The organism is Phyllobacterium phragmitis (assembly GCF_002980495.1).
GTDB classification, from domain to species: domain Bacteria; phylum Pseudomonadota; class Alphaproteobacteria; order Rhizobiales; family Rhizobiaceae; genus Paramesorhizobium; species Paramesorhizobium phragmitis.
On the sequence record NZ_PVBR01000003.1, the window covers coordinates 345,608 to 391,007 of the forward strand.

At 61.0% G+C, this 45,400-nt stretch carries 48 protein-coding genes and 3 pseudogenes (1 of these 51 only partly in view); 25 read left to right on the plus strand and 26 right to left on the minus strand.

Features of this window, described 5'->3' with window-relative positions:
• The 11 genes from C5748_RS05730 to C5748_RS28520 form a co-directional block, all read right to left on the minus strand.
• Positions 1-1,247 carry the 5' portion of a hemolysin family protein gene (locus tag C5748_RS05730; RefSeq protein WP_105740954.1) on the minus strand. 34 nt of this gene lie to the left of the window's left edge, so 1,247 of the gene's 1,281 nt are visible here — the first part of the coding sequence; it begins with the start codon at positions 1,245-1,247; the stop codon falls past the left edge of the window.
• 146 nt (positions 1,248-1,393) lie between these two features.
• Positions 1,394-1,741: a RidA family protein gene (locus tag C5748_RS05735; RefSeq protein ID WP_105740955.1), complete on the minus strand. Its 348-nt coding sequence runs from the start codon at positions 1,739-1,741 to the stop codon at positions 1,394-1,396.
• A gap of 35 nt (positions 1,742-1,776) precedes the next feature.
• Positions 1,777-2,889 (minus strand): NAD(P)/FAD-dependent oxidoreductase, encoded by a 1,113-nt coding sequence (locus tag C5748_RS05740; RefSeq protein WP_105740956.1) that lies wholly within the window; start codon positions 2,887-2,889, stop codon positions 1,777-1,779.
• The gene (locus C5748_RS05745) at positions 2,886-4,307 is read right to left on the minus strand and encodes an FAD/NAD(P)-dependent oxidoreductase (protein WP_105740957.1); all 1,422 of its coding nucleotides are present in this window, start codon (positions 4,305-4,307) and stop codon (positions 2,886-2,888) included. The genes C5748_RS05740 and C5748_RS05745 overlap by 4 nt, the downstream gene beginning before the upstream one ends.
• Positions 4,304-4,600, minus strand: a complete 297-nt coding sequence (locus C5748_RS05750; protein WP_105740958.1) for a (2Fe-2S)-binding protein — start codon at positions 4,598-4,600, stop codon at positions 4,304-4,306. Before C5748_RS05750 ends, C5748_RS05745 begins: the two co-directional genes overlap by 4 nt.
• Entirely contained in the window at positions 4,584-5,726 is a 1,143-nt protein-coding gene (locus C5748_RS05755) for an NAD(P)/FAD-dependent oxidoreductase (protein WP_105740959.1), read from the minus strand. The genes C5748_RS05750 and C5748_RS05755 overlap by 17 nt, the downstream gene beginning before the upstream one ends.
• A gap of 12 nt (positions 5,727-5,738) precedes the next feature.
• On the minus strand, positions 5,739-6,545 hold the full coding sequence (locus C5748_RS05760; RefSeq protein WP_105740960.1) for an ABC transporter permease: 807 nt from the start codon (positions 6,543-6,545) through the stop codon (positions 5,739-5,741).
• The gene (locus C5748_RS05765) at positions 6,542-7,414 is read right to left on the minus strand and encodes an ABC transporter permease (RefSeq protein WP_105740961.1); all 873 of its coding nucleotides are present in this window, start codon (positions 7,412-7,414) and stop codon (positions 6,542-6,544) included. The genes C5748_RS05760 and C5748_RS05765 overlap by 4 nt, the downstream gene beginning before the upstream one ends.
• Complete coding sequence (locus C5748_RS05770; RefSeq protein WP_105740962.1) at positions 7,411-8,469, minus strand: ABC transporter ATP-binding protein; 1,059 nt, start codon at positions 8,467-8,469, stop codon at positions 7,411-7,413. Before C5748_RS05770 ends, C5748_RS05765 begins: the two co-directional genes overlap by 4 nt.
• A gap of 119 nt (positions 8,470-8,588) precedes the next feature.
• Positions 8,589-9,626 (minus strand): ABC transporter substrate-binding protein, encoded by a 1,038-nt coding sequence (locus C5748_RS05775; RefSeq protein ID WP_105740963.1) that lies wholly within the window; start codon positions 9,624-9,626, stop codon positions 8,589-8,591.
• Positions 9,511-9,747: a hypothetical protein gene (locus C5748_RS28520; RefSeq protein WP_199194722.1), complete on the minus strand. Its 237-nt coding sequence runs from the start codon at positions 9,745-9,747 to the stop codon at positions 9,511-9,513. The genes C5748_RS05775 and C5748_RS28520 overlap by 116 nt, the downstream gene beginning before the upstream one ends.
• Positions 9,748-9,789: 42 nt before the next feature.
• Between C5748_RS28520 and C5748_RS05780 the strand changes: the two genes are divergently transcribed.
• The 6 genes from C5748_RS05780 to C5748_RS05805 all read left to right on the plus strand — a co-directional run bounded on the left by C5748_RS05780 (position 9,790) and on the right by C5748_RS05805 (position 15,037).
• Complete coding sequence (locus tag C5748_RS05780) at positions 9,790-10,689, plus strand: LysR substrate-binding domain-containing protein (RefSeq protein ID WP_105740964.1); 900 nt, start codon at positions 9,790-9,792, stop codon at positions 10,687-10,689.
• 50 nt (positions 10,690-10,739) lie between these two features.
• Entirely contained in the window at positions 10,740-11,408 is a 669-nt protein-coding gene (locus tag C5748_RS05785) for a DUF2161 domain-containing phosphodiesterase (protein WP_105740965.1), read from the plus strand.
• Between the two features lie 118 nt (positions 11,409-11,526).
• Complete coding sequence (locus tag C5748_RS05790; RefSeq protein ID WP_105740966.1) at positions 11,527-12,504, plus strand: tripartite tricarboxylate transporter substrate binding protein; 978 nt, start codon at positions 11,527-11,529, stop codon at positions 12,502-12,504.
• 90 nt (positions 12,505-12,594) lie between these two features.
• The gene (locus C5748_RS05795) at positions 12,595-13,062 is read left to right on the plus strand and encodes a tripartite tricarboxylate transporter TctB family protein (protein ID WP_105740967.1); all 468 of its coding nucleotides are present in this window, start codon (positions 12,595-12,597) and stop codon (positions 13,060-13,062) included.
• Between the two features lie 3 nt (positions 13,063-13,065).
• Positions 13,066-14,598 (plus strand): tripartite tricarboxylate transporter permease, encoded by a 1,533-nt coding sequence (locus C5748_RS05800; protein ID WP_105740968.1) that lies wholly within the window; start codon positions 13,066-13,068, stop codon positions 14,596-14,598.
• Positions 14,599-14,683: 85 nt separating this feature from the next.
• Positions 14,684-15,037: a hypothetical protein gene (locus C5748_RS05805; RefSeq protein ID WP_105740969.1), complete on the plus strand. Its 354-nt coding sequence runs from the start codon at positions 14,684-14,686 to the stop codon at positions 15,035-15,037.
• A 61-nt stretch (positions 15,038-15,098) separates the two neighbouring features.
• Here the strand turns inward: C5748_RS05805 and C5748_RS05810 are convergent, their stop codons facing one another.
• Positions 15,099-16,313, minus strand: a complete 1,215-nt coding sequence (locus tag C5748_RS05810; RefSeq protein ID WP_105740970.1) for a TIGR03862 family flavoprotein — start codon at positions 16,311-16,313, stop codon at positions 15,099-15,101.
• A gap of 94 nt (positions 16,314-16,407) precedes the next feature.
• Entirely contained in the window at positions 16,408-17,391 is a 984-nt protein-coding gene (locus C5748_RS05815) for an AraC family transcriptional regulator (protein ID WP_105740971.1), read from the minus strand.
• 174 nt (positions 17,392-17,565) lie between these two features.
• Between C5748_RS05815 and C5748_RS05820 the strand changes: the two genes are divergently transcribed.
• Together C5748_RS05820 and C5748_RS05825 are read left to right on the plus strand one after the other, a co-directional pair.
• Complete coding sequence (locus tag C5748_RS05820) at positions 17,566-18,693, plus strand: MFS transporter (protein WP_245428826.1); 1,128 nt, start codon at positions 17,566-17,568, stop codon at positions 18,691-18,693.
• Positions 18,694-18,930: 237 nt separating this feature from the next.
• Positions 18,931-19,323 carry a nuclear transport factor 2 family protein gene (locus C5748_RS05825; RefSeq protein ID WP_199194712.1) on the plus strand — a complete coding sequence of 131 codons (393 nt, stop codon included), beginning with the start codon at positions 18,931-18,933 and terminating at the stop codon, positions 19,321-19,323.
• Positions 19,324-19,412: 89 nt separating this feature from the next.
• On the opposite strand, the pseudogene C5748_RS28805 reads toward C5748_RS05825, so the two are convergent.
• The 7 genes and pseudogenes from C5748_RS28805 to C5748_RS05855 all read right to left on the minus strand — a co-directional run.
• A pseudogene (locus C5748_RS28805) lies at positions 19,413-19,672 on the minus strand (type 2 periplasmic-binding domain-containing protein); the annotation flags it as partial.
• Between the two features lie 37 nt (positions 19,673-19,709).
• The gene (gene chrA / locus C5748_RS05830; RefSeq protein WP_105740974.1) at positions 19,710-20,936 is read right to left on the minus strand and encodes a chromate efflux transporter; all 1,227 of its coding nucleotides are present in this window, start codon (positions 20,934-20,936) and stop codon (positions 19,710-19,712) included.
• A gap of 85 nt (positions 20,937-21,021) precedes the next feature.
• Positions 21,022-22,308: a TRAP transporter large permease gene (locus tag C5748_RS05835; protein ID WP_245428828.1), complete on the minus strand. Its 1,287-nt coding sequence runs from the start codon at positions 22,306-22,308 to the stop codon at positions 21,022-21,024.
• Positions 22,305-22,799 (minus strand): TRAP transporter small permease, encoded by a 495-nt coding sequence (locus C5748_RS05840; RefSeq protein WP_105740975.1) that lies wholly within the window; start codon positions 22,797-22,799, stop codon positions 22,305-22,307. Before C5748_RS05840 ends, C5748_RS05835 begins: the two co-directional genes overlap by 4 nt.
• Before the next feature lie 98 nt (positions 22,800-22,897).
• Positions 22,898-23,878, minus strand: coding sequence for a C4-dicarboxylate TRAP transporter substrate-binding protein (locus C5748_RS05845; protein ID WP_105740976.1), 981 nt, complete (start codon positions 23,876-23,878; stop codon positions 22,898-22,900).
• Positions 23,878-25,092, minus strand: a complete 1,215-nt coding sequence (locus C5748_RS05850) for an AGE family epimerase/isomerase (protein ID WP_105740977.1) — start codon at positions 25,090-25,092, stop codon at positions 23,878-23,880. Before C5748_RS05850 ends, C5748_RS05845 begins: the two co-directional genes overlap by 1 nt.
• Positions 25,089-25,817, minus strand: a complete 729-nt coding sequence (locus C5748_RS05855; RefSeq protein ID WP_245428829.1) for a GntR family transcriptional regulator — start codon at positions 25,815-25,817, stop codon at positions 25,089-25,091. The genes C5748_RS05850 and C5748_RS05855 overlap by 4 nt, the downstream gene beginning before the upstream one ends.
• A gap of 730 nt (positions 25,818-26,547) precedes the next feature.
• On the opposite strand from C5748_RS05855, the gene C5748_RS05860 reads away from it, so the two are divergent.
• On the plus strand, positions 26,548-27,234 hold the full coding sequence (locus C5748_RS05860; protein WP_105740979.1) for a spermine/spermidine synthase domain-containing protein: 687 nt from the start codon (positions 26,548-26,550) through the stop codon (positions 27,232-27,234).
• A 97-nt stretch (positions 27,235-27,331) separates the two neighbouring features.
• Here C5748_RS05860 and C5748_RS05865 read toward each other — a convergent pair whose 3' ends face one another.
• Positions 27,332-28,213, minus strand: a complete 882-nt coding sequence (locus tag C5748_RS05865) for a LysR family transcriptional regulator (protein WP_105740980.1) — start codon at positions 28,211-28,213, stop codon at positions 27,332-27,334.
• 91 nt (positions 28,214-28,304) lie between these two features.
• Here C5748_RS05865 and C5748_RS05870 point away from each other — a divergent pair, with 91 nt between their 5' ends.
• Positions 28,305-28,556, plus strand: coding sequence for a hypothetical protein (locus C5748_RS05870; RefSeq protein WP_105740981.1), 252 nt, complete (start codon positions 28,305-28,307; stop codon positions 28,554-28,556).
• Positions 28,557-28,707: 151 nt separating this feature from the next.
• Here the strand turns inward: C5748_RS05870 and C5748_RS05875 are convergent, their stop codons facing one another.
• The 3 genes from C5748_RS05875 to phnF form a co-directional block, all read right to left on the minus strand.
• Positions 28,708-29,094 carry a type II toxin-antitoxin system VapC family toxin gene (locus tag C5748_RS05875; RefSeq protein ID WP_105740982.1) on the minus strand — a complete coding sequence of 129 codons (387 nt, stop codon included), beginning with the start codon at positions 29,092-29,094 and terminating at the stop codon, positions 28,708-28,710.
• Positions 29,091-29,336, minus strand: a complete 246-nt coding sequence (locus C5748_RS05880; RefSeq protein ID WP_105740983.1) for a type II toxin-antitoxin system Phd/YefM family antitoxin — start codon at positions 29,334-29,336, stop codon at positions 29,091-29,093. Before C5748_RS05880 ends, C5748_RS05875 begins: the two co-directional genes overlap by 4 nt.
• A 226-nt stretch (positions 29,337-29,562) precedes the next feature.
• Positions 29,563-30,384, minus strand: a complete 822-nt coding sequence (gene phnF / locus C5748_RS05885; RefSeq protein ID WP_105740984.1) for a phosphonate metabolism transcriptional regulator PhnF — start codon at positions 30,382-30,384, stop codon at positions 29,563-29,565.
• Between the two features lie 76 nt (positions 30,385-30,460).
• Here phnF and phnG point away from each other — a divergent pair, with 76 nt between their 5' ends.
• The 13 genes and pseudogenes from phnG to arsK all read left to right on the plus strand — a co-directional run bounded on the left by phnG (position 30,461) and on the right by arsK (position 41,683).
• The gene (gene phnG, locus C5748_RS05890; RefSeq protein ID WP_105740985.1) at positions 30,461-30,925 is read left to right on the plus strand and encodes a phosphonate C-P lyase system protein PhnG; all 465 of its coding nucleotides are present in this window, start codon (positions 30,461-30,463) and stop codon (positions 30,923-30,925) included.
• Complete coding sequence (gene phnH / locus C5748_RS05895) at positions 30,915-31,526, plus strand: phosphonate C-P lyase system protein PhnH (RefSeq protein WP_105740986.1); 612 nt, start codon at positions 30,915-30,917, stop codon at positions 31,524-31,526. The genes phnG and phnH overlap by 11 nt, the downstream gene beginning before the upstream one ends.
• A gap of 3 nt (positions 31,527-31,529) precedes the next feature.
• Positions 31,530-32,633 carry a carbon-phosphorus lyase complex subunit gene (locus C5748_RS05900; protein ID WP_105740987.1) on the plus strand — a complete coding sequence of 368 codons (1,104 nt, stop codon included), beginning with the start codon at positions 31,530-31,532 and terminating at the stop codon, positions 32,631-32,633.
• Complete coding sequence (locus C5748_RS05905; protein WP_105740988.1) at positions 32,630-33,511, plus strand: alpha-D-ribose 1-methylphosphonate 5-phosphate C-P-lyase PhnJ; 882 nt, start codon at positions 32,630-32,632, stop codon at positions 33,509-33,511. The genes C5748_RS05900 and C5748_RS05905 overlap by 4 nt, the downstream gene beginning before the upstream one ends.
• A complete protein-coding gene (gene phnK / locus C5748_RS05910; protein WP_105740989.1) occupies positions 33,508-34,326 on the plus strand; it encodes a phosphonate C-P lyase system protein PhnK in 819 nt (272 codons plus the stop codon). The genes C5748_RS05905 and phnK overlap by 4 nt, the downstream gene beginning before the upstream one ends.
• A gap of 12 nt (positions 34,327-34,338) precedes the next feature.
• Entirely contained in the window at positions 34,339-35,046 is a 708-nt protein-coding gene (phnL, locus tag C5748_RS05915) for a phosphonate C-P lyase system protein PhnL (protein WP_105740990.1), read from the plus strand.
• A 2-nt stretch (positions 35,047-35,048) separates the two neighbouring features.
• A pseudogene (locus tag C5748_RS05920) lies at positions 35,049-35,654 on the plus strand (DapH/DapD/GlmU-related protein); the annotation flags it as partial.
• 178 nt (positions 35,655-35,832) lie between these two features.
• Entirely contained in the window at positions 35,833-36,672 is an 840-nt protein-coding gene (gene phnC, locus C5748_RS05925; protein ID WP_105740992.1) for a phosphonate ABC transporter ATP-binding protein, read from the plus strand.
• Between the two features lie 25 nt (positions 36,673-36,697).
• The gene (phnD, locus tag C5748_RS05930) at positions 36,698-37,687 is read left to right on the plus strand and encodes a phosphonate ABC transporter substrate-binding protein (protein ID WP_105740993.1); all 990 of its coding nucleotides are present in this window, start codon (positions 36,698-36,700) and stop codon (positions 37,685-37,687) included.
• A 91-nt stretch (positions 37,688-37,778) separates the two neighbouring features.
• A complete protein-coding gene (gene phnE / locus C5748_RS05935; RefSeq protein WP_245428830.1) occupies positions 37,779-38,597 on the plus strand; it encodes a phosphonate ABC transporter, permease protein PhnE in 819 nt (272 codons plus the stop codon).
• A gap of 47 nt (positions 38,598-38,644) precedes the next feature.
• Positions 38,645-39,781, plus strand: a complete 1,137-nt coding sequence (locus C5748_RS05940; protein ID WP_105740994.1) for an alpha-D-ribose 1-methylphosphonate 5-triphosphate diphosphatase — start codon at positions 38,645-38,647, stop codon at positions 39,779-39,781.
• Positions 39,774-40,430 carry a phosphonate metabolism protein/1,5-bisphosphokinase (PRPP-forming) PhnN gene (gene phnN, locus C5748_RS05945; RefSeq protein ID WP_245428832.1) on the plus strand — a complete coding sequence of 219 codons (657 nt, stop codon included), beginning with the start codon at positions 39,774-39,776 and terminating at the stop codon, positions 40,428-40,430. The genes C5748_RS05940 and phnN overlap by 8 nt, the downstream gene beginning before the upstream one ends.
• Complete coding sequence (gene arsK, locus C5748_RS05950; RefSeq protein WP_105740995.1) at positions 40,427-41,683, plus strand: arsenite efflux MFS transporter ArsK; 1,257 nt, start codon at positions 40,427-40,429, stop codon at positions 41,681-41,683. The genes phnN and arsK overlap by 4 nt, the downstream gene beginning before the upstream one ends.
• Positions 41,684-41,731: 48 nt before the next feature.
• Here arsK and C5748_RS05955 read toward each other — a convergent pair.
• A pseudogene (locus C5748_RS05955) lies at positions 41,732-42,025 on the minus strand (diacylglycerol kinase family protein); the annotation flags it as partial.
• Positions 42,026-42,323: 298 nt separating this feature from the next.
• On the opposite strand from C5748_RS05955, the gene C5748_RS05960 reads away from it, so the two are divergent.
• Entirely contained in the window at positions 42,324-42,740 is a 417-nt protein-coding gene (locus C5748_RS05960; RefSeq protein ID WP_105740996.1) for a YciI family protein, read from the plus strand.
• A gap of 138 nt (positions 42,741-42,878) precedes the next feature.
• Here the strand turns inward: C5748_RS05960 and C5748_RS05965 are convergent, their stop codons facing one another.
• Complete coding sequence (locus C5748_RS05965) at positions 42,879-43,892, minus strand: NAD-dependent epimerase/dehydratase family protein (protein WP_105740997.1); 1,014 nt, start codon at positions 43,890-43,892, stop codon at positions 42,879-42,881.
• Positions 43,893-44,137: 245 nt separating this feature from the next.
• Here C5748_RS05965 and C5748_RS05970 point away from each other — a divergent pair, with 245 nt between their 5' ends.
• Positions 44,138-45,268 carry a mandelate racemase/muconate lactonizing enzyme family protein gene (locus C5748_RS05970; RefSeq protein ID WP_105740998.1) on the plus strand — a complete coding sequence of 377 codons (1,131 nt, stop codon included), beginning with the start codon at positions 44,138-44,140 and terminating at the stop codon, positions 45,266-45,268.
• The last annotated feature ends 132 nt before the right edge of the window (positions 45,269-45,400 follow it).

The following is a 45,400-nucleotide window of genomic DNA, read 5'->3' on the forward strand; positions in this document are numbered from 1 at the left end:
ATACGCCGCCCGTCCAGATCGATAACTTCGAATCGCCAGCCGTTCTTGCTGAAACTCTCTCCGAGATCGGGAAGGTGTTTCAACTCCTCCAGGACGAAACCGGCGACGGTTTGATACTCGACGTCATCCTCGAGCCGAAAGCTCAGGACGTCGGCAAATTCATCGATCGGCATCCAGCCTGCGATCAGATACGAACCATCCTGGCGGCGCGTGATCGGCTGTTCTTCAGCTACCCCTCTCCGGAATGCGCCCAAGATAGCTTCCAGGATATCCGCAGGGGTGATGATACCCTCGAAGTGACCGTATTCATCGAATACCAGCACCATATGGGCCGGCGATCCGCGTATGGCCTCGATCACGGTATTCGCAGTGGAGAGATCCAAAACGACTGTAACCTCACGGGCCAGCGTCCCAATATCGACGTGGCCACCCGAAGACACCGCATTGTAGAAATCCTTGACGAAGAGAACGCCGATGATTTCATCGGTGCTTCCCTTGCGGACGGGAAGACGCGAATGGTTTGTGCGGTGAAGCTGCGCGCGAATGTCATCGAAGCTGTCCTCGACATCGATCACTTCCACATCCCGGCGAGGCGTCATCAGCGCTCTTGCGGTGCGATCGGCCAGGCGCATCACGCCCGAGATCATCGCAGACTCCTCGCTCTCGATCACACCCGCACTGTGTGCTTCGGCGATAACGCTTTTGATCTCCTCGTCGGTAATTCCTTCGCGTGTCTTTCCCGACTGACCAAGCAGCCTGAGAACCAAATTACCGGAGCTATCGAGCAGCCATACCAGCGGACTTGCCAGTTTCGACAGAACCGTCATGGCAGGCGCCACTTTACTCGCAACCCCTTCCGGATTCCGCAATGCTATCTGCTTGGGAACCAATTCTCCGACGATCAGCGACAGATAGGTGATAGCGACAACGACAGAGCCGACGCCGACTGTGTTGGATAGCGCCGGGGATAGTCCCTGCGATACAAGCCAACCGGTGAAGCGGGCACCAAGCGTGGCTCCCGAGAAGGCGCCGGCAAAGATGCCGACGAGCGTAATGCCGATCTGCACTGTCGAGAAGAACCGGCCAGGGCTACCGGCCAGTTGCAATGCGAGGCGGGCGCCCCTGCTTCCATGATCTGCCCGCACCTTCAGGCGGGCCGGCCGCGACTGCACGACGGCGAGTTCGGACATGGCCAGACCGCCGTTGACGAGGGTGAGCAGGACGACGATCGCTATCTCGAGAAACAAGGTGTGCCTGTATGATTGAGGGTGACGATCGAGGATAGAAAGAAAGCCGCTCCTTGGAAAGTACCTTATCTTTCGCAATATCCATAGGCGCCGTTGGCCAGCATTGTAAGGGTTGGCGCGATCCCGCCGCATCCAACCCGTATGGCTCAGGTCTTGAGCGCCGTGACCACCACCTCGATGAGCGCGCCGCCGCCCAGATCGGCAACGCCGACGGTTGCGCGCGCCGGCAAATCATGGCCGAATATTTCGGTCCAGACCGCATCCATCTCCTTCTTCTTCGAAAGATCCGTCACGAAGATCGATGCGGATACGATCTTGCCAAGATCGCTGCCTGCTTCGTTCAGATAGGTGGAAATCTTGCCAAGAACATTGCGGGTCTGCTCACCCATCGAGACGCTCGTATCATCGGCAATCGTACCGCCCAGGAAGACGAAGCCATTTGCCTCAACGGCACGGTGCATGATCGGGGTGCGGATATTTCTCGTGATGGTCATGTTTACCTCTTTCATATTGTCTTTCGGGGATAAGATCAGGATGCGAAGCGTTCGGCGCGCAAGCCGTCGATGGGTGTGTTTGTCTTGCCCGTGACGATCAGTTCCGCCATCACGGCTCCGGCTCCCGGACCAAGCTGAAAGCCGTGCAGCGAAAAGCCGAACTGGTGGAACAGCCCCTCATGCTTGGCGCTTGGGCCAATAACCGGAAGATCGTCCCGCATCCGTGCTTCGATGCCCGCCCATGCGCGGACGATTGTCGCGCTGCGCATCATCGGAAAGAGCTCGAACACGGTCTGCGCACTCTCCTGCAGCTTGCGCCAGTCAAGTACGGTGTCGTTGGTTTCGGGATAAGGTGTCGCAAGATATCCGCCACCGATCAGCACCGTGCCGTTGCGGAACTGCTTGAAAGAGAGCTTGCGTCCGCGCAGGATCACCACCGGCTTGATGAATTCGGGGACGCGCGACGTAATCATCAGCATCGGCGCGACGGCCTCGACCGACATTGGCTCTCCGAGCCCAGCCGCCATCTGTCCGCCCCAGGCACCAGCGGCATTGACGAGAATGGGGGCTTCGAAACTTTCCTGCCCTGCATCGACGCACCAGATCTTGTTTTCCCTGCGGATATTGGACGCAGCAATGCCTTCGCGAACGATAGTGCCCAGTCGTTCCGCCTTTCTGCGGAAAGCGGTTGTTGTGCGAGCCGGATCGGCTGCGCCATCGCGACGCGACACGATGCCGCCGGGGCTGTTTTCCGCCACCGCCGGAACAAGGCGGCGTAATTCCCGCGCATCGATCAGCTCTTCATGCGTAAAGCCATGCAGGTTCAGTTCGGCAACACGCTCGCGGCAAAGTTCGAACTCATCCTCCATTTCCGCCACCAGAACCTGACCGTGATTGTCAAAGCCGCATGAATCATCGACCAGATCCTCGATGTGCTCCCAGAGATCCATCGAGCGCAGCGAGAGCGGAATTTCAGCCATATGCCGCGTAAGCTGCCGCACACCGCCGGCATTGACGCCGGAGGCGTGCCGGCCGGCATAATCCTTCTCGATGAGAACGGGACGAAGGCCGCGGAGGCAGAGATGCAGGGCGGTGGAACAGCCATGTATGCCGCCGCCGATGATGATGGCGTCCGCCCTCGTGTTCATCCCCGTTCCACTGCTTTGGTCGCACTCTCATTCTTGGGCAGGGATGCAAGCTCCGACACGGTGATCGGCTTGACCGGCGCGCGCAGGCGATAATAGCCGATTTCCGACGGCGATTTGCCGCGCGCCTCGGCCATCAATTCAGTGACCGTGAGCCCGCAAAGGCGCCCCTGGCATGGTCCCATGCCGGTGCGCCGATAGGCTTTGAGCTGGTTGGGACCGGTAGCGCCGATGGCAACGGATTGGCGAATGTCACTCGCTGTCACCTCCTCGCAGCGGCAGACAATGGTTTCGCCTTCAGGAATACGAAACTGCCTGGGCGGCCGGAAAAGCGTATCGAGGAAAGCGCGCCCGCGCTCCGCCCTGGCGAGCGCCGCTTTCAGCGAATCATGATCGGGGAGACCTGCGCCCGCATCGGGCTTGAGCGTGTCTATCACCGCGCGCGCCGCAACCTGCCCGCGCGGCACGGCCACGAGCGCTCCGCCAATGCCCGCGCCGTCGCCAGCGACGTAGACGCCCTTGACCGAGCTTTCTCCATGGGCGTCGAGCGCAGGCGACCAGCAAAGCTGCCTGTCGTTCCATGTGTGCTGGACGCCCGCCGCCATTGCCAGATTGACATTGGGCACCACGCCCTGATGCAGCAGGAAAAGATCGGCCGGAAGGCTCTCATTGCGTCCGCCAGCTTCATAGCTGACGGTTTCGACACGGCCGCTACCCGCCGCTTCTATTTTGGTGACACCGCTGACGACACGCGCCCTGGCGCGCACCTCGCGCATCATCGCGAGCCCCTTGAAGAAATAGGGCGACGCCAGAAATGCCGCCGCATGAGGCAGGGCGCGCAAATAATTGCGGCGATCGGTCGTATCGAGCACGAGATCGATCGTGCCGCCCATGCGCAGGATCTGCGCAGCGAGCAGCCACAGGAGGGGTCCCTGTCCCGCGATGACGGTCCGGCCCTGAGGCAGCAGGCCTGATGATTTGAGTATGGTCTGCGCAGCACCCACGGTCATGACGCCGGGAAGCGTCCAGCCGGGGATCGGAAACGGGCGCTCCAATGCGCCGGTCGCGAGGATCACGCGCTTTGCCTTGATGAGGTGCGCTGCGCCACCGACCGAAATGCCGATTTCAAGATTTCGATCAAGACTCCAGACGGTTGCTCCCTGCACGATTTCGGCGCCGCAGCCACGCGCCTCATCGACCAGATGCATTCCCGACCAGTAATCTTCGCCGAGGATGCCTTTGTCCCTCACCGGCGTCGTGGTGATGGCGCGCCAGACCTGGCCTCCCGGTCCGATATTCTCGTCGAGCAGCAGGGTGGCAAGACCGGCCTTGCCGGTCAGGGCCGCACCGGCAAGGCCGGCCGGACCGGCACCGATGACAGCAACATCGTATTCTTCGCGTTTGGGACTTGGTATCGTCATCGTCCGATCTCTCTCTTGCCTTTCTGGATTTCGATGCGCATGCCGTCGCGGACGGGCACGAGGCAGCCTTGCCTGTTGCCCATGCCGTCGATGGTCACGAGGCAATCGAAGCAGACGCCCATCATGCAATAGGGCAGGCGCGGTTCGCCGCTGACCGCGGTGGCGCGGCGCACCTCCAGTCCTGAGGCGAGCAAGGCGGCGGCGACACTGTCGCCTTCGCGCGCCGTGATGCTCTGCCCCTCGACAATGATCTCGACCGGCTTTCTCCGATCCTCTTCAATGCGTCTGAACATTCAGCTTCTCCTGAGCCGGCTGATGGAAGCGCTTCGCCGTGAACGCGCCGACCTTCTTCCGATCCAGCGTTCCCGCCGCGATCATCGGCGCGATTTCGTATGCGTGGGCGGCAGCAAGCGTCACACCGGAATGGCAACAGGCGACGAAAGCGCCGGGGCATGTCTCCGACTGGTCGTAGATCGGAAAGCCGTCCTTGGGCATGACGCGGATGCCGGACCACATGCGAACCACATTGAGACGGCCGAGCATGGGAAACATGCGTTGGGCGCGATCGGCCATCACCGAACTGATCGGCATGTTGGTCGCGCTGTCGTCGAGCATCTCTTCCTTGCTGTCGCCGATCATCACCGTGCCCTCGTCGGTCTGGCGCAGGGTGGTCAGCGGATGGGGCAGGAACGGAACCGTGCGTTCGGTGACGATGATCTGCCCTCGGGTCGGTCCCATCGGGGCATCGAGACCCACCATCGGCGCAAGCACCTGGTTGGTGTTTCCGGCGGCGAGTACGATCTTTCCCGCCATGATTTCGCCCTTCGGCGTGGCAAGCCGGAAGGCACCGTTCTCGTACCCGATTTTCGTCACGGCATGTTCCGGGCGATAATCTATGCCAAACCGCGCGAGGCCGGTGTGCAGCGCACGGAACAAGCGCAGCGAATTGACATGCCCGTCGAGCGGACAGAAGCTTCCTCCCGCCACCTCCGGGCCGATATGCGGCAGCATTTTTGCCACTTGGCCATGGTCGAGAATTTCGAGCTGGTAGTCCGTCCCACCTGACTGGTTGTGCAGGCGCTTTATCGTCTCTGCGCGCTGTTCGAGCTCGCTTTCGCTCAATGCCAGGTGAAATCCGCCATTGCGCTGGAAGCAGACATCAAGTCCCGTTTGCTGCTTGAGCTCTTCCGCCAGTTTGGCCCAACTGTTGGAAGCCTTTACCGTCCAACCGGTATAGGCAGGCATGCCAAGTCCCTTGCTTTGCACCCAGACCAGCGCAAAATTCGCACGCGAGGCGCGCTTGGCGATATCTCCCTCGTCGAGCACACAGACACGCTGGCCGATCCGCCCCAGACCCCAGGCAATGGCCGAGCCCAGAAGGCCGCCGCCAACGACAGCGACGTCATATTCGTTACGCATCGTGGGCTTCCTCTAACTGCTGCGGTCGCTATGACCGGCGAGCACACGCTCAAGGCCGTAGAAACGGTCGAGCACGATCAACGCGAACATGGTGATGGCAATCACACAGGCGGAAACGGACGTTACGAGTGGATCGATGTTATCCTGAACATATAGGAACATGCGCACCGGAAGCGTCTCGATGCCTGGTGCAGCCAGAAAAACCGTCATGGTGACCTCGTCGAAGGATTGAATGAAAGCAAGCGCCCAACCGCTGATAACGCCGGGGAAAATGAGCGGCAGCGTGATGCGCCGGAAAAGCGTCCAGCTATTTGCGCCAAGCGATATGGCCGCCATTTCCACCGAGCGATCCATGCCGATGGCGGCCGCCAGGGTCAAACGCAGCGCAAATGGAAACACGATAATCGTATGGGCGATGAGCAACGCTGGAAATGTGCCGCTGATGCCGGCCTGCGTGAAGAAACGCAGGAACGCTATGCCGAGCACCACATGCGGGATCATCAAGGGCGAGAGGAACATCGCCGAAAGTGCTCCGCGCCCGCGAAACCGGTAACGCGCTATGGCGAGCGCCGCGGGAATTGCGAACAGAAGAGCGACGCAGGACGATAGCGCGCCAACCCAGAGGCTCGTCCAGAACGCATCGATGAACTCCGGATAATCGGCGATGGCGCGAAACCAGCGCAGCGAAAACCCGTCGACCGGCAGCGAAAGATAACCCTCAGGCGTGAAGGCCACAAGGCAGACCACCACGATCGGCGCCGTCATGAAGATGACGAACATGGTGTGAAAGAGGAGTGCGAGCGGTCCGTTCCGGCTCATCTGAATACCTCGGAATAATTTCGTTCGATCAGTGCATTGCTGCCGACGACAATCAGCACGATTGCGATAAGGAGAAGTACGGCGACAGCGGCGCCGAGCGGCCAGTTGAGCGTGTTGAGGAACTCGTCATAGGCGAGCGTCGAGGCGACTTTCAGCCGGCGGCCACCGATGATCGAGGGCGTGGCGAAGGCACTTGCGGCAAGCGAGAAAACAATGATGCCGCCTGAAAGTATGCCAGGCATGATCTGCGGCAGGACGATGCGCCGCACGATGGTAAGCGATCCCGCGCCGAGCGACAGGGCGGCATTTTCGACCTGCGGATCGACACGCTGCAGCGCGGCCCAAACGGACAGGACCATGAAGGGCATCATCACATGGGCAAGCGCTATGATGACGCCGGTTTCGGTGAACATGAAGGCGATCGGCGTATCGATCAGCCCCATCGACATCAGCGCTTTGTTGACGATGCCGTTCCGGCCGCCGAAAAGCAGCGCCCAGCCGAGCGTGCGCGCGACGACTGAGATCAATAGCGGCCCCAGGATGATGAGCAGGAAAAAACCCTTCCACGGCGCACGCATGCGATTGAGGATATAGGCCTCCGGCGCGCCGAAGACGGCGGTAAGCAAGGTGGCCAGCGCGGCGATCCTGAAAGTGCGCGCGAACATCTCGTAGAAATAGGAATCCGACCAGATCTCTTCCCAGTTCTTCAAGATGAAGACCGGCTCGATGCCCTTGTACTGTCCCCAATCGTGAAACGACAGCAGCACGGTCATTGCCAAAGGCACCAGCACCACGGCAATGAACAACATGAAGGCCGGCAGGATCAGCGGCCAGGGCGCACCTTTATCGGCGGTGGAAGCGACGCTCATTGCACGTCTCCCGCTCGGCGAATGGCCATATCTTCGGCGCGCCAGACAAGACGTACCTTGTCGCCTTCGGCCGGCTGCTGCTCACCATCGTTCTGGCGCACCGCGATCGCCGGTCCACATTCCGTTTCGCATTGGAAAAGCCAGTGATTTCCCTGAAAGATGCGGGTTTTCACGCGCGCGCCGAGACCCTCGTTATCGCCTGCGGCATCGAAGGTAATCTTTTCAGGGCGCACCGTTATGACAACCTGACCGGACGGTCCCGCCGGCGCTTGCCATTCGCAGGAACCGGCCACGAGCTTGCGCGCGTCTCCATCCCCACGGATTTCGGCGGAAAATTCGTTGGTCTTGCCGAGAAACTGAGAAACGAAGGCGGAAGCCGGATGCTCGTAGGTTTCGTGCGGCGTTCCGATCTGCTCGATACGGCCCTTGTTCATCACCACGATACGGTCCGAGAGCGCCATCGCCTCGGTCTTCTGGTCGTGGGTAACGAGAACGGTCGTCGTGCCAAGATTGCGCTGGATCTGACGCAGTTCGATCTGCATGTCCTCGCGCAGCTTGGCATCCAGATTGGAAAGCGGCTCGTCGAGGAGCAGCACATCCGGCTTTATGATGAGCGCGCGGGCCAGCGCCACACGCTGCTGCTGGCCGCCGGACATGCGGCGGGGATAGCGCCCGCCGTAACCGTCAAGCCCGACCATGGCCAGAGTATCGCGCACACGGACCTCGCGCTCTGCGCGCGGCACACCGCGCATCTCAAGGCCGAAGGCGACGTTTTCCGCCGCCGTCATATGCGGAAAAAGCGCATAGCTCTGGAACACGATGCCAAGCCCGCGTCTTGCCGGTTTGATGCTGGCAAGGTCACGTCCATCCAGGCGGATCGCGCCGCTGGTCGGATTGAGGAACCCCGCTATCATCTGCAATGTCGTGGTCTTTCCGCAGCCCGATGGTCCGAGCAGCGAGATGAATTCGCCTTTCGAGACCAACAGGCAGAAATCCTCCACGGCTGCATATTGCTCGTAATATTTGCTGACATGGTCGAGTTCGAGAAAGGCCATGTGCGCTGTCATTTCCTGTGAAGCAAAGAAAGGGGATCACCGGCCACTGCCGGGTGTCGGATGATATCGGTCTGGAGAGAGAAACCTGCCCTGGAGCAAGTTCCCTCTCCTTCGCGGGTTCAGCGTTCAACCTCACGGTTCCACCGCTTCGTCCATTCCTCGCGCTGCGGGTTGATACCAGCCCAATCGGGATTGTAGAGCAGATCGACCCGTTCCCCGATGGGTGCCATCTTGCCCATTTCAGGGGGTATTTTCACCGTCTTGTTGACGGGACCATAGCCATATTCCTCAAGAAGGACGAGTTGCACCTTGGGCTCCAGCATCGCCTTGACGAATTCCGAAGCAAGAGGCGAAGCATTGGGCTTTTCGATCGGGCAGGCCGAGGCCAGAAGCGACACAGCGCCCTCCTTGGGATAGACGAAATCGATCGGAAAGCCGGTATTGGCGAAGGATTGCACGCGGCCCGTGCCCCAGACGGCAAGCGCCGCCTGGCCCGACTGGAAAAGCTCGGTCATCTTGCCCGGTGACGGCTCGTAGGCGAGCACATTTTGATTGACCTCGTCCTTCATCGCCGTGAAGCCCGGTTCGATATCCTTCTCACCACCGCCATTCATCTTGGCGAACATGAGCAAGGTATAAAGGCCATAGGTATTGTTGATCGGCGGAATGACGATCCGACCCTTGAATTTCGGGTCCTTGAGATCGTCCCAGGAAGTCGGAGCCGCCCAGCCCTTATCGGCAAAATACTGCGTGTTGTACATCAGCCCGGTGGCAACGAGGCCGATGGCAACCGCACGATCGTCCTTGAAGCGGGCGGCATCATGAAGATCCTCCCCCGACAGCCCGTCGATCTTGCCGCAAAAGCCCAGTTCGATTGCCTGATACATCGGGCCGTCGTCAACGATGGCGACGTCGATCTGCTGATTGCCTTTCTGCGCCTGCAGTTTTGCAAGCGTATCCGTCGAATTGCCGGCGACATATTCGACCTTCACGCCGTGCTTTTTTTCAAATTCAGGAACAACTTCGTCACGCATCGTCTTTTCAAACGATCCGCCATAACCGGCGACGTACAGGGTTTCCTGTTGGGCGAAAGCTGGGGCAACAGAAGCCATCATAGCCGTCAGACTTGCTGCGGCGAGTAAATCCGAAAGTCGCATTTATCGTCATCCTCTCATTTGTCGGCAAAGGCGTCGCCATCCCTCTTTTTGTTTTGTGCGACGTCTTCGTGGTGGTGATGCCTTTAACAATTCCAAGATAGCTCTTGATCGTCAAATTCATAATAGTACCCTCTGCATCACCTAATGTTATGAAAGGACTGGGATGGCGCGGGTCAATCTGAGACAGGTAGAGGCATTTCGCGCTGTCATGTTATCGGGGAGTGTCACTGCCGCGGCTGGAGTGATGGGTGTGACCCAGCCTGCCATCAGCCGGATGCTGCGAGACCTGCAAAGTTCTTTGAACATGGCGCTGTTCGAGAAAAAGGGGACGGGTCTTGTCCCCACCGCCGCGGCCAGTGCGCTTTACACCGAAGTCGAACGCTCGTTTCACGGGCTGGACCGGATCATCGTGGCGGCCGAGGAAATTCGCGCGCGCCGTACGGGCGCTTTGCGCATTGCCGCTCTGCCGGCCCTGGCCAATGGCTTCCTTCCGCGTTTTGCCGGCGATTTTCTGCTGCAGCGGCCCAATCTCAATTTCTCTCTGTTTGGCGTGATATCGCCGCTCGTTATCGATTGGGTTTTGAACCTTCAATGCGATCTCGGTTTCGCGGAGGTGCCGATCGCCCACGCAGGTCTGCCGACAATTCGCATGCCGGCGCTGCCGCGTGTCGCGGTCTTGCCGGAAGGTCATCGGCTGACCGGCAAGACCAGCGTGCGGCCGCGCGACCTGGAGGGAGAAACATTCATCTCGCTGACCCATGGCAGCGCCGGCAGACATCTGATCGACAATGTGTTCGCAAAGCACGGCGTCTCCCGTATCCTGCGTGTGGAGACAGCCTTGTCCGAGATCATGTGCGGGATGGTCGCTTCCGGCCTGGGCGTGGCGATCTGCGATCCCTTCACCGCGGCTGAATTTTCAACCCGCGGTGTGGTTTCCCGCCCGTTCCTGCCGCATATCGACTTTGAATTCGCCGCAGTCTTTCCGCCGCAAAGAAGCCCCTCCCCGGTGGCCACGGAATTTGTCCGGGCCCTGGCCGAGCGTATCGGTGAACTGCAATTGTGATCAGACGTCCAGTGGTGCAAAGGCCTGGCGATCAAGACAAAGGAAGTGACTTGGAAACGACGCTTTACCTCCCGATCAAACGCTTTCTCGAAACAGCCGGCTATAGCGTCAAGGGCGAGATCGGAGGCTGTGATATCGTTGCGCTCAATGACGAAGAACCACCGCTCGTCGTCATTTGCGAACTTAAACTCCGTTTCAATCTTGAGTTGATCCTGCAAGCGGTCGACAGGGCAGCCGCCAGCGATGAAGTCTGGCTTGCCGCTCGCGTTTCCGCGAAGGGCAAGGGACGTGAAACCGATCGCCGCTTCCGCGACCTGTGCCGCCGGCTCGGCTTTGGCATGCTGGCCGTTTCCGACAACGACCATGTCGATATCATGGTCAGTCCGGTCGCTGCGATGCCGCGAAGAAACGCCCGAAAAAGATCGCGTCTTGTCGCCGAACACAGGCGTCGCAAGGGCGATCCGACTTTGGGTGGTGGATCACGTGCACCCATCATGACGGCCTATCGACAGCAGGCGCTCGCCTGCGCGAACGCTCTGCAAGATGGTCCGTCACGTCCCCGCGATCTCCGCCCCATCGCGCCCGATGCCGCCAAGATCCTGCTGAGCAACGTCTATGGCTGGTTCGAACGTGTCGACCGTGGCGTTTATGCGTTGACCGAAGCAGGGGCCGAGGCGCTCAAACGTTGGCCCTCTCAGCCAGCGAGCGACAACAGCTAAGATCAATGTCAATCATGACAACGGAGTAACATCTATTGACGGCAGCGATGACGCCAGCTTACGCTGACCAGCAACAACGATATTCGACAAGAATACGAAACCACGGAGGAGACTACCCATGATTTGCAGACGCCTTATGTGCAGTTTAGCGATCGGCGCTGTTGCCGCTGTTTTCATGCCGGCGGCCGCGGCACTCGCAGATTATCCTGATCGGCCGATCACGCTGATCGTTCCCTGGGGTGCGGGCGGTGGAACGGACTCCACGGCGCGCATCATCGGCTCGCTCCTCCAAAAGGAACTGGGGCAACCCGTCAACGTCGTCAACCGCACCGGCGGTTCGGGCGTCGTCGGCCATAGCGCAATCGCTGAAGCGGATCCTGACGGCTACACGCTCGGCATCGCAACCGTTGAAATCGGCATGATGCACTGGCAGGGACTGACGGAGTTGACCTATGCGGATTACACCCCGCTTACCCTGATGAACGAAGACCCGGGCGCGGTCCAGGTCAGTGCCGACGCGCCCTGGAAGGATCTTCCGGCGCTTATAGACGACATCAAGGCCAATCCAGGCAAGTACAAGGCCTCAGGAACCGGCCAGGGCGGCATCTGGCATCTCGCCATTGCCGGCCTTCTCTCCAAGCTCGACGTCGATCCCTCCTCCGTACCCTGGGTTCCAAGCAATGGCGCGGCGCCCGGCCTGCAGGACCTCGTGGCCGGAGGCGTCTCCATCGTCCCCTGCTCGATTCCCGAAGCGCGCTCGCTGCTCAGCGCCGGTCGCGTCAAATCTCTCGCCGTCATGTCGGAAGAGCGCAACGCCGCCTTCCCGGATATCCCCACCACCAAGGAGGCAATAGGCGTCAGTTGGACGCTCGGCGCCTGGCGCGGCATTGTCGCACCCAAGGGTCTGCCGGATGCGGAAAGCGAGATGCTGATCGCCGCGCTCAAAAAGGTCTATGACAGCGAAGAATATAAATCCTTCATGTCGAAGCAGGGTTTCGGCGTGCGCTGGGCATCGGGCGCGGAGTTCGGCAATTTCATGAAAGCCAGCGACGAGACGCTTGGTGAGGTCATGAAGCAGGTCGGTCTGGCTAAATAGCCATTTCCGCCCCTTCCGGTTTTTGCAGATCGCCGCGTTTCTCAAGACGCGCGGCGATTGCTACGGCCCTTCGAGCGCGGAGCGAGGCAGATGCGTTTCAATGATGCGGTACTGGGTGCGGTTCTGCTTGCGTTTTCAATCACGGTCGGGCTCTGGGCGCGGATCTTTCCGGCGATCCCGGGACAGGAATATGGCGCAGCCGTCTTCCCAACAGTGGTCGCCGTTGCGCTTGGGATTTGCGCGCTGCTGTTGATCATGTCGGGTTTGCGCCAGGGCGGCGGAGTGCTCCTGTTCGAGGGATGGGCCCGCGAGCCGGGCGGATATCTCCGCATCGCATGCACCATCGCTCTGGTCATCTTTTATATCCTGGCCGCCAAGCCGCTCGGTTTCATCCCGACGATGACGATCATTCTGCTTTTCACGCTGCGGATGCTCAAAACCGGCTGGCTGCCGGCCATCGCTATCGCGCTCGTCACGGCCGTCGTGCTGCAATGGTCGTTTGGCAATCTTCTCCAGGTGCCCCTCCCCTGGGGCATATTGTCGGCATGGAGGTTCTGAGCGATGAGCGCTATCGAAGCCGCATTCGGGCTTATCCTTCACTGGAATGTGCTCGTTACAATCATCGCTGCCGCCATATTCGGCCTTTTCGTCGGCGCCATTCCCGGCCTGACGGCGACGATGGCGATTGCCCTGCTCGTTCCCGTGACTTTCTTCATGGATCCCGTTCCAGCCGTCGGGGCGATGGTGACCTGTTCCGCCATGGCCATATTCGCCGGAGACATCCCCGGCACGCTGCTGCGCATTCCAGGCACGCCGGCTTCCGCCGCCTATGCCGACGAGGCCTTCCGCATGACGCAGAAGGGTGAGGCGGAGCGCGCGCTCGGCGCAAACCTCCTGTTTTCGGCCATCGGAGGGCTATTCGGTACGATCGTGCTGATGTTCAGCGCACCGTGGCTCGCCGAGATCGCGCTCAAATTCTCCTCGTTCGAATATTTCTGGATGGCGCTCCTGGGACTGACATGTGCCGCCTTCATCGGGGCGAGTGCACCCGTGAAGGGTCTCGTCAGCCTGCTGATCGGTCTCTTCGTCGCGACCATAGGCCTGAACAATCCCGCCGGTGTCCCCCGTTTTTCCTTCGGCAATACCAATCTCATGGGCGGCATCGATTTCATTTCAGCCATGATCGGCCTCTTCGCCGTTTCGGAGGTTCTGAGGACCGTGGCCGGCGGTGCGCGCCCAGCCCCAATGGTTCAGGCCTCGATCGGCAATCTGTTCAAGGGATGGGGGCGGCTGTTCAAGACCTACTGGCGCCAGCAACTGCGTGGAAACATTCTCGGCACTGCAATCGGCGTGCTGCCCGGCGCAGGCGCCGACATCGCCGCCTGGGTTGCCTATGCGATCAGCCGCCGGTTTTCAAAGACGCCTGAAAAATTCGGAAAGGGCCATCTCGAAGGGATCGTGGAATCGACCTCAGCCAACAATTCGGCGCTTGCCGGCGCATGGGTTCCAGCGCTGGTTTTCGGCATCCCGGGCGATTCCATCACGGCGGTCGTGATCGGCGTTCTCTACGTCAAGGGTCTCAATCCGGGACCGACGCTGTTCCTGAACGATCCACAGATGATCTACGCCGTTTTTCTCGTTTTCATCCTTGCCAATTTGATCATGATCCCCTTCGGATGGGGCGCCATCAAGCTGGCCAAGCAGATTCTCCGCGTGCCGTCCAAGGTGCTGATGCCCGTCATTCTCGCCTTCTGCATCGTCGGTGCGTTCGCCACCAACAACACAGTCTTCAATGTGTCGGTGATGCTGGTGTTCGGCGTCCTCGGCTTCATCATGGAAGAAAACGACGTGCCCATCGCACCATGCATTCTCGGTATCGTTCTCGGCCCCATGCTGGAGCAGAATTTCGTGACGTCGATGATCAAGGCGGATGGCAGCTTCCTCGGCTTCTTCGAACGGCCGATCGCCGCTTCGCTCGGCGTCGTGACACTGCTGATCTGGGGTTCCTCGTTCTTGTCTTATCTCATTGCTCGCAAGCGCGGCGCCCATGGTTCGGATAGCCGGGCAATAAGCCACGACGCCACAAACCCGTGAAGCGTTGCTTCATGCAATGTTTTTACGGAACGATTCCGTCGGACGACAGTTGCCTTGGATCGACATCCGATAAAGGAACCAAGCCATGAAAACGATGTCACAATTGTTGGCTGCCTCAGTCATCATATTGCTTTCCGGCGGCTTTGCTGCTGCCGAATGCGTTGACACGACAAGGTCGGCGCCGGACGGCACCAAAACGGCAGATATCGCGAAAGACGGCAGCAAGGCACCGCTCGAGGAGCCGACCGGCGATTCTGCAAACGCGGATCCCGGGCCGGACGCAGTGAAAAAGGATGGGCAAACGATGCCGCTTGCCAGCCAGCAGGCAGGTGGAGACAAGGACCTCGCAGTCTCGCAGCAGGATGCCCAAGCCCAGCAGGAAGGCGGCAAAACTGCCGCGGCTGAAGCGAAATCCGGCAAGGACGCCTGCGTAGAATAGCGTGCCAAACTGCTGGACCGAATAGCCCGCGAGCCATCGTCGCCAGCGCTGATGGCTCCATTTATCCCTGGCGCTGCAACCACGCATCGATACCCGCAGCCGCTGCCCTGCCCGTGGCGAGGCAGGCGCTAAGGAGATAACCGCCGGTGGGCGCTTCCCAATCAAGCATTTCGCCAGCAGCGAAAACGCCCGGAAGCGCCTTCAGCATATAATCCTCGTCAATGCCGCTCCATGAGATGCCGCCCGCCGAAGAGATAGCCTCCGCGATGGGGCGGGGCTTGAGGATTGAAAGCGGCAAGGCCTTGATGATTTGGGAGAGCTGTTGCGGATCGGCCCTGCCCGCCTCGGGCGCGATCTCCCGCAACAGCGCAGCTTTGACGCCTTCGACACCGGCGCCCTTACGAAGCCGGCTGGAAAAGCTTGCCTTGGTCCCTTGCCGAGCGAAATCCCGTGACAGCCGCTCCATTGACCTGCCAGGCACAAGGTCGAGCGCGAGACCAGCATTGCCCTCTCGTTCAAGACGGTCCCGCAGGTTTGCTGCATGGGCATAAACAAGGCTGCCTTCGATACCGTTTTGCGTGATCACAAATTCGCCGGGAAGCGTGCCTGCATCCGATGTAGCGGTCACGGATTTTACCGGCGCGCCTGCAAAACGATCCCTGAAGGTTTCGCTCCAGTCGACGTCGAAGCCGCAATTGGCGGGGTGAAGATCATTAATCTCCACACATTTGTCTTTCAGCCAAGGGACCCACGCCGCATCGGATCCAAGCCGCGGCCAGCTCGCGCCGCCTAGCGACAGCAAAATCGCATCGCCACGAACCACTTCCTGCCCCTTCGGGGTTGTGAAAACGCAGCCCTCCTCTGCAAAGCCTTCCCAGCGGTGACGCGTGAGGATCCTGACACCCTGTGCCTCAAGCCTGCCGAGCCAGGCGCGCAGAAGCGGCGACGCCTTCATCGCCTTTGGAAAAACACGTCCGGAGGAACCGACGAAGGTCTCGGTGCCGAGACCGCCCGCCCAGGCCCGAATATCGTCCGGCGTGAACGCATCGAGAGCAGTCCGCAATCGCTCGAAAGCGGAGCCGAAACGCGTCGCAAAGCGCGCGTAATCCTCCGCGTGGGTGATGTTGAGGCCGGATTTTCCCGCGAGCAGGAATTTGCGACCAACTGTGGGCATGCTGTCATAGATCGTCACGCAATGGCCGCGTTGGGATAAAACCTCCGCCGCCATCAGACCAGCCGGCCCGCCGCCGATGATCGCGATTTCTTTTCTTTTCATAAAGTGGTCCTGAATCCTTTGGCCGGTTCTGGCGGACGTGAGCTCTGCACGCAAGGCAAAGTACGGATTTTCTGATGCATTGGAGATTCGTGCTCTACGACGCGGCCGCGCGAACAGCGCCCGGCGATCGTCCTATCACGCGCTTGAATGCCCGGCTGAAGGCTGCCTGCGATCCATAGCCGAGGCGGTGCGCTACACTTTCGATCGGCATCCTTTCGCGTCCGATCCACTGTGCGGCGAGGCGCATGCGCAACTCCGTCAGATAGCGCACCGGCGTCATGCCCGTCACCTCCAGGAAGCGCTCGGCGAAGACCGAGCGCGAGCTTCCCATTTCCGCTGCAAGCTCGGCCACCGTCCAGTCGCGGCCAGGTTCGCGATGCAAGGCCGCGATGACCCGACCGAGCCGCGGATCGCGCAAGGCCTCGATCCAGCCCGTCGCATCGCCGCAACCGCATTCCACCCAGCCGCGGACGATCGTGGCGGAAACGACATCGGCAAGCCGCGCCAGTATCCCGGCATAGCCTGCCCGTTCCATGCGCGCTTCGCGCTCCATGGCTTCGAGCATCGGCAGTATCTCGGGCTGCCGGCCAAGCAGTGTGCCGACATGCATCACCTCCGGCATGAGCGCCACAAGCGAATGCATGCCGCCCAGATCGAATTCCATGCAGCCGCTGAAGATCAGGGCGTCTTTCGTCCGGCAGGTTTCTTCCGCGCAGGAAATGATTGCGCCGACCATCTCGCAAAGTGGAATGGCGTCATAGGTGATGATGTCGCGGCTGGGCAGATCAGGCGCGGAGAGAAGATCATGCATTCCGCCCCGCGGCAAAAGCACTGCATCATGCGTGTCGAGCATCTGGACTGTCCCACCGGCGGTACGCAGCAAGACGGGGCCACGGGCCACGAAATGGAACTGCGCTCGCCCCTCGACTGCACCGAAGCCAATGCCGAAGGGCGGCGTCATCTGTATCCGCTTATAATGAATCCCGTTGAGACGCATGCCCAAAAGCAACTCGCTCACGAGGTCGCCCGGAGGCTGCACGCGCAAGGCAGGTCGAGTTTCAGACTTATGATCAAACATTCCGGATTTATTGGCATAGATGGTCCGGAAAGTCCATCCTATTGTGCTGCACCGCACAATTTCTGGAAAGGACAGCAGATGAGCGAATGGGCACAACGAACCGAACTAGGGTCAAAATCGGGAACAGAACGGACGCCGGCGCGGGAAGAACCTGCCTGGAGCGCCGTATTATCGATGGCTCTCGGCGTATTCGGGCTTGTCACGGCGGAGTTCCTCCCCGCCAGCCTTTTGACGCCGATGGCGGCGGATCTCGGCATCAGCGAAGGTGCGGCAGGCCAGGCCGTGACGGCCACCGCGGCAGTCGCGCTGGTGACAAGCCTCCTGATCGTGGCGGCGACGCGACGCATCGACCGGCGGCTCGTGCTCCTCGCCTTCTCGGTCCTGCTGGTCGTTTCCAACCTGCTGGTTGCTTTCGCACCCGACCTGCCGGTCCTGCTGATTGGCCGTGTACTCCTCGGGGTCGCCATCGGCGGGTTCTGGACCATGTCGGCGGCGGTGATCATGCGGCTCGTGCCGAAGGCGCTCGTCCCAAGGGCGCTGTCGATCCTCTTCAGTGGTGTTTCCGCCGCGACGGTCCTTGCTGCCCCGGTCGGCAGCTATCTCGGCGATCTCGCCGGTTGGCGCAATGTCTTCCTGATCGCGGCTGCCCTGGGGCTTCTCACGCTCATCGTGCAGTTCGCCACGCTTCCATCGCTCGCATCCAGCGGCTCGGCCCGCATGCGCACGCTTGTCGATGTGCTGATGCGTCCAGGCGTCGGGCTCGGCATGATCGCCATCGCGCTGGTCTTCACCGGACATTTCGCTCTTTTCACCTATATCCGTCCGTTCCTTGAGACCGTGACGGGGGTCGGCATCAATGCCGTCTCCGGAATTCTGCTCGGCTTCGGCATCGCCAATTTCCTCGGCACCTATCTCGGCGGACTGATGCTCGAGCGCAACATGCGGCTGACCTTAATGGGTATGCCGCTGATGATGGGCATTCTCGGGCTTGGTCTTGCCAGTGCGGGCAGCGCACCCCTGGCCGACGCCGCTATGATCACCCTTTGGGGGCTCGCCTTCGGCGCTGTGCCGGTGGCCTGGTCGACCTGGATAACCCGCACCATCCCCGACGAGGCGGAAACCGGGGGCGGCCTCTTCGTTGCGGCGGTGCAGCTCGCCATCGCCATGGGAGCAGCGATGGGCGGCGCCATCTTCGAGGTGAGCGGTGCTGCGGGCGTCTTCACGGCGGGCGGCGCTATTCTCCTCGCGGCGACGCTGATGATCGGACTGGGCGTGCGGGCCCGAACCGCCGCGACCGCATAACCGGACGGCGGCGCCCTCTCAAATGGTTTGCCTGATAATGAAAAGCACCCCTCGCCGGGTGCTTTTCTGTTTCGCTTCTTGATGCCCCGGTTGATGACGATCAGATCTTGCTTCGGGTTGGCGGCATCTCCGTCTGATCGGCCAAGGCTAATTTTCACCGTTGGACTGCTTGCAATGCAGGAGCAGTTATTGTATTCATAAACTGATTGCAAAATGCATACAGAAAGGGAGGACATGATGGCCGACCCCATAGTCGTCGCCCGCAGGAGCTATCGGGCATATGCCGACAACGACCGCGCAGCCATCGAGGCAGTGATCGGCGATGACTTCTATTTTACCAGTCCGCTCGACAATCGCATCGACCGGCGGACCTATTTCGAACGCTGCTGGCCCAATAGCGAAATGATTTCGGACTTCCGGTTCATCCGTCTTGTGCAGCACGAGGACCAGGTTTTCGTGACTTACGAAGGGAAGACAAACGCGGGCCGACGCTTCCGCAATACCGAAATCCTGACCGTGCGTGACGGCAAGATCATCGAGGCGGAGGTCTATTTCGGCTGGTCCATTCCGCATGAAGCGCAAGTTGGCGGCTTCATTGACCCATCGAAGCCTGGAGAATCTGTCTCCTAAAGACGGCCTTTGACAAATGAACCGCTTGGTCCTGCCAACGGCTATGGGCGTAGCCGTCCAGATTCATGCGTTGGCGAGCTAGGTCCTGGTTATTGTCGCTCGATCCCGGGGAAGCTGCCAATCTCTTCAGCCAGGAAATTGACCATGAGCCGGACCCGCGCGCTCCGGAATGCTCAGCGGCACTGATGTCGGCGAATAGTCGGGCAGAACCACCTCGAGCCGACCTTTGCCACGAGATCGTCGATATAAGCCATTGATAAGCGGGGGCTATGCCGCGTCCGGTGACAAGGGCTTCACGCACGGCGAGCCCATGGTCGACCCGAAGACGTCCGCCAAAGGGCACCGTATAGCGTACCAAGATATCCGTCATCGCGCTGGCTCAAAACTCAGACAATGCCGATCAGCACTCCGCCAGCCGCCGCGACGATGACAACGATCCATGGCGGAAACTTCCAGGCCATGAGCAAGACAAAGCAGGTGATCGCCAGCGCGAATTCGTAAGGGCCGACGATGGCGCTGGTCCAGACCGGATTATAAAGGGCAGCACCGAGAATACCGACGACGGCTGCATTGGCGCCGCGCATAAGAGCCTGGGCGCCCGCTCGTGCACGAAATTCGTCCCAGAACGGAATGATCCCTATCAGCAGCAGGAAGCCGGGCAGGAACACCGCGACAAGCGCAATGGCGGCGCCCAACAGGCCGTTGGGCTCGGGTTGAAGCACCGTGCCGAGATAGGCGGCGAAGGTGAACAGCGGCCCGGGCACGGCCTGGGCTGCGCCATAACCGGCCAGGAACTGGTTTGCCGATACCCAGCCGGGCCGCACGACCTCCGTCTCGAGGAGCGGCAACACGACATGGCCGCCGCCAAACACCAGCGATCCGGCACGATAGAAGGAATCGAAGACCGCCAGACCCTGCGAGGACGTGACCGCGGCGAAAATCGGCAGGCCTATCAACATGAAGCAAAACGCGACGAGCGCCATGGCGCCCACGGCGCGCGAGACGGGAAAGCGCATGTGTCCGGTAATTGCTTCGCATGAGGTTCGGCATAACCAGAGCCCGGCGAGGCCGCCGGCTGCGATGGCCGCGACCTGCCCGATCGATCCGGCGACGAGAACCACGATGAGCAGGGCAGCCAAGGCGATACTGGCGCGCTCCCTGTCGGGGCAGAGGTTTTTCGCCATGCCCCAGACCGCCTGGGCGACGATGGCGACTGCGACGACCTTGAGGCCGTGGATGATGCCCGAGCCGATCGATCCGCCGAACAAGGCCGCGCCAAGGGCAAACAGCACGAGCAGGATCGCCGACGGCAAGGTGAAGGCGATCCAGGCAGCAGCGGCACCCAGCGGGCCGCCGCGCAGGAGCCCCAGCGCAAAGCCGACCTGGCTCGATGCCGGACCGGGCAGAAACTGGCACAGCGCGACGAGATCGGCATAGCCCTTCTCGTCTATCCAGCGCCGGCGAACCACGAGTTCATCGCGGAAATAGCCCAGATGGGCAATCGGGCCGCCGAAAGACGTCAGCCCCAGTTTCAAAAACACGGCAAAGACTTCAGCCGCAGTTCCCTTTCGGCCACCCAGATCTCCGGCAGTCGTCATTTCTACGTCATTCATGTCTTCGTCGCCCCTTCACGGAAGCGTATCGAACAAATTGTCGAGCGCCAAGGGCGTCGTGGGTCAACAGATCGGTTCAGCGCCTTTACATCACCCAATCCGGCAAAAAGAGAACGATCTGCGGAAACAGGATCATCAGGCAGACCAACAACAAAACCGCAGCGGCGAGCGGTAACATCTCAAGCGCGTAATCCTTGTATGAGCAGCGGAGGATCCCGCAAACGGTGAACATCGAAACGCCCACCGGTGGCGTCATCCCGCCAAAGGTCACGAGCGTCATCATGACGAGCCCGAAATGCACGGGATCTATGCCTGCAGCGGTTATGACCGGAACGAGGATAGGGGTCAAAAGCATCACGAGCACGGTCGCCTCGATCAGCATACCCAGCACCAGAAGAAACCCGCAGATCACGAACAGCAGAACTGTCGGATTGGTAATTGCGGTGAGGGAAAACTCGGCAATCGATTGCGGCACACGCTCAAAGGTGATGACGTAGCCGAAAACACCAGAGAGCAGGATGATCAGCATGATCATTCCGATATCGCGCACGCTACGCACAAGCGCGTCGATCAATGCCGGGATCGTCAATTCTCTATAAACGAGGAAGCCAATGAACAGGGCATAGGCCACCGCGAATGCCCCCGCTTCGGATGGCGTAAAATAGCCGAAGCGAATTCCGATCAGCAGCCACACTGGAAACAATACCGCCCAGAAGCTACGCTTGAAATCCACCCAGACTTCGCGAAGCGTCGGTGGGCGCTTGTTTTCAGGCTGATAGTTGCGACGCACGGAAATGCCCCAGGTAGTCGCCATCAGAACAACAGTCAGGAGAACGCCCGGTACGATGCCCGCGATAAAAAGCCGGCCAATCGAGACTTCTCCGAGATAGCCGTAAAGGATAAGGCCGAGGCTTGGCGGCAAGGTCGCTGTGATAAGGCCCCCTATCGACAGCAAGGCCGCCGTGAAGCCGCGGCTGTAGCCTTTCTGAACCATGGGCTCGCCTAGAATTCGCGACTGCATGGCCGCATCCGCCACGGCCGATCCGGAGACGCCGCCCATGAGGGCGCTGAGGATGAGCGTGGATTGAGCAAGACCACCGCGCATCCATCCCGCTATCGTCGTCGCCAGCCCCACCAGTCTTGGGGTAATGCCCGAACTGTTCATCAGATTGCCCAAAAGAATGAACAGCGGCACTGCCAAGAGCGGAAACGACTGGCTGGCGGCCACGATGCGTTGCACAGCCGTGCTATCCGGCAGGAAAACCGACGGCAGCAGGAAATAAGCCGAGCCTGCTATACCGATGGCAAAGGCCACGGGCATGCCGAGAGCGATGAGCGCGAGCGCGCCGACCAGGATCATCGTCGAAATCACAGGGGATACTCCTCGGCATCGGTGTCAGGTTCGAAAACCCTGCCCCAGCCCTTCGCGGCAATCCGCCGAAGCGTCGATATGGTCATCAGAACGGCACCTACAGGCAAAGCCAATGTGACGACGCCGTAGCTGAGGCCGGATGCTCCCAGTTCGCGGGACCAATTTCCCGCAGCCAGTTGGAAGCCGTGCCAGGCAATCCAGATCAGGAACACAAGGACCAGGATCTCCAAAAACGCAGACAGAATTTTTTGAACCCCGTGGGGGGCCATTTCTATCAATGCCGCTACCCGGATGTGCTCGCCCAGACGCATGCACAGATCGGCGCCGAACATACACGTCCAGAGAAGGAACAACTGTGCAAATTGGGGTGCCGACGTCACCGGAGCCCCGAGAGTGCGGCCTATGGCAGCAATCAGCACCGCCGACACCGTTGCCGTCAACAAGATAAGCGCGAGCACGAGCTCCACTCTGTCATAGATGCGCCACAGCATCGCTATCCCTTTCTTCGCGGGAGCAAATCCCCGAACTGACGGATGTCGGCGCGAGTTGTCCCCGCGCCAACTATTGCCGGTGTCGGCGTCCGATGGCGTTATTGCGCCTTGGGCAGGTAGGGTTTGAGAGCTTCGCGGGCCTCGACCAGTCCCACTTCTTCATAAACCTTTGCCGTCGCTTCACGGAACGGCGCCAGGTCCACCTTGTTGAAAGCAACCCCTGCCTTCTCCATCATGGACTGCACCTCGGTCAATTTTTCGGCCGTCATCCGCGTGGCTTCATCGCCAGCCGCCTTCAACTCTTCGTCTATGATGGTCCGAATGTCCTCCGGCAGCGACTTCCACCACTGCTCGGACGTCGCCAGACCGGTGAAAAGCTGGATATGGTTGGTGAGCGCGACATTGGTGGTGACTTCCTGCAGCTTGATGCCGGCCGCACCGGTCAGCTGTGCCTCAGCGCCGTCTATCGCACCAAGCTGAAGGGCTGAATATACTTCCGACCACGCCATTGGCGCTGGTGTTGCGCCCATGGCGGAGACGGTGGCGATCCAGCTGGGAGCGTCGATCGTGCGAATGCGCACTCCGCTGAGATCGGCAGGCTTCTCGATCAGCTTCTTCGTGAACATCTGTCGGGTGCCCTGGAACCAGTTGTAGTTCAGCAGGCGCAAGCCGGCATCGGCGGCAAGGCTCTCGACCCATTCGTCATAAACCGGCGATTCCGTAATGGCTGCATATTGTGTGTAGTCATCAACCAGATAGGGCGCGGCAAGAATGCCGAGTTCCTGCTTGAACGGAGCGAGGCGTCCGGCATCGACCAGCACCGCGATAGGCGCGCCGCCGCGAATTTGCTCAAGCACGTCATTGTCTTCTCCAAGCTGGGAGCTCGGATAGATCGTCACATCGATACGGCCCGCCGAGCGTTCCTCGATGCGCTTTTCGGCCCCTTGCATGGCGATCACCAATGGATCGGTAACCGGCTGCGACGTCGATAGATTGAACTGGTATTCCTGGGCGACGGCAGCGCCGCCCAACAGTGAAAGCGCAGCTGCGAGCGCGGTAATGCGTGTGGCGTGGATCATCAGTCGGTTCCTCCCTGTGGTGATGATGATGGTGAAATGCGTAGTTTCGGCTGTATATGCCAGAGCCCTGTCCGTGCCCCTTCGGTAACGAACAGCGCGACGTGATAGATCAATCGGCTTAGCGCGTCGGGCCAGATCACGCCGCCGCGGCCGTCCAGTTGATTGACCCATCGGGTCCGATCGCAAGCAAAGAACCGGCTGAAGATCAGCCTCTCCCATTTCCTTGCTCTTGCCGCGGCGCGAGCGTCTCCCCTCAGGTGAAGCATACAGGCAAGTTTGCCGGCCTCCGTCAGCGGCCAGAGAAGATGGGTATCTTCAATGATGCTGCCATCTGCGGCCAATGCATCGAAAGGTGCGCCGTCGAGCGGGTCGCCCGTGCGGCGAATGCCGTAGGTATCGGCAAACACGGTCATCCGGTCAGCCAGGGGTCGGACATGGTCATCGCCGCTCAGATCGGCGTAGCGATGCAGCAGCCACGCCCATTCATATTGGTGTCCCGGCTCACGCCTTAGCCCCTCGGCCCCTTCAAGAGGTGACAGATCGTGGCTCACGAGTTCTCGAACGGAGCCGGTCGATCGGTCGATGAAATAGTCTTGCAACAATGAGACGTACCGTGTCGCGCGTTCGAGCCATACGACCTCGCGGGTCAACTCGTAGGCCTGCAGGACCGCCTCAAGCATATGCATTTGAGGATTTTGGGCCCGCCGGTCACCGGCCTGCGCACCCTTGAGAGCCATCTGGTCGTCTTCGTAGAGCGCGCCCGTCGCAGGCTCCGTCAAGCTTTCGATGAAGCGCCATAGTTCTTCAATCCGCCCCTCGGCCACAGCCTGAGGGTCGGCCTTTCGCAACGTCACCAGAGCGAGAAGCACAAAGGATTGGTCGTAGGTGCGCCGCACCCGACTTGCGCTGCCCTCCCGGGGGCTGCCGTCGGGATCAACGGCATAGCGATAGCCGCCCTCCGGATGGCGAAGATGCGTATCCATGAAAGCATGAATTTTACGGGCAGAGTCGAGAAGGGTGGAATTGCCGGTGGCCAGGCACAAGTGGGCCAGAGAAAATACGGTCCGCGCATGCACCAGTGTCGTTTTCGGCTCGCCGAAGACCGGCCTTCCCTCGCCATCGAGGCGCTCCACCAACCCGCCCCTCTTGTGATCGGCGGCCATGGCGATCCAGCGGGGCACGATGTCTGTCGCAAACGCAGTCGCTGAGGTCACGTCACGGGCCCTCCGCGCGGCTCGAAGAAATCGGGAAGAGCCGCCGCCATAACGGGCAGATCGTCGAGAATCTGACGCAAATGCCCCCGCATGGCCGCTTCGGCGGCATCAGGATCGCGCTCGCGGATCGCCGAAACCACGTCGGCATGTTGCGTGATGAGCCGATCACGCGGAAAGTGTCGTGCATTGAGATATCGCATGCGATCCATCTGCGTCTTCAATGGTTGAAGGATTTCCCAACCAGACCCCTGCCCGGCCGCCTCGGCGAGGCGGCGATGGAACTGCTCATCAAGTATCAGGAAACCTTGGGGATCCGGCCCTTCCGCCACGAGCCTTTGCGCGTCAAGAAGACGCTCCAGATCGAGGATCAATTCATCGCTCGGCTGCACTGCGACCAGCCGGACAATGTCTGCTTCGACCGCTTCTCGAACAAAGCGTGCCGAGGTGACTGCGCTAATGCGAATACGGCTGACATAGGTCCCCCGTTGCGGTCTGATTTCGAGCAGCGATTCCTCGGCCAGTTTGATGAACGCCTCGCGCACAGGCTGTCTGCTGACGCCGAAGACGTTGGCCACATCAATCTCGGAAAGGCGCGCACCCGGCAGCAATTCGCCCCGAAGTATCCATTCGCGGATCGCGCGCCACAGCTGCGGACCAACCGCCTTTTCCAGAAAGACGTGCGGAGGCACAGGAAATGTAGTCGCAGTGCGCACATTCATTGACATGTCCTCCCCTCCTCCTTCCTGAACATGAAACACTACTACCATACTAGTCAACTCCCTGGGGCGGCTGGGAGTTAGCCAAGCATCGCGGACTTTGATCCAGATCGAGGTCGCGATACCCCCTCTTGTGCCAGACACGCGATCCAGCAGCAGTCGAAATGCATCTGATCTCGACCGCCGAGCATCCATCAATGGGCTCTTGAGGTGCGACGGCCTATGAACCGGCTTTTGAGACGGAGGGCCGTGGATCACATCGATCTTGTCGGGCGCCCGCGTTTACCGAAGGCATGGCCGATGCGGCCCAGTTGAGGAATTGCCCAAGCGGCTACGCGAACTGCCGATCCGCATCGAGCACCTGCTGTGAAGAAGGCGCGCGGACCATGGGCAATCGGCCTCTCATCGCTGAGCAGTTGAACGACACAAATGGTGATGTCATGAGCAGTATTCTGATCATACTTTCCGCAGCCTATACCTGGACTCGCGCCGATGGCAGCAAGCACGAGAGCGGTGTTTGAACCGAAGAATTCGTCGTTATGCACGAAAAGTTTGTCGGGGCGGGCTTCACCGTCGATGTCGCCGAACCCGGTGGAAAAACACCGACCTCGATCCCCACAGCATGAACCCCGATGTCGTCGGGCAGGAGCACGTCGACCACCCGTGGCTCGCACACGCGATAGGCATCGCCTCGACGATCGGCTATACGAGTTCAATCACCTCAACCGAAGGGCCGTAGATGATTCCCTGGGAAACGCTCGATACCGCAAACATCCCCGGCGGCAGCGAAACGCTGCGGCTGAAGCGACGCGGCGCCGAGTTTTCGATTATGCTGGGCGCCAACGAACTGATGAACAGCAGGCTCAGCGGCTCGGAAGCAGAATTGGCGCGCCTGACGATCGAGCGCCTTGCGGCATCTCCTTCGCATATCCTGATTGGTGGTCTCGGAATGGGTTTCACGTTGCGCGCCGCCTTGCCGCTTCTGCCGCAGACGGCCCGGATCACCGTGGCAGAGCTGGTCCCTGCGGTCGTGGCATGGGCGCGCGGGCCTTTGGCTGAGCTCCATGCCGACAGCCTTATTGATCCGCGCGTGACGATCGTCGAAAATGACGTTGGCGCGATAATCGGCGAAAGGCGCGCGGCTTGGGACGCGATCCTGCTCGACGTAGACAACGGGCCCGAGGGGCTGAGCCGCGAGGGCAACGATCCTCTCTATGATGCGCGCGGTTTGCGCGCCGCTTTCTCCGCGCTTACGCCCGGCGGCATTCTGTCGGTCTGGTCGTCTGGCCCCAACGCGGCGTTCACACGCTACCTTCGCCAAGCCGGTTTTGCGGTCGAGGAGGTCGGCGTGCGCGCCGGTACCACGCGGCGCGGTGCACGCCACGTCATCTGGCTTGCGACCCGTCCTTCGAGATCGCAGGCCTGACACGCGCTACCTGCTGCTCAGGCTACCTGAAAACACTTTGTCCCAAGAACTGCCGATGCATTGCGACACCCAATACTGATGTACCCGCACCTTCTTCTCAGCGATCGATTTCGCGCGCTGGGCGGCGACCTGCAAACAGCTCGCCGTGACTGCGGATCAGCTTCGTCATACGATCGACCACTGTCCGGATCTCCCGCCTGTGGCGATCGTCGTCGTTCATGACGATCCACTGATTGTGCCGCAGCATTTCGATTTCGCCACCCACACGCTCCAGCCGGCTATCCTGATCTGCGACGAAACAGGGCAGCACCGCAACCCCCGCCCCGGCAATCACCAGATCCCTCAGCGATCGCGGCCGATTCACCGTCACCGCTATCCGGCTCGCCTGCTCCTGGTGGGGATACCGCAGATAGGCCGAAATCGCCTGATGCTCCGCGACCGCCAGCCACCGATCAGCAACCGAAGGGTGGGCGTTGCGCGCTCGATAGGCGGCATAAGCCACCTCGCCGAGCCGCCGGGACGCCAGGTTCTGCTCTTCAGGCACGAATGCGCGGATGCCGATATCACTTTCCCGGTGAGCCAGACTTGCCCGTCGCTCGGCGATCAACAGGTCGATGCGGAAATCGTCCCGCTCGTTCCGGATCGCCACAAAGTTTTTCGCCATCCACCAGGCCAGCCAGGTTCCGCAGGCGATCCTTACCAGCGCAGTACCGGCACCCTCTTCCCGCCAGTTCCGGATCCGGCGGGCAGCCCCTTCCATTTCCAGGACCTGGTCAAAGAGCAATGATCCGTCCGCGGTCAACCGATAACCCGTTCGGCTTCGCACGAAGAGCACGCGTCCGATACCGGCCTCGAGTTCAAGCATCCGCCGTCCGATTGTAGCGGGACTGAGGCCGCTGACAGCGGTCGCGCCAGAAAGGCCGCCATGGCGCGCGACCTGCATGAACAACGCGTAAGTGTCCCAGCCTATGTTTTTCATCAATGAAAAACATAGCGCAGTTTTCACCGTTCAAGAAGCGAAAGATTCCCCGTAATTGAGATGATGGCTTTTCATTCACGGAGGTTGAACCATGTACGAGGTGTTTGCAGCCATCATCGCTTTCTCGAACCTGCCCAAAGATGACAGCCCTCGCAGCCGGCGGCACGCGGAGGACCGGTTTTACGACGAACTTGGAACGCCCCTGCCTCTGCCGCTGACGGCGTTCTTTCGAATTCTATCAATCGCGCAAAGCTGGCGGGGCTGGCGCACCGGCCACAGGCGGCTCCTTCGGATCCGCAAGCCGGCAGTGGAATCGAAGGGTAGGGTAGCCGGCCAAAACTGATCCCGGTCCCGCCGCGGCCATTATCCGGGAACGCAGCGCACCACATTCGTGCCAGCGATGCTCGTCGCCAGTCAGGCTGATCCCTGCTGCGGCAGCCTTCGATGCGGCACTCGGCCAGGGCCTCGGTGGTCGAGCCCGTTCAGAAGGTTACTCACAGTCGACGAACAGGCGCTGGATACTGTGCAATGCGTTCGTCGACTGTGAGCAGGGTGATCCCTTCGACGATGGACTGGGCAATGAGTATCCGGTCGAACGGGTCCTTGTGGATGGGCGGAAGTCCGTCTACGCCAACGGCATGCAAGCCCGATACATCCAGTTCCTGATAGCCATTGTCGAGCAAACCGCGCCGCAGGAGACGTGGATCGACGGTAAAGTCTTCGCGGCCCAAACCGCGCTTGATCGCGACCTCCCACAGGCTAGCCGCGCTGAAGATCAGCTCATTGTCCGGATTCTCAATTTCCGCGAGGGCGGCAGTTGAGAGCCGCTCAGGCTCGCCAGCCGCCCAAAGCAGAAGGTGGGTGTCGAGCAACAGCTTCATTTGTTGCCATGGAAGAGTTGATCGATTTCGCTGTCACCCATTCGATCGAAGTCATCTGGCACGGTAAACTGTCCCGCCATGAAGCCAACACGGCGCGCATCCCGCGGTGAAGGAGCTTCGATGGCGACCACCTTGACCATCGCCTTGCCTGCCTTCGCTATGATGAAAGGCTCGCCCTTGGCTGCCTTTTCGATCAATCGCGACAAGTGGGTTTTTGCCTCATGAATGTTGACGGTATGCATGGATTTTCTTCCTAGCTTAGTCCAATAGACTTAGTTTATTTGGTGCATATTTTCAAGCCGGGCTGCGCCTTTGCAGTGAAAGAGGGTAGCTCGGTTGAAATCGCCGACGGCCGAACACCGAAAAGCTTCGCATGTCGAGACGGTTCTGCGACACCTGCCAACAGAAAAGCCGGTCACGCCAGGAAGCGCAGCGCACCACATTCGTGCCAGCGACGCTCGTCACCAGTCAGGCTGGTCCCTGCTGACGCGCCAGCCCGTCCTGATGATCCTGTGATGCGACGGCACGAGAGCTCTCTATGACAAGCTCGACCCGGTCGGCCGCAAACCGCGTCATTGAATACTGGATCGGTGCGCCGCCAAGGTCCGTGTTCAGGGCATGCGTGATGATGACGATGGCGCCGGGCGCGAGTTTGAGTTCGCGTGTGTCCGCTTCGTCCGCGTGGCGTGCTTCCACGCGCGTCGACGCACGGCGGTAATCTTCGATGCCGCACTCGGCCAGGGCCTCGGTGATCGAGCCCGTCCTGGCGTAGGCTTCCGGAATCGTCGCAAATCGTCCGGCGCCGAACCATGACGTCGACCGGGAGACCGGCACGCCGTCCGCCTTCCCCAGATTCTCGACGCGGATCAGCATCTCGCCAGGCTGAAGTCCGAGTGCCGAGGCGATCGGTTCGCTTGCCGGCTCGTTTGTGTGGCTGGTCATTTCGCTCCGGGTCTCGCGCGCTTGTCCACCGATACCGGCTGAAAAGCGTGTACGCTCGCCGATGGGATAGACGAGCCGCTTCTGGCGCCTGACATAGGTACCGCGCCCCTGTTCCGATTGCAGTACGCCTTCATGGGCAAGCGCCGAGATGGCGACCCGCACCGTGTGGCGATTGACGCCGAAGCGTTCCGCAAGCTGGCTTTCCGGTGGCAGACGGCCGTTCTCGTCCGCCAGCCCACCCGCGATGCCCTGACGGATACCGTCCGCGATCTGCCGCCACAGCGCCACGCCCACCCCCCGCTGCAACCCCGCCTTTTTCACTATTCGACCCTTTCGTGCTGCTGTCATTTGCCCGTCATCGAGACGCGTTATGTATGGATTAACTTATCCACTTGTCTAGATCAATATACAATTTGGAAATGCGATGGATATCGAAACAGAAATTGCTGCCAGACGGAGCCGGATGTCCGTTCTGGCACGTTGCAAGACCAGTCGGCTGCAGGGGCTTTGGGCGAAGCTCGGGCTCGATCCCGCCTACAAGCTTCTGCGTGGACCGGAATACGGCCTTGTGATGTTGCGGGGCCGAACGGGCGGGACCGGAGAGGCCTTCAACATCGGCGAAGCGACCATCACACGCGTCAGTGTGAAGCTGGACGACGGTTCCGTCGGCCATGCCATGGCGCTTGGGCGGGACCACGCAAAGGTGCGCCTTTCCGCCATTGTCGATGCGCTCTGCCACGACATCGAGACGGCCGCCCTGATCGATGCCGAAATAATTGCGCCAATACGGAGCGAGCTCGATGGCGAAGATGAAAAGCGCCGGCAGCAAACGGCGGCCACCCGGGTCGATTTCTTCACCATGGTGCGCGGAGAAGATGATGCAGACTGAGGCAAACACACTCGACGGCGGCTTCGCTCAGCCGGTTTTCGACGCGCAGGCGACCTTCCGCGCGATCATGGATGCGATGGCGCGCCCGGCAACGATCACGCCGGTATTCCCGCGCGCAGTCCCGCCTGCCCCTCTTCAGCCCCTGACTGGAGCGGTCGCCTGCACCCTGATCGATGCCGATACGCCGGTCTGGCTCGATCCGGCGCTGGGCGGCAGTGAAGCCTTACGGGCGTGGCTGGCCTTTCATACCAACGCGCGCTTTGCGGATGCGCCGGCTGGCACTGCCTTTGCGCTCGTCGCCAACCCGGCTGCAATGCCGCCGCTCGACCATTTTGCGCAGGGAACCCAGGAATATCCGGACCGCTCGGCAACGCTCGTCCTGCAGATCGAGAGCTTCGAGGGTGGTGTGCCGCTCACCTTCCACGGCCCCGGCATCGAGGGAACGGCATCGATAGCGCCATTTGGTCTGCCATCCGATTTTGCCGACCAGTGGAATGAGAATATCAGCCGTTTTCCACGCGGCGTCGACCTGATCCTGATCGCTGGCGAGGCGATCGCATGCCTGCCGCGCTCGGCGCGCCTTGTCGAGGGGGAGGATTAAGCCATGTATGTTGCAGTCAAGGGTGGCGAAGCGGCCATCGACAACGCACACCGCCTGCTTGCCGACCGCCGCCGCGGCAACCGTTCGGTGCCTGCGCTGACGCTCGACCAGATTGCCGAACAGCTGGCCCTCGGCGTCGACCGGGTGATGAGCGAAGGCTCGCTTTATGACCGCCGGCTTGCAGCACTCGCCATCAAGCAGGCGCGCGGCGACGTGATCGAGGCGATCTTTCTGGTGCGGGCCTATCGCACCACTTTGCCGCGCTTCGGCTTCGCCGAGCCGGTCGACACCGGAGCCATGCGGGTCGAGCGCCGCGTATCCGCCTGCTACAAGGATCTGCCCGGCGGCCAGTTGCTCGGGCCGACCTTCGACTATACGCATCGGCTGCTTGATGAGGAGCTCGAAGGCGACCCCGAAATCGTATCAGGCGAGACGCGTGAAAGCGCGGCCGAACCGATTGCGCGGATCGCGGATATTCTCGGCGGCGAAGGCCTGATCGAAGAGGATTCCGGCAGGGATGGCGAGCCTGGCGACATCAACCAGAGGCCCCTGGAATTTCCCCTGTCCCGTGCCATGCGCCTGCAAAGCCTCGCACGCGGCGACGAAGGCTTTCTGCTTGCGCTCGGCTATTCGACGCAACGCGGCTACGCCCGTTCCCACCCCTTTGCCGGCGAGATCCGTATCGGCGAGATCGAGGTCGAGGTCTATATGCCCGAGCTCGGCTTTGCCGTGCCGGTTGGCCGCGTGCAGCTCACCGAATGCCAGATGGTCAACCAGTTCCAGGGTTCGGCCAAGGTGCCGCCGCAGTTCACCCGCGGCTATGGCCTCGTCTTCGGACAATCGGAACGCAAGGCGATGGCGATGGCGCTGTGCGACCGCGCCTTGCGCGCCGAGGAGTTCGGCGAGGACATCGTCGCGCCGGCGCAGGACCAGGAGTTTGTGATCTCCCATTGCGACAACGTGCAGGCGACCGGCTTCGTCGAACATCTGAAGCTGCCGCATTACGTCGACTTTCAGGCCGAACTCGGCCTCGTGCGCACCATGCGCGCGCAATTCGAGCAGGCACAAGCTGAAAGCGCCAAGGAAAACAAGGAGGCGGCTGAATGACCGCGCATGCACGGACTTCAAGCTACAATTTCGCTTATCTCGACGAACAAACCAAGCGGATGATCCGGCGCGCCATCCTGAAGGCCATCGCCATTCCCGGCTATCAGGTGCCCTTTGCCAGCCGCGAGATGCCGATGCCTTATGGCTGGGGGACGGGCGGCGTTCAGGTCACCGCAGCGATCCTCGGGCCAAAGGACGTGCTGAAGGTCATCGACCAGGGCGCCGATGACACGACCAACGCCGTCTCGATCCGCAAATTCTTCCAAAGGGTCGCAGGCGTCGAGACGACCACTCGGACAGCGGATGCCACCATCATCCAGACGCGCCACCGCATTCCCGAGGCGCCGCTGAAGCAAGGCCAGGTGCTGGTCTATCAGGTGCCAATCCCCGAGCCGCTGCGCTTCCTCGAGCCACGCGAGACCGAAACGCGCAAGATGCATGCGCTCGAGGAATATGGCCTGATGCATGTGAAGCTCTACGAAGACATCGCGCGCAACGGCCATATCGCCACCACCTACGCCTATCCGGTGAAGGTCGAAGGCCGCTACGTGATGGACCCTTCCCCCACGCCGAAGTTCGACAATCCCAAGATGCATATGTCGGAAGCGCTGCAGCTCTTCGGCGCTGGCCGCGAGAAGCGCATCTACGCCCTGCCGCCCCATACCGAGGTGGTCAGCCTCGATTTCGAGGATCATCCCTTCGAAGTGCAGCGCTTCGACAAGCCGTGCGCTTTGTGCGGGGCCGAGCGGGTCTATCTCGATGAGGTCGTTCTGGATGACCGCGGCGGAAACATGTTCGTGTGCTCCGACACCGATCATTGCGAGAGCCGGCGTGCCGAAGGCCTGCGCGGCGCGCTTTCAGGCGAGGTCGCGCCATGACCGTCGCCGCTGCCAAGATCGAAACCCTGGACCGGGAAAGCGCGGCGCTGCCGCTGTTGTCGGTCCGCTCGGTAACCAGGACCTATGGCGCTCGCATCGGCTGCGCCGATGTCAGCTTCGACATATGGCCAGGCGAGGTACTTGCGGTGGTCGGCGAATCCGGTTCCGGCAAGACGACGCTTTTGAACTGCATCTCGACGCGCCTCGAACCGACATCCGGCACGATCTCCTACCGCATGCGCGACGGCGAAATGCGCGATCTCTATCAGTTGGAAGAAGCCGAGAGACGCGTCCTGCTCCGCACCGACTGGGGGTTCGTCCATCAGAATCCGGCGGACGGACTGCGCATGACCGTGTCTGCGGGCGCCAATGTGGGCGAGCGACTGATGGCCGTCGGCCAGCGCCATTACGGAAGGCTGCGCTCGACCGCGACCGACTGGCTCGGCCGTGTCGAGATCGACACTGAGCGCATCGACGACCAGCCGCGCGCCTTCTCCGGCGGCATGCGCCAGCGCCTTCAGATCGCCCGCAATCTCGTCACCGCGCCGCGGCTTGTCTTCATGGACGAACCGACAGGCGGCCTCGACGTCTCGGTCCAGGCAAGACTGCTGGACCTGTTGCGCGGACTGGTCAACGACCTCGGCCTCGCCGTCATCATCGTGACGCATGATCTCGCCGTGGCGCGTCTCCTGTCGCACCGCATGCTGGTGATGAAGGATGGCCGCGTGGTGGAGCATGGGTTGACCGATCGCCTGCTCGACGATCCGCAGGCACCCTACACCCAACTCCTCGTCTCTTCCATCCTGCAGGTCTGAGGTCACACCGCCATGATCCCCTCCCTCATCGCCTCCGGCTTGGCCAAGACTTTCAAAATGCATCTGCGTGGCGGTATCGAGTTGCCGGTCATTACCGACGCCGCCTTCTCACTGCAGCCCGGTCAGTGCGCTGTGCTCGGCGGTCCCTCGGGCGCCGGCAAGAGTTCCATCCTCAAGATGCTCTATGGCAACTACGCCGCCAATGCCGGCCAGATTCTCGTGCGCCACCGCGGCGCAGAGATCGATCTTGCCCGCGCAGAACCGCGGACGGTCCTTGAATTGCGCCGGGAAACGATCGGCTATGTCAGCCAGTTCCTGCGCGTCGTTCCCCGTGTCAGCGCGCTTGATATCGTGGCGGAACCGCTGGTCGAACGCGGCATCGACCGCCCGCAGGCAACGCGGCGCTCCGGCGATCTCCTTTCCCGGCTCAATCTTCCCGAGCGGCTGTGGAACCTGCCTCCCGCCACCTTCTCGGGCGGAGAGCAGCAGCGCGTCAACATCGCGCGCGGTTTCATCACCGATCATCCGATCCTGCTGCTCGACGAACCGACCGCTTCGCTCGATGCGGTGAACCGGTCGGTCGTCATCGACATGATCGCTGAAAAGAAAAAAGCCGGCGTGGCTCTTCTCGGCATCTTTCACGACGCCGATGTGCGCAGCGCAGTCGCCGACACGATCATCGACGTCACCGGCTTCGCACCGCTTGGAAAGGACACGTAACCATGGCCCGCCTGTCCGAAACGCCTGTTATCCATCCGACGGCGCAACTCGAAAACTGCAGTCTCGGCCGCTACACCGAAGTCGCGGAGGGCGGACGCCTCGTGGAAACGGAACTCGGCGACTATTCCTATGTGATGGAGAACTGCCAGAGCTGGTGCGTCACCATCGGCAAGTTCGCCAATATTGCGGCGTCGGTGCGTATCAATGCGACGCATCATCCGATGTCCCGCGCCACGCTGCACCACTTCACCTATCGCGCATCGGACTACTTCGACGATGCCGAACATGAAGCGGATTTCTTCGCGGCGCGCCGCGCCAGACGCGTCTTCATCGGTCACGACACCTGGATCGGACACGGCGTCACCATCCTGCCCGGCGTAACCATCGGCGACGGCGCGATTGTCGGTGCAGGTGCGGTCGTGACGAAAGATGTCGCGCCCTACACGATCGTCGGCGGCGTTCCGGCAAGGTTCATGCGCCGGCGCTTTCCCGATGCGATCGCACAGCGGATGCAGGCGCTGGCCTGGTGGGACTGGCCCCACGAAAGGCTGCGCCATGCGCTCGACGACTTCCGCCACCTCAGCGCCGAGGCGTTCCTGGACCGGCACGAAAACGCCGCCTGGTCCCACACGTCTGTGGATCGTCACGAAACTGCTATCTCAACGACAACTGAGCTTCATACGGCGGGGCTAAGAACATGATGACACTCGGCCCCCTCCGCCGCCCCGAATGGCTGGCAGGGCGCCGCGACGTCTCCGGTTTAGACTGCGTCGAAAGAGGAACTCGATGACCGCCATCTCCATTCGAAATCTGTCCAAGAGCTTCGGCAAGAAGCGTGCGCTGGACAATATCAGCCTCGACATTCAACGCGGCGAGATGGTTGCGCTGATCGGCGCGTCCGGCTCCGGCAAGAGCACCCTCATCCGCCACATCTGCGGGCTGGAAATCGGCCTGGCGGGGGAAAGCACGATCGACGTTCTCGGCAGTCCGATGCAGGGCGGCGGCCGGCTGTCGGCGAAGGCGCGCGAAATACGCCGCAACATCGGCGTGGTTTTCCAGCAGTTCAACCTTGTCGGACGATTGTCGGTGTTATCGAATGTGCTGCTCGGCAATCTTGGCCGGATACCGGCCTGGCGGGGCACGCTCGGCCTGTTCACGTCGAAAGAGAAGCTGGCCGCCCGCGAAGCGCTCGCCCGGGTCGGCATTCCCGAAGTCGCCTGGCAACGCGCATCCACGCTCTCGGGCGGCCAGCAGCAGCGCGCGGCGATCGCCCGCACGCTCGTGCAACGCTCCAACATCCTGCTTGCCGATGAGCCGATCGCCTCGCTCGATCCCTCCTCCGCGCGGCGCATCATGGAGATCCTCGCCGCCGTCAACCGGGACGAGCAGATCACCTGCGTCGTGTCGTTACACCAGGTCGAATATGCGCGCCGCTATTGCCCGCGCACCATTGCACTGCGCGACGGGCGCATCGTCTTCGACGGTCCGTCGTCGGAACTGACGAACCAGATGCTGGTGGAGCTTTACGGCGCCAGTTCCGAGGAACTGATTTTGCCGGATACGCCATCGCAGCCGGCCAAACCGAAACGCGTCACGAAACCAGGGCGCGTTCCGGCATTCGCATAGTCAACACATCAACAGGGAGCTTATCATGAACGCATTTCTCAAGGGCGCGGCAGCCACTGCCTTCGCCATTATCCTGTCAAGCGCGGCGATCGCCGAAGAGATCAATTTCGGCATCATCTCCACGGAATCGCAACAGAACCTGAAGCCGAAATGGGAGCCGCTTCTGGCTGACCTGTCCAAGGCCACCGGTCTCGAGGTGAAACCCTTCTTCGCATCCGACTATTCCGGCGTCATCGAAGGCATGCGCTTCGGCAAGGTGCAGCTTGCCTGGTACGGCAACAAGTCGGCTATGGAAGCCGTGGACCGCGCCGGCGGCGAAGTGTTCGTTCAGTCGGTCGATGTCGGAGGCAATCCCGGCTACTGGTCCGTCATCCTCGCGCCCAAGGACAGCAAGCTGAACTCGGTCGAAGACCTGCTGAAATGCGACAAGTCGCTGAATTTCGGCCTTGGCGATCCGAATTCGACGTCAGGCTTCCTGGTGCCGACCACGTTCATCTTCGCAGCCAACAATGTGGATCCGAAGGACTGCTTCAAGAACGTGACCAACGCCAACCACGAGATCAATGCCATGTCCGTCGCCAATAGCCAGTTGGACGCAGCGACGAACAACACCGAAAATATGACTGTAATAGAGAAGAATGCTCCTGATGCGTTTGCCAAGCTGAAGGTGATCTGGAAGTCGCCGCTCATCCCGTCCGACCCGCTGGTTTGGCGCAAGGATCTGCCGGAAGAAACCAAGGCCAAGCTCCGGGAATTCTTCGTGACCTATGGAACCGACAAGTCGAAGGGCGACATCGCACACGAGAAGGAAGTGCTCGCCGGCCTCGAATGGGCGCCGTTCAGGCCCTCGACCGATGACCAGCTCTTGCCGATCCGCATCATGGAACTCACGAAGAACATCGCCAAGATCCAGGGTGACGCCTCGCTGCCCGAGGCCGAGAAGAAGGCGCAGATCGAGAAACTGGAAGCTGACAAGGTCAGGTTCGAGGAAAAGCTGAAGTCGACCCAGGGCTAACGACCTCGCCCCCGGCCATCCGGGCCCTCCTCTTTGACCGGTCGCGACTCCCTGAGGCGCGACCGGTCCCACAATCCGGTCGAGATCCAAAATGGAACATACCGCAAAGATCATGAGCCCTGAGCAGGCCCGTCCGGACGTGGAGCGGGACTGGGCACGCAGTGGATGGACAGCCGGCAGCTGGATCGTCCTTGTCCTGCTCCTCGTCTGGAGCTGGGCTCCCGCCGAGATGCCGCGCTGGACATTTCTGTTCACCGACGCCGGCAATATGGCCGAATATGCCAGTGGCTTCGCGCGTCCGGACTTCTCTGAATGGCGCTATTACATGCAGGAGATGGTGGTCACCATTCAGATCGCGCTGTGGGGCACGTTTCTGGCCGGCGTCTTCGCCATCCCCTTTGGCATCCTGTCGGCCAGCAACATCGCGCCCTGGTATATCGTACAGCCCGTGCGCCGCCTGATGGATGCCTGCCGCTCGATCCACGAATTGGTGTTCGCCGTGCTCTTCGTCGTCGCCGTCGGCCTTGGGCCATTCGCCGGTGTGATGGCGCTTTTCATCCACACGACCGGTATTCTCGCCAAACTCTTCTCCGAGGCCGTGGAGGCGATCGATGCGCGCCCGGTCGAAGCGATCCGGGCAACAGGCGCAACGCGGCTCCAGGAAGTGGTGTTCGGCGTGGTGCCGCAGGTCATGCCGCTTTGGATGTCTTATGCACTTTACCGCTTCGAATCCAACGTGCGCGCCGCGACCGTCCTTGGCGTGATAGGAGCTGGCGGCATCGGCCAGGTGCTCTTCGAATCCATCCGTGGCTTCTACTATCCGCAGGCTGCGGCCATGCTGATCATCATGCTTGTGACCGTGTCGCTCATCGACGTCCTGTCCCAGCAAATGCGCAAGCTGTTTCTCTGATATCCTGCCCGATCTATTTCATGTCAAAATCCGGAAAGTCTACCTGAATGCCGCAAGAAACCGTCCTCTCCAATGCGCGGATCGTCCTCGAAAACGAGATCGTCACCGGCTCTATCCTCATTCGTGACGGGCTCATAGCCGGCATGGACAGCGGCCATTCCGACCAGGGCGAAGACATGGCGGGCGACTATATCATTCCAGGTCTCGTTGAACTTCACACCGATCATCTGGAGTCCCACTATAGTCCGCGTCCTGGCGTGGTATGGGACGCCCTCGCGGCGTTGCAAGCGCATGATGCGCAGGTGGCCGCCTCGGGCATCACGACGGTGTTTGATTGTCTGCGTCTTGGATCTGACGAGGATTCAGGCTTCCAGAAAGGTGAAATGCGAACCATTGCCGACGCAATCCGCTGCGCCAGCTCGGAAGATCGCCTGCGTGCCAGCCATTTCATCCATCTGCGCTGCGAAGTCTCGGCAAGCGACGTGCTCGAGCATTTCGCGGATTTCCACGGCGACCCCCAGGTAAAGCTGGCTTCTCTGATGGATCACGCTCCCGGCCAGCGCCAGTTCCAGACACTTGATCAATATACGCTCTACTACAAGAAGAAGCGCGGTCTCAACGATGCCGATTTCGATCGTTTCATGGCCAGGCGCATCGAGGAGTCGAACCGCTATGCGGCCCCGCACCGCAAAGCGATCGTCGAAGCGTGCAACAAGCACCGCATCGCCATCGCCAGCCACGACGACGCGACGGTCGAGCATGTCGCGGAATCCAGGGCGTTCGGGGTGCGGGTGGCAGAGTTCCCGACGAGCATGGAGGCGGCGAAGGCTTCGCACGAAACCGGCATGGCCGTGCTGATGGGCGCACCCAATGTGGTACGCGGCAAATCCCATTCCGGCAACATCTCGGCCAAGACGTTGGCTGATGCCGGCGTACTTGACGTACTTTCGTCGGACTATGTGCCGTTCAGCCTGATCTATGCGCCATTCGTACTCGCCGACGAGGGCGGCATGAGCCTGTCGGAAAGCATTCGTCTGGTGACCGCAACGCCGGCGCGCACCGTGGGTCTTGCCGATCGCGGCAACATCGCCAGCGGCCTGCGCGCCGACCTGGTGCGCGTGCGCAGGCCGGCCGGCGTGCCGGTCGTCCGCTCGGTCTGGCGCGAGGGCCGTCGCGTTGCCTGAAGCAAAATCCCGTTCCGTTGCGGACGTGCCGGTTCATGCCGGCACCCTGCTGGCGGTCGTCGGTCCGAGCGGCGCGGGGAAGGACAGTCTGATCGCCTACGCAAGACAACGGCTGGTGTCGAATTCATCGGTCCTGTTCGTGCGCCGTGTCATCACACGTCCGGCATTCGCATCGACCGAGGAACACGATACCTGTTCACCCGAAGCATTCGCGGCAGCTCGAGCCGCCGGCGCCTTCGCTGTCGATTGGGAGGCGCACGGGTTGCGCTATGGCGTGCCGCGCAAAACGCACGCGCACCTCGACCGGGGTGGTGTGGCGGTCCTCAATGGCTCGCGCGCGGCCCTGCCCAACATCCGGTCGGCATTCGGCACGTTGACCACGGTTCTCGTCACCTGCGATCCTGATATCCTGGCAGCGCGGTTAGCTGCTCGCCGCCGCGAAAGCAAAGCCGAAATCGAGCGGCGCCTGCGACGCGCCATGATCGAGGCTCCCGATATCGAAGATGCGATCGAGATCGACAACAGCTGCGAGCTTGCCCTCGCCGGTGATATTCTGGTGTCTGTGATCCGCAAGATTGCGAGATCCACCGAAGGCTGTGGCGGTCCGGTACCTGCCTCCGCCGAGCTGGCGATGGAAACAGACAAATGAGCAGCGGCAAGGTTGCAGGGGCAGCGATCTGGGCGCTCGGCGCCACCCAGATTATCGGCTATGGCACGCTCTATTATAGCTACAGCATGCTCGCGCCCGCCGTGGCGGAAGAACTGGCCTGGTCTCGGCAATGGGTGCTTGCCGTTTTTTCCGTGGCGCTGTTCGCCAGCGCCCTGATGGCTCCCGTCGCGGGACATTTGGCCGACAGGTTCGGTGCCGGAAAAATGATGATGCCCGGATCGGCGGCCGCAGCCGCGGCCCTCCTCTTATGTGCGCTTGCGCCCGGGCGCTGGAGCTTCACGGCCGGCGTGCTGGCGATGGAACTCGCCTCCTGCTTCGTGCTCTACAGCACGGCCTTCGTGGCGCTCGTTCAGTTGGGCGGCGGTAACGCCCAGCGAAGCATCACGCACCTGACCCTGATCGCCGGATTTGCCTCGACACTGTTCTGGCCGCTCACTGCGATGTTGCACGAGCATCTGAGCTGGCGGGAGATCTTTGCCGTGTTCGCCGCACTCCATCTGGCGGTGTGCCTGCCGGTCCACGCCTGGCTTGCAAGGCGCTCGCGCTATGTCGATGAAAATTTGGACAATAGCAAACAGCCCGCCGAAAACAAAGATCCGGCAAGCCGTCAGCGTCGCGGAGCGTCACCCCTTTTCCTCCTGATGCTCGCAGCGTTCGCGATCGAAGGCTTTGTCCTCTCAGCCGTCCTCGTCCAGATGGTCCCTCTGCTCGCGGCGGTAGGTCTTGGCGCAAGCAGCGTTTTCGTCGCAACCCTTTTCGGACCATCGCAGGTCGCGAGCCGTCTCATCAACATGCTGTTCGGCAATGCCTTGCGGCAGACCTGGCTGGCGCTCGGCGCGACGGGCGCGCTTTGCGCCGGGCTGGCGGTGCTGCTCCTCACCGCGCCCTCGCTATCTGGCGCGGTCCTCTTTGCCATCCTTTTCGGCCTCGGCTCCGGCCTGATGAGCATCGTCGGCGGCACACTGCCGCTCGAGGTGTTCGGTCGCGACGGTTACGGAGCGCGCGTCGGCTGGATCACCGCCGCCCGCCAGTTCAGCTCTGCCTTTGCACCTTTCGGCTTTGCCCTGATGATGGCTGGCCTGGGCGTGTTTCCTGCTCTGTGGATCAACGCTTTGATTGGCCTGGCTGGTATCGGCGCATTCGCCGGCATCGCCATAATGCAGGTCCGCGCGCACAAGAGCGCCTTGGCGCGCGAGATCGAAATCCGACTTGGGATGGAAATTACGTCCTAGCGTTCTTTCGGCAGCTTTTAGCAGATCCATCGGGATATTGAGTGTGCGTGCAAGGTCGTTGGCTGTCCCCATCGGCATGATGCCCATTGGCAAGCCGCTTTCCATTGCTGCAACGGCTGCGGAAGAAACCGAGCCGTCCCCGCCACATACGATAACGAGATCGGCGGTATCGCGGAGCCGCACGATGTCACGCGCGATCTCCGGCAACGGCTCGACGGTGACGGCCAGGCCGCCGCTTTTGAGCCGCTTTATGACGGGTGCAATCGATTCCTGACCACGTCGTGCCTTCGGGTTGACGAGAAGAAGCGCGCGTCTGGTGATGATCTCATTCCTTCGGTGCATTCAAGCGATCAGTTGGAGCGGCGTATATAGGCGGATCTTCTCTGCCGTTTCCACTATTTTACCTCAACACCATATCTAACCCATTGGAATCTGAAAATAAAAACAGCAAGACTACTGATCTTGGCCTTTCAAACCACAGTGTTTTCCCTCTGGCCACGATGCAGCGCTTTGTCGATGAGCGCCTGAAGAGCGTCTTTTCGAGCAAAAAGTTTCGGCCCGATGTCGATTCTGCCGAAGCTTATTCGTCTTATAGGCAGGTAGACCAGTCGGGCTGCCGCAAATCAAAGGAGATAAGACGATGCGTGTCATGGTTCTGGTGAAGGCGACGGAGGACAGCGAGGCGGGCACCATGCCCTCGAACGAGCTTCTCGAGGCTATGGGCAAATACAACGAAGAGCTGGTCAATGCCGGCGTCATGCTGGCCGGCGAGGGTTTGAAGACGTCGTCGAACGGCAAGCGCGTGGCCTTCGACGGCCCGAACCGCACCGTTATCGACGGGCCGTTCGCCGCGATCAACGAGCTGGTCGCCGGTTTCTGGCTCTGGCAGGTGAAGGACATGGCCGAGGCGGTCGAATGGGCCAAACGCTGCCCCAACCCGATGCCCGGCCCGAGCGAACTCGAAATCCGTCCAGTGTTCGAACTGGAGGACTTCGGCCAAAGCGAGGCGGTGGAGCGTCACCACAAATCGGGCGAGAAGATCGCGAAGAAGAATTGAACGATCCCGCAGCGGCAGGCGCCCGACTGGGTGCCGCCGCGCCTATCTCAGGACTGTTTCCAAAACGGAAACCCGCCCGAATGCAACTGCAACGATTGCGCTGCGACGGTTCAGCCAGATGTGCCCCGAACAAGACCACTAAATTCGGATTGGCCCGGCCCGCGCATCGGACAGCGCATAATCGTCAGCCTCATAATCAAAGAGTTCCCACGGGTAGGCGGCAAGCTGAGGTAAAACGTCTCGCCAGTCGCGATCGTGCATCGCTTCTAGAAGCCATTGCACCGCTTCGGGTACGGTATCGGCGTAGGTTCCTGCTGCTGGCGCAGAGGATGCGCAGACCAGGGCATGCTCCACGGACCAAGGAGTCGTCCCCAGGGACGGCAGACATGGCCCGTCAGGTAGACCCACGAGTTCGGCATCGCACTCCATCGCAGCCATGATCGCCCTGCCAATCTCGACGACTGTCGGGGCGTCAGCGTCAGTGACGTTCAACACCGACGGTGCATGGCCTTTCAACGCGTGAACCACGGCATTGGCGATTGCCTTGGTGGACGTTGTCTGGAACCGGCTGCGGCCAGCATAGGCGAGCGGAATGCGTTGCCGGCCGTCGAGCAATCGTTTGGCAAACCACCATTCCCTAGCGTGCTTGCTATAGGGCCCGTGAATCGCGCAGGGGCGCAGGATCGTCACAGGGATGCGGGCACCAGAAAGCAGCGTTTGCTCCATCGCGACCTTGCGCGTCGAGTAGGTCTGCGGTCCTGGCGCAACAGTCGGATGGTCTTCACTGATCGGCACGGGGAACCGAGGAAAGCCGGTTTCACGCGCTTCGTCCAGCGTCCGCCCGTCGGTATCGCGATAAACGCTGGCGCTGGAGGTCGCTACGATACGGCCGACCCTATCCTGGACCGATCGCAGCTCTTCAGCATGTGCCGCGTCCATTGAAATGCAGTCCATCATGAGGTCTGCGCCTTCGCCGAGCGCGCTCGCGAGAGCACCTGACACGCTGCGATCGAGCGTCACGTGCCGCCAAGGCCCTTTGGCAGGCGGCGCCGCTCGGCTAGCCAGGCGGACGTCCCAACCTCGACGAGCGAGGGTTGCGGCGACTGCAAGCCCGATCTGTCCTGTCCCGCCGATGATAAATGCTAATGGCATGGGTAAGAGATGGCTCACTCATATGTTGTCGTCTGCCAAACGAAGCTTTGATGCGCATCCGCCATATCGTTTCGTATTTCATATTCGATTGCAACGTCCGCTAAGTCCAGATCGGAATCTGGCCCCGTCTCCTTGAATTACGGCAGGTCGGCAAGTCCGGTACTCTACGTGCCTAATTGTTGACAATACTGTTGACAATAGTCAAGAATGGTCGCTATGGAAGGTCACGTATAGGGAGGATCAACATGGCCAAGCCGTCGACAATCCGGTCCGTCGATGCGCGCACGATCCGCGTGCCGTTGGACGCTCCGACTTCGTTTTCGACCCGGCAGGTGCATCACCGCGATTACGCCGTGACCCGCGTCACGACCGATGACGGCGTCTCCGGAATCGGTTTCTGCTATGGTGGCAGTGACGCGGGCGCTCTGGTGACGCGAGGAGTTCGTGACCTGTTCGCGCCGCTGCTGATCGGTGAGGATGCCACGCGCGTCGAAGGCCTGTGGGACAAGATGTATTCGACCGGCCTCCTGCAGGCACGAGCCGGTTCGCTGATGCGATCCATCTCGATCCTCGATATCGCCCTGTGGGACCGCAATGCTCGGGCTGCCGGCATGCCCCTGCACCGGTATCTCGGCGGCTATCACGAGGAGAGCGTGCCCGCTTACGCCTCCGGCGGCTATTATCTCGAGGGAAAGTCGCCGCAATCACTCGGCGATGAACTCGCTTCCTACGTCGCGCTTGGCTTCAAGGCGGTAAAGATGAAGGTGGGGCGTCTCGATCCCAAAGGCGAGGAGGAGCGGATCAAGGCGGCTCGCGAGGCGATCGGGCCGGATATCCTGCTGATGCTGGACGCCAACAATGCGTGGAGGGACCTGCCGACGGCGCTGCGTTTCATGGATCGCTATGAGCCATACGACCCCTACTGGATCGAGGAGCCGTTCTCGCCAGACGACATTATCAACCACGCCCGTCTCGCGCAGAACACCAGGGTCCCAGTAGCGACGGGCGAGATCGAGGCCGGTCGCTGGCGGTTCAAGGAACTGCTCGATCAAGGCGCTGCGGCTATCCTGCAGACCGATGCAGCGGTCTGCGGCGGCATCAGCGAGTATCGTCGTATTGGCGCGACTGCTGCGAGTTATGGCGTCACCCTCTGCCCCCACTGGTTTCACGACCTACACATCCATCTTGTCGGCTCAGCACCGAACGGTCAGTTCGTCGAATTCTTTCCCGACGATCAGGTATTGAACTTCCGAAGGCTGATCGACCGGCAGTTGGTGACGAAGGACGGGCGACTGGTGTTACCGGCCGAACCCGGACTCGGCTTCGATTTCGACGAAAAGGCCCTCGACGCATTCGCCCTCGATGAATGGGCCTGAGGCCCTAGGGTCCGGACCCAATAACGGTCTTTTCAAATCAGTCTGACGATGATTCACTTGCTCCAATATGGAGCGATGAGATGACTGCTTTCTTTTGGTTTTCCGATGAACAATGGTCCCGGATCGAGCCGC

What these genes read in the sequence shown, in the direction of transcription:
- C5748_RS05735 (WP_105740955.1), bottom strand. Translation starts at nt 1,741, where the DNA reads ATGACCATCACGAGAAATATCCGCACCCCGATCATGCACCGTGCCGTT.
- C5748_RS05740 (WP_105740956.1), bottom strand. Translation starts at nt 2,889, where the DNA reads ATGAACACGAGGGCGGACGCCATCATCATCGGCGGCGGCATACATGGC.
- C5748_RS05745 (WP_105740957.1), bottom strand. Translation starts at nt 4,307, where the DNA reads ATGACGATACCAAGTCCCAAACGCGAAGAATACGATGTTGCTGTCATC.
- C5748_RS05750 (WP_105740958.1), bottom strand. Translation starts at nt 4,600, where the DNA reads ATGTTCAGACGCATTGAAGAGGATCGGAGAAAGCCGGTCGAGATCATT.
- C5748_RS05755 (WP_105740959.1), bottom strand. Translation starts at nt 5,726, where the DNA reads ATGCGTAACGAATATGACGTCGCTGTCGTTGGCGGCGGCCTTCTGGGC.
- C5748_RS05760 (WP_105740960.1), bottom strand. Translation starts at nt 6,545, where the DNA reads ATGAGCCGGAACGGACCGCTCGCACTCCTCTTTCACACCATGTTCGTC.
- C5748_RS05765 (WP_105740961.1), bottom strand. Translation starts at nt 7,414, where the DNA reads ATGAGCGTCGCTTCCACCGCCGATAAAGGTGCGCCCTGGCCGCTGATC.
- C5748_RS05770 (WP_105740962.1), bottom strand. Translation starts at nt 8,469, where the DNA reads ATGGCCTTTCTCGAACTCGACCATGTCAGCAAATATTACGAGCAATAT.
- C5748_RS05775 (WP_105740963.1), bottom strand. Translation starts at nt 9,626, where the DNA reads ATGCGACTTTCGGATTTACTCGCCGCAGCAAGTCTGACGGCTATGATG.
- C5748_RS28520 (WP_199194722.1), bottom strand. Translation starts at nt 9,747, where the DNA reads ATGAATTTGACGATCAAGAGCTATCTTGGAATTGTTAAAGGCATCACC.
- C5748_RS05780 (WP_105740964.1), top strand. Translation starts at nt 9,790, where the DNA reads ATGGCGCGGGTCAATCTGAGACAGGTAGAGGCATTTCGCGCTGTCATG.
- C5748_RS05790 (WP_105740966.1), top strand. Translation starts at nt 11,527, where the DNA reads ATGATTTGCAGACGCCTTATGTGCAGTTTAGCGATCGGCGCTGTTGCC.
- C5748_RS05795 (WP_105740967.1), top strand. Translation starts at nt 12,595, where the DNA reads ATGCGTTTCAATGATGCGGTACTGGGTGCGGTTCTGCTTGCGTTTTCA.
- C5748_RS05800 (WP_105740968.1), top strand. Translation starts at nt 13,066, where the DNA reads ATGAGCGCTATCGAAGCCGCATTCGGGCTTATCCTTCACTGGAATGTG.
- C5748_RS05805 (WP_105740969.1), top strand. Translation starts at nt 14,684, where the DNA reads ATGAAAACGATGTCACAATTGTTGGCTGCCTCAGTCATCATATTGCTT.
- C5748_RS05810 (WP_105740970.1), bottom strand. Translation starts at nt 16,313, where the DNA reads ATGAAAAGAAAAGAAATCGCGATCATCGGCGGCGGGCCGGCTGGTCTG.
- C5748_RS05815 (WP_105740971.1), bottom strand. Translation starts at nt 17,391, where the DNA reads ATGTTTGATCATAAGTCTGAAACTCGACCTGCCTTGCGCGTGCAGCCT.
- C5748_RS05820 (WP_245428826.1), top strand. Translation starts at nt 17,566, where the DNA reads ATGGCTCTCGGCGTATTCGGGCTTGTCACGGCGGAGTTCCTCCCCGCC.
- C5748_RS05825 (WP_199194712.1), top strand. Translation starts at nt 18,931, where the DNA reads ATGGCCGACCCCATAGTCGTCGCCCGCAGGAGCTATCGGGCATATGCC.
- chrA (WP_105740974.1), bottom strand. Translation starts at nt 20,936, where the DNA reads ATGAATGACGTAGAAATGACGACTGCCGGAGATCTGGGTGGCCGAAAG.
- C5748_RS05840 (WP_105740975.1), bottom strand. Translation starts at nt 22,799, where the DNA reads ATGCTGTGGCGCATCTATGACAGAGTGGAGCTCGTGCTCGCGCTTATC.
- C5748_RS05845 (WP_105740976.1), bottom strand. Translation starts at nt 23,878, where the DNA reads ATGATCCACGCCACACGCATTACCGCGCTCGCAGCTGCGCTTTCACTG.
- C5748_RS05855 (WP_245428829.1), bottom strand. Translation starts at nt 25,817, where the DNA reads ATGTCAATGAATGTGCGCACTGCGACTACATTTCCTGTGCCTCCGCAC.
- C5748_RS05860 (WP_105740979.1), top strand. Translation starts at nt 26,548, where the DNA reads ATGATTCCCTGGGAAACGCTCGATACCGCAAACATCCCCGGCGGCAGC.
- C5748_RS05865 (WP_105740980.1), bottom strand. Translation starts at nt 28,213, where the DNA reads ATGAAAAACATAGGCTGGGACACTTACGCGTTGTTCATGCAGGTCGCG.
- C5748_RS05870 (WP_105740981.1), top strand. Translation starts at nt 28,305, where the DNA reads ATGTACGAGGTGTTTGCAGCCATCATCGCTTTCTCGAACCTGCCCAAA.
- C5748_RS05875 (WP_105740982.1), bottom strand. Translation starts at nt 29,094, where the DNA reads ATGAAGCTGTTGCTCGACACCCACCTTCTGCTTTGGGCGGCTGGCGAG.
- C5748_RS05880 (WP_105740983.1), bottom strand. Translation starts at nt 29,336, where the DNA reads ATGCATACCGTCAACATTCATGAGGCAAAAACCCACTTGTCGCGATTG.
- phnF (WP_105740984.1), bottom strand. Translation starts at nt 30,384, where the DNA reads ATGACAGCAGCACGAAAGGGTCGAATAGTGAAAAAGGCGGGGTTGCAG.
- phnG (WP_105740985.1), top strand. Translation starts at nt 30,461, where the DNA reads ATGGATATCGAAACAGAAATTGCTGCCAGACGGAGCCGGATGTCCGTT.
- phnH (WP_105740986.1), top strand. Translation starts at nt 30,915, where the DNA reads ATGCAGACTGAGGCAAACACACTCGACGGCGGCTTCGCTCAGCCGGTT.
- C5748_RS05900 (WP_105740987.1), top strand. Translation starts at nt 31,530, where the DNA reads ATGTATGTTGCAGTCAAGGGTGGCGAAGCGGCCATCGACAACGCACAC.
- C5748_RS05905 (WP_105740988.1), top strand. Translation starts at nt 32,630, where the DNA reads ATGACCGCGCATGCACGGACTTCAAGCTACAATTTCGCTTATCTCGAC.
- phnK (WP_105740989.1), top strand. Translation starts at nt 33,508, where the DNA reads ATGACCGTCGCCGCTGCCAAGATCGAAACCCTGGACCGGGAAAGCGCG.
- phnL (WP_105740990.1), top strand. Translation starts at nt 34,339, where the DNA reads ATGATCCCCTCCCTCATCGCCTCCGGCTTGGCCAAGACTTTCAAAATG.
- phnC (WP_105740992.1), top strand. Translation starts at nt 35,833, where the DNA reads ATGACCGCCATCTCCATTCGAAATCTGTCCAAGAGCTTCGGCAAGAAG.
- phnD (WP_105740993.1), top strand. Translation starts at nt 36,698, where the DNA reads ATGAACGCATTTCTCAAGGGCGCGGCAGCCACTGCCTTCGCCATTATC.
- phnE (WP_245428830.1), top strand. Translation starts at nt 37,779, where the DNA reads ATGGAACATACCGCAAAGATCATGAGCCCTGAGCAGGCCCGTCCGGAC.
- C5748_RS05940 (WP_105740994.1), top strand. Translation starts at nt 38,645, where the DNA reads ATGCCGCAAGAAACCGTCCTCTCCAATGCGCGGATCGTCCTCGAAAAC.
- arsK (WP_105740995.1), top strand. Translation starts at nt 40,427, where the DNA reads ATGAGCAGCGGCAAGGTTGCAGGGGCAGCGATCTGGGCGCTCGGCGCC.
- C5748_RS05960 (WP_105740996.1), top strand. Translation starts at nt 42,324, where the DNA reads ATGCGTGTCATGGTTCTGGTGAAGGCGACGGAGGACAGCGAGGCGGGC.
- C5748_RS05965 (WP_105740997.1), bottom strand. Translation starts at nt 43,892, where the DNA reads ATGCCATTAGCATTTATCATCGGCGGGACAGGACAGATCGGGCTTGCA.
- C5748_RS05970 (WP_105740998.1), top strand. Translation starts at nt 44,138, where the DNA reads ATGGCCAAGCCGTCGACAATCCGGTCCGTCGATGCGCGCACGATCCGC.